General features: G+C 65.0%; 52 protein-coding genes and 2 pseudogenes (1 of these 54 cut by a window edge). 36 read left to right on the plus strand and 18 right to left on the minus strand.

All coding sequences use genetic code 11. The annotated features are described in order from the left end of the window. Positions 1 to 129: 129 nt before the first annotated feature. Positions 130 to 1,293 (minus strand): class I SAM-dependent methyltransferase, encoded by a 1,164-nt coding sequence (locus tag EV687_RS15780; protein WP_122229265.1) that lies wholly within the window; start codon positions 1,291 to 1,293, stop codon positions 130 to 132. Between the two features lie 285 nt (positions 1,294 to 1,578). On the opposite strand from EV687_RS15780, the gene EV687_RS15785 reads away from it, so the two are divergent. Together EV687_RS15785 and EV687_RS15790 are read left to right on the plus strand one after the other, a co-directional pair. Then, entirely contained in the window at positions 1,579 to 2,388 is an 810-nt protein-coding gene (locus EV687_RS15785) for an SDR family oxidoreductase (RefSeq protein ID WP_122229862.1), read from the plus strand. A gap of 38 nt (positions 2,389 to 2,426) precedes the next feature. Beyond that, complete coding sequence (locus EV687_RS15790) at positions 2,427 to 2,798, plus strand: dihydroneopterin aldolase (RefSeq protein ID WP_122229263.1); 372 nt, start codon at positions 2,427 to 2,429, stop codon at positions 2,796 to 2,798. A gap of 212 nt (positions 2,799 to 3,010) precedes the next feature. Here the strand turns inward: EV687_RS15790 and EV687_RS15795 are convergent, their stop codons facing one another. From EV687_RS15795 to EV687_RS15830, 8 genes are all read right to left on the minus strand, one after another. Continuing rightward, on the minus strand, positions 3,011 to 3,553 hold the full coding sequence (locus tag EV687_RS15795; protein ID WP_242612676.1) for a GNAT family N-acetyltransferase: 543 nt from the start codon (positions 3,551 to 3,553) through the stop codon (positions 3,011 to 3,013). Positions 3,554 to 3,699: 146 nt separating this feature from the next. After that, positions 3,700 to 3,975, minus strand: coding sequence for a cell division topological specificity factor MinE (minE, locus tag EV687_RS15800; RefSeq protein WP_122229261.1), 276 nt, complete (start codon positions 3,973 to 3,975; stop codon positions 3,700 to 3,702). Between the two features lie 6 nt (positions 3,976 to 3,981). After that, complete coding sequence (gene minD / locus EV687_RS15805; RefSeq protein ID WP_122229259.1) at positions 3,982 to 4,797, minus strand: septum site-determining protein MinD; 816 nt, start codon at positions 4,795 to 4,797, stop codon at positions 3,982 to 3,984. Positions 4,798 to 4,986: 189 nt separating this feature from the next. Beyond that, positions 4,987 to 5,781, minus strand: a complete 795-nt coding sequence (gene minC, locus EV687_RS15810; RefSeq protein ID WP_122229858.1) for a septum site-determining protein MinC — start codon at positions 5,779 to 5,781, stop codon at positions 4,987 to 4,989. A gap of 94 nt (positions 5,782 to 5,875) precedes the next feature. After that, complete coding sequence (gene pyrF, locus EV687_RS15815; RefSeq protein WP_122229257.1) at positions 5,876 to 6,709, minus strand: orotidine-5'-phosphate decarboxylase; 834 nt, start codon at positions 6,707 to 6,709, stop codon at positions 5,876 to 5,878. Positions 6,710 to 6,900: 191 nt separating this feature from the next. Beyond that, complete coding sequence (recD, locus tag EV687_RS15820) at positions 6,901 to 9,120, minus strand: exodeoxyribonuclease V subunit alpha (protein WP_122229255.1); 2,220 nt, start codon at positions 9,118 to 9,120, stop codon at positions 6,901 to 6,903. After that, positions 9,117 to 12,968 (minus strand): exodeoxyribonuclease V subunit beta, encoded by a 3,852-nt coding sequence (gene recB / locus EV687_RS15825; RefSeq protein WP_162846604.1) that lies wholly within the window; start codon positions 12,966 to 12,968, stop codon positions 9,117 to 9,119. Before recB ends, recD begins: the two co-directional genes overlap by 4 nt. Before the next feature lie 141 nt (positions 12,969 to 13,109). Beyond that, entirely contained in the window at positions 13,110 to 13,652 is a 543-nt protein-coding gene (locus EV687_RS15830) for a DUF4124 domain-containing protein (protein ID WP_122229251.1), read from the minus strand. A 147-nt stretch (positions 13,653 to 13,799) separates the two neighbouring features. Here EV687_RS15830 and guaB point away from each other — a divergent pair, with 147 nt between their 5' ends. The 6 genes from guaB to EV687_RS15865 all read left to right on the plus strand — a co-directional run bounded on the left by guaB (position 13,800) and on the right by EV687_RS15865 (position 19,710). After that, positions 13,800 to 15,269 (plus strand): IMP dehydrogenase, encoded by a 1,470-nt coding sequence (gene guaB, locus EV687_RS15835; protein WP_122229249.1) that lies wholly within the window; start codon positions 13,800 to 13,802, stop codon positions 15,267 to 15,269. A 39-nt stretch (positions 15,270 to 15,308) separates the two neighbouring features. Further along, entirely contained in the window at positions 15,309 to 15,551 is a 243-nt protein-coding gene (locus tag EV687_RS15840) for a hypothetical protein (protein ID WP_130466541.1), read from the plus strand. Between the two features lie 126 nt (positions 15,552 to 15,677). Next, positions 15,678 to 17,294, plus strand: coding sequence for a glutamine-hydrolyzing GMP synthase (gene guaA, locus EV687_RS15845; RefSeq protein ID WP_122229245.1), 1,617 nt, complete (start codon positions 15,678 to 15,680; stop codon positions 17,292 to 17,294). A gap of 301 nt (positions 17,295 to 17,595) precedes the next feature. After that, positions 17,596 to 18,852, plus strand: a complete 1,257-nt coding sequence (locus EV687_RS15855) for a tyrosine-type recombinase/integrase (RefSeq protein WP_122229243.1) — start codon at positions 17,596 to 17,598, stop codon at positions 18,850 to 18,852. Positions 18,853 to 18,916: 64 nt separating this feature from the next. Then, the gene (locus EV687_RS15860) at positions 18,917 to 19,162 is read left to right on the plus strand and encodes a hypothetical protein (RefSeq protein ID WP_425321162.1); all 246 of its coding nucleotides are present in this window, start codon (positions 18,917 to 18,919) and stop codon (positions 19,160 to 19,162) included. Positions 19,163 to 19,185: 23 nt separating this feature from the next. Continuing rightward, positions 19,186 to 19,710, plus strand: coding sequence for a helix-turn-helix transcriptional regulator (locus tag EV687_RS15865; RefSeq protein WP_122229241.1), 525 nt, complete (start codon positions 19,186 to 19,188; stop codon positions 19,708 to 19,710). Between the two features lie 249 nt (positions 19,711 to 19,959). On the opposite strand, the gene EV687_RS15870 is transcribed toward EV687_RS15865, so the two are convergent. Both EV687_RS15870 and EV687_RS19470 read right to left on the minus strand, forming a co-directional pair. Next, on the minus strand, positions 19,960 to 20,322 hold the full coding sequence (locus EV687_RS15870; protein ID WP_122229239.1) for a helix-turn-helix transcriptional regulator: 363 nt from the start codon (positions 20,320 to 20,322) through the stop codon (positions 19,960 to 19,962). 273 nt (positions 20,323 to 20,595) lie between these two features. Beyond that, positions 20,596 to 20,736: pseudogene (locus tag EV687_RS19470) on the minus strand (integrase); the annotation flags it as partial. 30 nt (positions 20,737 to 20,766) lie between these two features. Here EV687_RS19470 and EV687_RS15880 point away from each other — a divergent pair. From EV687_RS15880 to EV687_RS15955, 16 genes and pseudogenes are all read left to right on the plus strand, one after another. After that, positions 20,767 to 21,021 (plus strand): annotated as a pseudogene (locus EV687_RS15880) (DUF1016 N-terminal domain-containing protein); the annotation flags it as partial. 14 nt (positions 21,022 to 21,035) lie between these two features. Then, a complete protein-coding gene (locus EV687_RS15885) occupies positions 21,036 to 21,923 on the plus strand; it encodes an NmrA/HSCARG family protein (protein ID WP_207226480.1) in 888 nt (295 codons plus the stop codon). Between the two features lie 38 nt (positions 21,924 to 21,961). Next, positions 21,962 to 22,918, plus strand: coding sequence for a quinone oxidoreductase family protein (locus tag EV687_RS15890; protein WP_122229235.1), 957 nt, complete (start codon positions 21,962 to 21,964; stop codon positions 22,916 to 22,918). A gap of 283 nt (positions 22,919 to 23,201) precedes the next feature. Continuing rightward, positions 23,202 to 25,205 (plus strand): conjugal transfer protein TraG, encoded by a 2,004-nt coding sequence (locus EV687_RS15895; protein ID WP_122229233.1) that lies wholly within the window; start codon positions 23,202 to 23,204, stop codon positions 25,203 to 25,205. After that, positions 25,202 to 25,678, plus strand: coding sequence for a ribbon-helix-helix protein, CopG family (locus tag EV687_RS15900; protein ID WP_122229231.1), 477 nt, complete (start codon positions 25,202 to 25,204; stop codon positions 25,676 to 25,678). Before EV687_RS15895 ends, EV687_RS15900 begins: the two co-directional genes overlap by 4 nt. After that, positions 25,675 to 26,718 (plus strand): P-type conjugative transfer ATPase TrbB, encoded by a 1,044-nt coding sequence (gene trbB, locus EV687_RS15905; protein ID WP_122229229.1) that lies wholly within the window; start codon positions 25,675 to 25,677, stop codon positions 26,716 to 26,718. The genes EV687_RS15900 and trbB overlap by 4 nt, the downstream gene beginning before the upstream one ends. Further along, positions 26,715 to 27,089 carry a TrbC/VirB2 family type IV secretion system protein gene (locus tag EV687_RS15910; protein WP_122229227.1) on the plus strand — a complete coding sequence of 125 codons (375 nt, stop codon included), beginning with the start codon at positions 26,715 to 26,717 and terminating at the stop codon, positions 27,087 to 27,089. The genes trbB and EV687_RS15910 overlap by 4 nt, the downstream gene beginning before the upstream one ends. Continuing rightward, on the plus strand, positions 27,086 to 27,355 hold the full coding sequence (locus EV687_RS15915; protein ID WP_122229225.1) for a VirB3 family type IV secretion system protein: 270 nt from the start codon (positions 27,086 to 27,088) through the stop codon (positions 27,353 to 27,355). The genes EV687_RS15910 and EV687_RS15915 overlap by 4 nt, the downstream gene beginning before the upstream one ends. A 12-nt stretch (positions 27,356 to 27,367) precedes the next feature. Further along, positions 27,368 to 29,800, plus strand: a complete 2,433-nt coding sequence (trbE, locus tag EV687_RS15920; protein WP_122229223.1) for a conjugal transfer protein TrbE — start codon at positions 27,368 to 27,370, stop codon at positions 29,798 to 29,800. 62 nt (positions 29,801 to 29,862) lie between these two features. Beyond that, the gene (gene trbJ / locus EV687_RS15925) at positions 29,863 to 30,543 is read left to right on the plus strand and encodes a P-type conjugative transfer protein TrbJ (protein WP_242612697.1); all 681 of its coding nucleotides are present in this window, start codon (positions 29,863 to 29,865) and stop codon (positions 30,541 to 30,543) included. 11 nt (positions 30,544 to 30,554) lie between these two features. Further along, positions 30,555 to 30,875, plus strand: a complete 321-nt coding sequence (locus EV687_RS15930; RefSeq protein ID WP_122229219.1) for a hypothetical protein — start codon at positions 30,555 to 30,557, stop codon at positions 30,873 to 30,875. Beyond that, positions 30,872 to 32,239, plus strand: a complete 1,368-nt coding sequence (trbL, locus tag EV687_RS15935; RefSeq protein ID WP_122229217.1) for a P-type conjugative transfer protein TrbL — start codon at positions 30,872 to 30,874, stop codon at positions 32,237 to 32,239. Before EV687_RS15930 ends, trbL begins: the two co-directional genes overlap by 4 nt. Positions 32,240 to 32,257: 18 nt before the next feature. Beyond that, positions 32,258 to 32,962: a conjugal transfer protein TrbF gene (gene trbF / locus EV687_RS15940; RefSeq protein WP_122229215.1), complete on the plus strand. Its 705-nt coding sequence runs from the start codon at positions 32,258 to 32,260 to the stop codon at positions 32,960 to 32,962. Next, positions 32,959 to 33,972: a P-type conjugative transfer protein TrbG gene (trbG, locus tag EV687_RS15945; protein WP_122229213.1), complete on the plus strand. Its 1,014-nt coding sequence runs from the start codon at positions 32,959 to 32,961 to the stop codon at positions 33,970 to 33,972. Before trbF ends, trbG begins: the two co-directional genes overlap by 4 nt. Positions 33,973 to 33,974: 2 nt before the next feature. Further along, the gene (locus EV687_RS15950) at positions 33,975 to 35,243 is read left to right on the plus strand and encodes a TraB/TrbI/VirB10 family type IV secretion system protein (RefSeq protein ID WP_122229210.1); all 1,269 of its coding nucleotides are present in this window, start codon (positions 33,975 to 33,977) and stop codon (positions 35,241 to 35,243) included. After that, a complete protein-coding gene (locus EV687_RS15955) occupies positions 35,240 to 35,479 on the plus strand; it encodes a DUF2274 domain-containing protein (RefSeq protein ID WP_122229208.1) in 240 nt (79 codons plus the stop codon). Before EV687_RS15950 ends, EV687_RS15955 begins: the two co-directional genes overlap by 4 nt. A gap of 34 nt (positions 35,480 to 35,513) precedes the next feature. Here the strand turns inward: EV687_RS15955 and EV687_RS15960 are convergent, their stop codons facing one another. After that, a complete protein-coding gene (locus EV687_RS15960) occupies positions 35,514 to 36,707 on the minus strand; it encodes an MFS transporter (protein WP_207226481.1) in 1,194 nt (397 codons plus the stop codon). A 116-nt stretch (positions 36,708 to 36,823) separates the two neighbouring features. Here EV687_RS15960 and EV687_RS15965 point away from each other — a divergent pair, with 116 nt between their 5' ends. After that, on the plus strand, positions 36,824 to 37,447 hold the full coding sequence (locus EV687_RS15965; protein ID WP_162846603.1) for a TetR/AcrR family transcriptional regulator: 624 nt from the start codon (positions 36,824 to 36,826) through the stop codon (positions 37,445 to 37,447). Positions 37,448 to 37,502: 55 nt separating this feature from the next. Here EV687_RS15965 and EV687_RS15970 read toward each other — a convergent pair whose 3' ends face one another. Both EV687_RS15970 and EV687_RS15975 read right to left on the minus strand, forming a co-directional pair. Beyond that, positions 37,503 to 37,913: a barstar family protein gene (locus EV687_RS15970; protein ID WP_122229206.1), complete on the minus strand. Its 411-nt coding sequence runs from the start codon at positions 37,911 to 37,913 to the stop codon at positions 37,503 to 37,505. A gap of 73 nt (positions 37,914 to 37,986) precedes the next feature. Then, positions 37,987 to 38,895, minus strand: coding sequence for an AraC family transcriptional regulator (locus EV687_RS15975; protein WP_122229205.1), 909 nt, complete (start codon positions 38,893 to 38,895; stop codon positions 37,987 to 37,989). Between the two features lie 235 nt (positions 38,896 to 39,130). Here EV687_RS15975 and EV687_RS15980 point away from each other — a divergent pair, with 235 nt between their 5' ends. The 7 genes from EV687_RS15980 to EV687_RS16010 all read left to right on the plus strand — a co-directional run bounded on the left by EV687_RS15980 (position 39,131) and on the right by EV687_RS16010 (position 44,714). Then, on the plus strand, positions 39,131 to 39,874 hold the full coding sequence (locus tag EV687_RS15980; protein ID WP_122229203.1) for an SDR family oxidoreductase: 744 nt from the start codon (positions 39,131 to 39,133) through the stop codon (positions 39,872 to 39,874). 32 nt (positions 39,875 to 39,906) lie between these two features. Then, positions 39,907 to 40,674 (plus strand): SDR family NAD(P)-dependent oxidoreductase, encoded by a 768-nt coding sequence (locus EV687_RS15985; RefSeq protein WP_122229201.1) that lies wholly within the window; start codon positions 39,907 to 39,909, stop codon positions 40,672 to 40,674. A 37-nt stretch (positions 40,675 to 40,711) separates the two neighbouring features. Beyond that, positions 40,712 to 41,569 carry an SDR family oxidoreductase gene (locus EV687_RS15990; RefSeq protein ID WP_122229199.1) on the plus strand — a complete coding sequence of 286 codons (858 nt, stop codon included), beginning with the start codon at positions 40,712 to 40,714 and terminating at the stop codon, positions 41,567 to 41,569. 66 nt (positions 41,570 to 41,635) lie between these two features. Further along, on the plus strand, positions 41,636 to 42,193 hold the full coding sequence (locus tag EV687_RS15995; protein ID WP_122229197.1) for a flavin reductase family protein: 558 nt from the start codon (positions 41,636 to 41,638) through the stop codon (positions 42,191 to 42,193). A 254-nt stretch (positions 42,194 to 42,447) separates the two neighbouring features. Beyond that, the gene (locus tag EV687_RS16000) at positions 42,448 to 42,864 is read left to right on the plus strand and encodes a helix-turn-helix domain-containing protein (RefSeq protein ID WP_122229195.1); all 417 of its coding nucleotides are present in this window, start codon (positions 42,448 to 42,450) and stop codon (positions 42,862 to 42,864) included. Then, positions 42,864 to 44,096, plus strand: coding sequence for a type II toxin-antitoxin system HipA family toxin (locus EV687_RS16005; protein WP_122229193.1), 1,233 nt, complete (start codon positions 42,864 to 42,866; stop codon positions 44,094 to 44,096). Before EV687_RS16000 ends, EV687_RS16005 begins: the two co-directional genes overlap by 1 nt. 150 nt (positions 44,097 to 44,246) lie before the next feature. After that, positions 44,247 to 44,714: a hypothetical protein gene (locus EV687_RS16010; protein ID WP_122229191.1), complete on the plus strand. Its 468-nt coding sequence runs from the start codon at positions 44,247 to 44,249 to the stop codon at positions 44,712 to 44,714. Here EV687_RS16010 and EV687_RS16015 read toward each other — a convergent pair whose 3' ends face one another. The 4 genes from EV687_RS16015 to EV687_RS16030 are packed head-to-tail and all read right to left on the minus strand — an operon-like array spanning position 44,715 to position 50,402. Continuing rightward, positions 44,715 to 46,037 (minus strand): XdhC family protein, encoded by a 1,323-nt coding sequence (locus tag EV687_RS16015; RefSeq protein ID WP_122229189.1) that lies wholly within the window; start codon positions 46,035 to 46,037, stop codon positions 44,715 to 44,717. It lies immediately after the preceding gene. Between the two features lie 59 nt (positions 46,038 to 46,096). After that, entirely contained in the window at positions 46,097 to 46,723 is a 627-nt protein-coding gene (locus tag EV687_RS16020; RefSeq protein ID WP_242612677.1) for a nucleotidyltransferase family protein, read from the minus strand. 23 nt (positions 46,724 to 46,746) lie between these two features. Then, complete coding sequence (locus EV687_RS16025) at positions 46,747 to 49,881, minus strand: c-type cytochrome (protein WP_122229188.1); 3,135 nt, start codon at positions 49,879 to 49,881, stop codon at positions 46,747 to 46,749. Beyond that, entirely contained in the window at positions 49,881 to 50,402 is a 522-nt protein-coding gene (locus EV687_RS16030) for a (2Fe-2S)-binding protein (RefSeq protein WP_122229186.1), read from the minus strand. Before EV687_RS16030 ends, EV687_RS16025 begins: the two co-directional genes overlap by 1 nt. Before the next feature lie 420 nt (positions 50,403 to 50,822). Between EV687_RS16030 and EV687_RS16035 the strand changes: the two genes are divergently transcribed. The 4 genes from EV687_RS16035 to EV687_RS16050 form a co-directional block, all read left to right on the plus strand. Next, positions 50,823 to 53,126: a xanthine dehydrogenase family protein molybdopterin-binding subunit gene (locus EV687_RS16035; protein ID WP_423201102.1), complete on the plus strand. Its 2,304-nt coding sequence runs from the start codon at positions 50,823 to 50,825 to the stop codon at positions 53,124 to 53,126. A 109-nt stretch (positions 53,127 to 53,235) separates the two neighbouring features. Continuing rightward, entirely contained in the window at positions 53,236 to 53,688 is a 453-nt protein-coding gene (locus tag EV687_RS16040) for a MarR family winged helix-turn-helix transcriptional regulator (RefSeq protein WP_122229184.1), read from the plus strand. 360 nt (positions 53,689 to 54,048) lie between these two features. Then, on the plus strand, positions 54,049 to 55,200 hold the full coding sequence (locus tag EV687_RS16045; protein ID WP_122229847.1) for an ABC transporter substrate-binding protein: 1,152 nt from the start codon (positions 54,049 to 54,051) through the stop codon (positions 55,198 to 55,200). 114 nt (positions 55,201 to 55,314) lie between these two features. Continuing rightward, positions 55,315 to 56,079, plus strand: partial view of an ABC transporter permease gene (locus tag EV687_RS16050; protein ID WP_122229182.1) — the 5' end (the start) only. Its footprint extends 1,170 nt past the window's final position; 765 of the gene's 1,935 nt are visible here — the first part of the coding sequence; the start codon lies at positions 55,315 to 55,317; its stop codon lies off the right edge, out of view.

Genomic DNA, 56,079 nt, shown 5'->3' on the forward strand with positions numbered 1-56,079 from the left:
CCTTGGGGTGCAGTGCCGATGTCGCCATGCAGTACCATGGTTGAATGGCGGCGTGCCTGATGCGCCGCTGATCCATGAAAAAACCGGCTTTGTGCCGGTTTTTTCATGCCTGTTCCAGTATGGGTGGGTTTACAGCGTGTGCGTGCGGTCGCCCCGAGTAAAACCCAGTGGTTCCCAGAACGGACCGCGCCCGAGCATCATGACCTTGAACAGCTCCCCCATTTCATGCTCGTGCAGCAGCTTTGCCGCCATGCTGCGCTGGGGCAGGCTGGCCGCTTGCAACAGGTCCTCGATGCCGCAGTTGATGAGAAAGCGTCCCTGCGAGGTATAGCCCAGCACCTCCAGACCGGTCTCCTGCGCGGCGACGGCGACGCCGGTGAAGTTGACATGGCTGGTGATGTCCTTCTGGCCGACCAGTGCCAGCGGGTCGCTGTCGACCTGGTGGCGGTGGTGGCACACCAGCGTACCCATGCTGCGTTCGGGGTGGTAGTACTCGCGCTCGCCAAAGCCGTAGTCGATCCACAGTGCCGCGCCGCGCGCCAGCCGCTCCGAGGTGGTGCGGACAAAGGCCTCGGCCTGCGGGTGCAGCTCGGTCAGGTAGTCGCCGTCATTGGGAATGTCGATGGGAGGGCGCAGCTTGCCGGGCCGGTCCTGCCAGATGAAGGAACCGGCATCGGCAGTGTCGCTTGCCTCGGTGGCATCGGTCTCCCATGCGACGCCGCGTTCCTGCCACTGGCCATCGTGGCGCGCCAGCAGCTTGACGGGCATGGCGTCAAGCACCTCGTTGCCCAGCAGCACGCCTTCGAGGGTGTCGGGCAGGGCTTCCAGCCATTGCACCTGCGCGCCAAAGGCCTGCAGGGCCTGCGCCTGGCGTGCGCGCAGGCTGGCCGAGACATCGACGATGCAATAGCGCCGGATGTGCGGGCCGATGGCGGTGAGGATGTCGCGCGCCAGCGTGCCGTTGCCGGCGCCGAACTCATACACGGTGTCGGTGCCGCTGACATGCAGGGCTTCGGCGATCTGGCGTGCCAGGCACTGGCCGAACAGCGCGGACATTTCGGGGGCGGTGACGAAGTCGCTGTCAGGGCCTTCCGATGCTCTCGCTCTTGCCTTGCCCGCCGGCATGCGGCCGATCTTGGGCTGAGCGTTGCTGTAGTAGCCCAGGCCCGGCTCGTACAAGGCCATATGCATGAATCGGTCGAAGCCGATCCAGCCGCTACCGGCGGCAATGGCCGCACGCAGGCGCCGGCTCAGCGCCGGCGTTACACTTTCGTCTTTGTTCTCGTCATCCATCCCTCGATTGTCGCAGCAGCACATGCTTTCAGAACCTGTTCATCATCTTGTCGCGGGCCACGTTGCCTCGACAGGCGATGCGGTACAAGGCGCAAACCGCAGTCGGGCCGGTGGCCCGGCGAGGATTTGTCACGCCGCAGCGCGCGCCTGCCGGGACAACCCGAAGGGCAGGCGGTCAAAAACGCACCGGGCGGCGTTGCCCGCCTTGCCCAGACATCCAGTCTGGGCCGCGACGGGCGTCTTGCCCGCTGCATTTTGACCGCTTGCGTGACCCACGACAAGATGATGAACAGGTTCTCCGACCCCAACCGACCGACCGTGCTGGTCACGGGCGCTGCGCTGCGCCTGGGCGCGTGCATTGCCAGGGACCTGGCCCGGCATGGCTGGAACGTGGCGGTGCATTACCGCCATTCGGCCGATGCGGCGGCGGAGGTGGTGCAGTCCTGCCTCGCCGAGGGCGTTGCCAGTGCCGCGTTTGCCGCGGACTTCGAGCGCGAGGACGCGGTGCGTGCCTTGCTGCCGGCGGTGATTGCGCGCTTTGGCGGTGTGGATGCGGTGGTCAACAGCGCCTCGCTGTTTGCCTTTGACGATGCGGCCAGCTTTTCCTACCAGGCGATGGAGCAGCACCTGCGCAGCAACACGGGCGCGCCCATCCTGCTGGCGCAGGCGCTGCATGCGCATTGGCTGGAGCGCCGTGAGGCGGAGCAGGCTGCAGGCGTGCCCGCACCAGGCATGGGTGTGGTGGTGAACCTGCTGGACCAGAAACTCTGGAATCAGAACCCGGACTTTCTCAGCTACACCCTCTCGAAGGCGGCGCTGGAGGCGGCTGGCAACATGCTGGCGCTGGCACTGGCGCCGGCCGTGCGGGTGGTGGGCGTGGCCCCGGGGCTGACGCTGACCAGCGAGTACCTGGATGCGGATCGCTTCGAGCGCCTGCACCGGCTCAGTCCGCTGGGGCGCTCGTCCTCGGCCGAGGACGTGGCCAGCGCCGTGCGCTTTGCGCTGCAGAACCGGGCGCTGACGGGCACCACGCTGCTGGTCGACGGCGGCCAACACCTGATGCGCTTCGAGCGCGATTTCTCCAAGATGACCTGAAGCCCGGGCGGGCGCTCCGCCCTGGCACCAAGCACAGCATGCAATACACCAAAGGTTCCCAGACCCTGACCCTGAGCGGTCTGCGCTTCGATGCCAACCTCGGCATCCTCGACCACGAGCGCTCGCGCCCGCAACCCATTCAGGTCGATGCCGAACTGCACCAGGGCACGCAGCCTCTGTTGCCGAGCGACGACGACATCCACAGCGTGCTCGATTACCGCAAGGTGCGCCAGATCATCATCGACGAATGCACGGCCGAGCACATCAATCTGCTGGAGACGCTGATCGGCAAGGTTTCGCACCGGCTGATGCAGCTGCCGGGCGTGATCGGGGTGCGGGTGCGCATTGCCAAGCTCGAGATCTTCGACGACTGCGAGGTGGCCATTCGCATCGAGACCGGGCAGTGGTGATGCCGGGGCGGGCCGGCTGACGAGCCGCATCCCACCAGAATGCCCACGCGCGTTCCAGCAGAGTGTTGCAGAACCCTCCTCGGAACCGTTCACGATCTTTTCGCGGGCCACGTTGCCCGCCTTGCCCAGACGGCCAGTCTGGGTTGCGACGGGCGTCTTGCCAACGGCATTTGACCTCCTGCGTGACCCACGAGAAGATCGTGAACAGGTTCTTAAGGGTTGGCTGGCGCCGGGCGCGGCGCTTCGTCCTGGTCCAGCAGGTACTGGAAAAAGCCCACGTCCAGCCAGCGGCCGAACTTGGCACCGGCCTGGCGCAGCGTGCCGGCGTGGCTGAATCCCAGCTGCGCGTGCAACGCGATGCTGGGCTGGTTGGCCATGTCGATGACGCCCACCATCAGGTGCAGGCCTTGCGCGCGCGCCAACTCCAGCAGGCGCTGCAGCAAGGCCCGGCCCAAACCCTTGCCGCGCTGGCGCTGGTGCACATAGACCGAATGCTCGACGGTAAGGCGGTAGCCCGACTGGGTGCGAAACGGTCCGTAGGCGGCAAAGCCCAGCAGCTCGCCGCTGGTTGTGTCGATGGCGGCGATCACCGGGCAGCCGGCGCCTTGCTTGGCATCGAACCAGCGGCGGATGCTCTCCTCCGTGTGCAGGCGCTCGTCATACGAGGCCGTGGTGTTGGCGATGGCGTCGTTGAAGATCTCCAGCACGGCGTCGCCGTGCGCCTCGGCGTTGCAGGGGATGATGGTGTAGGTCACGATGGAAGCGGTATGGCGCGGTGTGTGTCATCTCCACATGGCCCCGCCCCCAATGGATTGCCCGCCGACGCAGGCGGCGTGGAGCCGTGGCGCGGGCGGGCGATGGACCAGGCGGACTGGGCCGGTGCGGAGACCGGACAGGTCAATCAGGGTTTCTGGCGCAACTCGGTCTCGGGCATTTCGATCTTGACTTCGAGCACGTCGAGATTGTCCTGGCGGTCCAGGTTGACCTTGATGTCGTCCGGATTGATCTGGATGTACTTGGAGATCACCTGCACCAGGTCCTTCTGCAGGTCGTTGAGAAAGTCCGGCTTGCCGGGATTGCGGTCGCTGCGCTCGTGCGCCAGGATGATTTGCAGCCGCTCCTTGGCGACCGAGGCGGTTTTCTTCTTGCCGCCGAACAGCATGTCGATCAGGGACATGGCGTCTTACCTCCCACCGAAGATGCGCTTGAAGAAGCCGCCCTTGGGGGCTTCGGTGAAGCGGATGGGCTTTTCCTCGCCCAGGAATCGCGAGACCACATCCATGTAGGCCTCGGCCACGTCCGAGCCCTTGATGTGCACGGCCGGCACACCCTGGTTGGAGGCCTGCAGCACCGATTCGGATTCCGGGATCACACCGATGAGCTTGATGCGCAGGATGTCCTGGATGTCATCGAGCGAGAGCATCTGGCCATCCTCGACGCGGCTGGGGTTGTAGCGTGTGATCAGCAGGTGTTCCTTGATCGGCTCCTTGCCCTCGATGGCGCGCTTGGTCTTGGAGCCGAGCATGCCCAGGATGCGGTCCGAGTCGCGCACCGAGGAGACCTCGGGATTGGTCACCACCAGTGCCTCGTCGGCGAACTTCATGGCCAGCAGCGCACCGCTTTCGATGCCGGCGGGCGAGTCGCAGATGATGAACTCGAAGCCCATGCCCGCCAGGTCGTTCAGGATCTTCTCGACGCCTTCTTCCGTCAGCGCGTCCTTGTCGCGGGTCTGCGAGGCCGCCAGGATGTAGAGGTTCTCGAGGTTCTTGTCCTTGATCAGCGCCTGGTTGAGGTTGGCCTCGCCCTGGATGACGTTGATCAGGTCGTAGACCACGCGGCGTTCGGCGCCCATCACCAGATCGAGGTTGCGCAGGCCGACGTCGAAGTCGATCACGGCCGTCTTGTGGCCGCGCATGGCCAGTCCCGATGAGAAGCTGGCACTGGTTGTGGTTTTGCCGACCCCGCCCTTACCCGAGGTCACGACGATGATTTTGGCCATTCAGTTCATCCTGTCAGAAATAAAAATCGGCGGGTCAATCAGCGGTTCAAAGGCTGTGAGCCGCATTTTGGCGTGTTGCATTGCAAATGCGGCATTTTGCCTGCTCGCGCGGGCGACTTCAATGCCGGCGCATGCGGCAACTGTGACAAAGATGGGTCCGGGTGCCAAACGTGGCGGTTTTTCCGGTCTTCAATGGCGCGCCAGCGGCTCGATCACCAGGCGCTCGCCGTCGAGACGTACCTGCGCGGGGCGGCTCGCCACTTCGGCGGGCAGATCGTTCTCGGCGGTGCGGTAGATGCCGGCCACCGAGATCAGCTGCGCTTCCAGGCAGGTGGTGAAGATGCGCGCGCGGGTGTTGCCGCGTGCGCCGGCGATGGCGCGGCCGCGCAGTGGTGCATAGACGTGCACATTGCCATCGGCAATGACCTCGGCGCCGAAGTTGACGGCGGCGAGCACCACGAGATCCGCGCCGCGTGCATAGACCTGCTGGCCTGAGCGCAACGGCCGGTCCACCAGCACGGTTTCGGCCGCTGGCGCCTCCCGCACCACTTCGACCTCGCGGATCACCTCGCGTATCTCGACGGTGGGCGCGGGCGCTGCCGCCGGAGTAGTGGTGTCGGCGTGCGCATGGCGGGTGGGCGCGGCGTCCGGCGCCAGCGAGAGGCCGGCGCGCCGCGCCGCCTCGATCTGCCGCGCATTGGCATTGCGGACGGCGGCCGGAATGGTCCTGAGGCCGCGCAGCACATCGATCAGCGCCGCAAAGTCCGGGCTTTCGTCCAGTTCGCGAATGGCGCCGAGGTCGAGAATGACCGAATCGTTGTCGAAGAAGTCGGGCTCTTCGGCAAAGCGCTCGCGCAGCGCCTCGCACAGCTCCCGGGTATGGGCCGTCTTCAGCAGCAGGGCCACCACGGGCAGCGAGGCGCTCTTGAGCTCGAACAGCGTGCGGGAATTCGCAGAAGGGGATGCTGGGGGATGCGCGGCCATGCTGGGTTGGAGATCGTTGCGGTCATTGCTCATGGAATCGAGCCGCCAAGTGTACCCGTTCGGCCATGCAAAGCATCTACGCGGGCGCAGATGCTTATGCCTGCGTATCGGCGGCCGATTGCAGCAGTGCCCGGGTGCGCTCGGCCTCGGCGCGGGCGGCCTGGGCGAAGTCGGCGCCGGCGCTGGCGTAGAGCACGGCACGCGAGGAGTTGATCACCACGCTGCCGGGCCCTGCGTAGCCCGCGCGCACGGTGGCCAGCGCATCGCCGCCCTGGGCGCCGACGCCCGGGATCAGCAGCGGCAGCGCCGGTGCCATGCGGCGTACTGCCGCGATCTCCTGTGGATAGGTGGCACCCACCACCAGGCCGAGCTGGCCGTTGGTGTTCCACGGTCCTTGCGCCAGTGCAGCGATGTGCTCGTAGAGCAGCGGCTCGCCGGCCACACTGGCCAGGCGCTGGGCCTGGAAGTCGTCGCCGCCCGGGTTGGAGGTGCGGCACAGCAGAAAAGCGCCCTTGCCAGGGTATTGCAGATAGGGTGCGACCGAGTCGAAGCCCATGAAGGGTGAGAGCGTGACGGCATCGGCACCGTAGCGTACGAAGGCCTCGCGGGCGTACTGCTCGGCGGTCGAGCCGATGTCGCCGCGCTTGGCGTCGAGGATCACCGGCACGGCCGGCGCGGCCTGGCGAATATGGGCGATCAGGCGTTCGAGCTGGCCCTCGGCGCCATGGGCGGCGAAATAGGCGATCTGTGGTTTGAAGGCGCAGACCAGATCGGTCGTGGCGTCGACGATGGCGGCGCAGAAGTCGAGGATGTGCTCGGGCCGGCCCTGCCAGTCGCCCGGCAGGCGGGCCGGATCGGGGTCCAGGCCCACGCACAGCATGGAGTCGTTGCGGATGGCCGCTTGCCGCAGCATGTCGATGAAAGTCATGGGGGGCGATTGTGGCATAGCCCGATTGCCGCGCCTCATAACCTGTTTGCGATCTTTTCGTGGGTCACGCAGGAGGTCGAAAATGCAGTGGGCAACGCAGCCCGGTGCGTTCTTGGCCTCCTGCTCTTCGGTTTGCCCCGGCAGGCGCGCGCTGGGGCAATGTGGCCTACGAAAAGAGCGTGAACAGGTTCTCAGTGACCGGCGTCTGCCGTGTTCTGCAGCCAGTCGGCCAGGCCGCTGGCGCGGAAGGTGCGCTGGCGCATCGCATGCTCCCAGATGCCGGCGGCCGGCGCCAGGTAGCTGAAGGCCGCGCGCGCGCGGGTCAGGCCCGTGTAGAGCAGTTCGCGCGAGAGTACCGGGCTGATGCGCCCTGGCAGCACCAGCAGCACGTGCTCGAACTCCGAGCCCTGGCTCTTGTGCACCGTCATCGCATAGGCGGTCTCGGCATGCTGCAGGCGGCTGACGGTGATCGAGCGCGGCTGGGCATGGCTTCCGGTATTGGCGTCCGGGCCGGCATGGCCGCCACCGGTGAAGTAGACGCGCAGGCTTTGCCGCTCCTGCGGGGCCGGCAGGGCGATGCCGATGTCGCCATTGAAGACCCCCAGCGCCGCGTCGTTGCGGGTGACCATCACCACGCGGCCGGCAAACCAGCCCTGCATGCGCACCGGCAGGCCATGCTGGCGCAGCGCCTGCATCACCAGCGCGTTCATGCCGGCCACGCCCCATTCGCCCTCGCGCGTGGCGCAGAGGATGCGAAAACGCTCCAGCGCCGCCAGCACGCGGCGCACCCAGGCAGCATGTTCGTCCAGCCAGGCGGGGGGGGCTTGCGGCGGCTGTGCCTGCGCCTGCACTGGTGTCTGCCCTCGCGCGTTGCCGGCCGGCCAGCGCGGCGCGGCCAGCAGGGCCTCGGCCAGTGGCTGGTAGCCTGGCGCCGGGCCATGGCCCTGCCAGGCCAGGCGCGCGGCCTCGGCCAGACCGGCGGGCTCCTTCCAGAACACGCCGTGCGCGGCTCCGTGGTTTTGCTGCAGCCCGGCCAGGATGCGGGCCATGGCCGCGCCATCCATGTGCTGCACGGCCTGCGCCAGCTGGCCGATGGCGCCGCCAAAGCGCCGGCTCTCGCGCAGCATCACCGTGCTCTGCGCCAGCGCCAGCGCGGCCGCGCCGGCGGGCTGGCACATGGCGGCCGGTGGCGGGTGGCCGCTGGCCTGTTGCAGGAACTGCGCGGTGGTGGCGCCATAGTGGCCCAGCTCGGCCTGGCCGCACAGGTCGCCGAGCACCGAGCCGGCCTCGACCGAGGCGAGCTGGTCCTTGTCGCCCAGTAGTACCAGATGGGCGTGGGGCGGCAGGGCGTCGAGCAGCGCGGCCATCATCTCCAGGTGCACCATCGAGGCTTCGTCGACGATCAGCCAGTCGAGTTCCAGCGGGTTGCCCGCGTGGTGGCGCAACTGGCGCGTGTCCGGGCGGCTGCCCAGCAGCGAGTGCAGGGTGCGGGCGGCGGGCAGCTGCTGCAGGGCTTGCAGCAGCGCCGGCTGCTCCTGTACACCGGGCGGCAGGCTTTGCAGCGCCTGCTGCAGCGATTCGGTCAGGCGTGCGGCGGCCTTGCCGGTGGGGGCGGCCAGGCGGATGCGCAGTTGCGCCGGGTCGTCGGCCAGCGCCAGTGCGGCGGTGATGAGGCGCGCGGCGGTGTAGGTCTTGCCGGTGCCGGGGCCACCGGTGATGATGCCCAGCCGGCTGTGCAGTGCGAGGGCGCAGGCGGCCTTCTGCCAGTTGATGGCGGCATCCGGCTGACTGGCGGTGGCGGGAAAGAGGCGCGCCAGCCACTCGGCGATGTCCGGCGCGGGAAAGGTGCTTTGCTGGCGGGCGCGCGCCAGCAAAGCCTGGGCGACGCGCTGTTCATACTGGTGGTAGCGGCGCAGGTAAAGCCGCAGCGTGCCGCCGCGCGGCTGCAGCACCAGCGGCGGGCAGTCTTTCTGCGCATCGGTGGCTGCTGTCGCTGCCGGTGGCGTCTGGTCGACGGAAAGGGCGGAGCGGAGTTCAACCAGCGGGCTGGCGGCCAGTGCGGCCTGCCAGCCCGCCGCATCCCGTGGCAGCCAGGTCTGCAACTGGGTCAGGGCCTGTTGGGCGGCGGGGTCGGCCGGCCAGTCCAGCCACTGCGGCAGCCGGCTGTGCAGATCCTGCAGCAGCAGGCAGCTGTGGCCCTTGCCCTCCATGTGGGCGAGCAGCGCGGCGGCCAGCAGCGGCACGGCACCACCGGTCGCATCGCGCTCGGCCAGCCACTGGGCAAAGGCCGCATCGAGGCGGCGCAACCAGCCGGCGTCGGCCCATTGCCAGAGCTGCGCCAGCAGGGCGGGCACCGCGGGCGTGGTGGCGCGGGTTTCGGGTGAATCGGGAAACAGCGGCAGAGTGTTCATCGTGGCTCCTGCGCGGCGTCAGAGGCATCCGAGGCATCCGGGGCCGGTTCCAGCCAGGCATCGAGCTGCGCCAGCATGGCGGCGGGCGCGGGCAGCTGGATCAGGCCGTGCCCCGCGTGGTCGATGCCGCGTACGAACCAGTAGAGCGCTCCGCCCAGGTGCCGGTCGGGCTCATAGCCGGGCAGGCGGCTTTTGAGCAGGCGGTGCAGGGCCAGCAGGTAGAGCATGGCCTGCAGGTCGTAGCGGTGATGCAGCACGGCCTGCTGCAGGGACGGCGCCGCATAGCTGGCAGCACCGTCGCCGAGCCGGTTGGATTTGTAGTCGAGCACCCAGTAACGGCCCTGGTGCTCGAACACCAGATCGGCAAACCCCATCAGCATGCCGTGCCAGCTGCGCTCGGAGATGCGCGGACGCGGATGCTCAGGCCAATAGTGGGTGCGGCAAAGCGCGTCGAGCGCACTGGCCTGCAGCATGCCGGTGGGCAGCCAGAACTCCATTTCGCTCAGGTGGCGGTGCAGTTGGCCCAGCCGTGGCGCGGTGGGAGCATCGCCGGACTGCGGCAGCATGGGGGTGGCCATGATGGCCTGCAGCCAGTCCAGCAGGGCCTGGGCCTGGGGGCCATAGCCGGCGAGTTCGGCCTGGCGCAGCAGGCGCTGCCGCTGGGTGTCGGACCATTCGGCCGGAAAGCCTTCGCGGCCCAGGCGTTCAAGCTGGTCATGCAGGAAGTTGCCCAGGCGCGGGCCGGCGGGCAGGGCGTGCCAGACGGTTCCCGCTGGTGCCGGGCTGGTTGCGGTGGGGCCTTCGGTGGCGAAGGGCTCATCGGCAGCGCCACGGGGCGGCGTCTGCCAGAGGTAGGCGTCTTCGATCGGCGTGGCGGCATCCGGCGCGTCGTCATCATCCGTGTCGATGGTATCGGGGCCATGCTGCGCCTCGTGCTGCAGGCTGCGCGTGAGGGTGCTGAAGCTGGCGATGGCGTAGCGCTGGTCGAAGCCGCCGGGGTAGGGGCCGCGATCGCGCAGGGCGGGTGGCGCGGCATCGTCTTGCCAGGCAATGGCGTCGGCTTCTGCCGGAGCCTGGGTGATGTGCACATCGGCGCAGCCCTGGCCCCATTGCTGCAGCGCGGCCCACCAGGCAGCGTCTTCCAGCGGGGTGTCGGCATTGCCGCTGAGCAGGTAGCCCAGCGCGCTGCGCTGCAGCCGGGTGGTCTTGCTGTTGCCGTGACGGTTGAGCGCAAAGCCCACCCACAGGGCATGGCGCGCGCGCGTCAGCGCCACGTAGAGCAGGCGCAGGTCTTCGCGCAGGCGCTCTTCGTCGTTGCCGGGCGGGGTGTCGGCGGCGTTGGCGGGTGCCGCTGCATCGGTCTCGGTGGCGGGTTCGTCCTGGCTGGCGCGAAAGCGCGAGGCAAAAGGCAGCATCACCACCGGGTACTCCAGTCCCTTGCTCTTGTGGATGGTGACGATCTGGATCAACTGGGCGTCGCTTTCGAGCCGGACCATCTGCTCCTCTGCATCGGTGCCGCTGGCGCCCTGCGTGGCCAGATGGATCTGCTGCACCAGCCAGCGGATCAGGGCCTGCTCGCCCTCAAGGGTGGTGCTGGCCTGCTGCAGCAGTTCGGCCAGGTGCAGCACGTTGGTGAGCTTGCGCTCGCCCTGGCCGTGGCCGGCCGCCAGCCAGCGCGCGGCCAGGTCGAGCCGGTGGATGGTCTGCCGCAACATGGGCAGCACGCCCTGGCGTTGCCAGATGGCGTTGAGCTGGCGCAGCGTCTCGAGCTGCTGCTCCAGCGCGGTCTCGTCGTCGACGCCGGCGCACAGCTCGGCCAGCGGCAGGTCCAGCAGCGCGGTGGCGTAGGCGGCGCGCGCCAGCGCCACATCCAGCGGGTGGGCGACGGCCTGCAGCCACAGCACCAGGCCCTGCGCCTCGGCACTGGCAAACACCGAGTCGCGCCCGGACAGGTAGACCGAGGCGAGGCCGCGCACGCGCAGCGCCTGCTGGATCAGCGCGGCTTCGTGGCGGTCGCGCACCAGTACGGCGATATGGCCTGGGCGCAGCGGCTGGGCCGGGCCGCCGGCGTCCCCGGTCAGCGGCTGGAAGCGCGCCGGCTGCCCCAGCCAGGCGACGACCTGCGCCGCGCAGTGCTGGGCGAACGCGGCATTGCCATCGGTGCCGCTCTGGCTGGCCGCCTGCGAGCAGACGGTGAGAGCTGGCAGCGGCTCGTCGGCCAGCAGCAGGGCTTCGTCCAGCCCTTTGGCGGTGACCGGTACGAAGGGCAGCGGGTTGTCACCCGGGCGGCGGTAGCGGAAGGCGCCGCTGCCGGGACGCTGCTCGCTGGGCAGGAAGACGTGGTTGACGGCCCGCACCACGGCATGGCTGGAGCGGAAATTGGTGGTCAGCGCGTAATGGCGGCCCTGCGTGGCGCGGCGCGCGGCCAGGTAGCTGTCGATATCGGCGCCGCGGAAGCGGTAGATGGACTGCTTGGGGTCGCCAATCAGCAGCAGCGCATGCGCGAGGTCGTCCACCTCGGGCTGGTAGATGCGGCCAAAGACGGTGTATTGGCCTGGCGAGGTGTCCTGGAACTCGTCGATCAAGGCCACCGGATATTGCTGCAGCAGGCGCTGGCGCAGCACTGGTCCGAGCGGACCGGCCAGGGCCTGCTGCACGCGCAGCAGCATGTCGGCAAAATCGAACACGCCCTGCTGGGTCTTGAGCTGGCGCCAGCGCTGCAGGGTGTGGGCAGCGGCATGCTGGCGGATGGCCTGGGTCATATCGGGCAGTTCGGCGAGGCCGCGCAGCAGTTGCTGGAAGGCCGCGATCTCGGGCGGCAGGACCAGCGGCGGCGCATCCGCCTTGCGCGCCTCCTGCAGGCCGGATGGGCTCAGCCGTTCGGGCGCCTTGGAGGTGAGCAGCTGGCTGGGCCATTGCTGCGGGTCGGCGGCCCAGTCGTGCAACTGGTTCAGCCACGTGGTGTAGTGTTTGGCGGACAGCCTGCGGCCGTCCCAGTGCGGGTGTTCGCTGCCCTGCTTGTCGGTCTGCGCGTCCAGCCATTGCTGCAGGGCCCCGGCGCGCTCTGCCCAGCCGCTGGCGAGCTGTTGCAGGGTTTGATCGCGCCGATTGATCGTGTCCTGCAGAACGTCCGCCAGTGTTTGTGAACCGGCATCAGGCGCGTCAAGCGTGGTGGGCGGCGTCTGGTAGGGGCCGAGCGTGAGCGCGCGGCTGGCAGCCAGCCAGGCGCCGGCATCGGGCCAGAGTGCCAGCACGGCATCCAGCGCCGCGCCCTCGAGTGGGTAGACGTGCTGGCGCCAATAATCCATGGCGGCCAGTTGCTGCAGGCTGCCGGTGCTGCCGTCCAGGTCTTCCTCGCCGAGCGTGCCGGTCAGGCTGGCATAGCCCAGCAGCACGCGCTGGCACCAGGCGTCGATGGTGTGGATGGCGGCTTCGTCCATCATCTCGGCGGCGGCTGCCAGCCGCCAGGCGGCCTGCTGGCGCACCGGGCCGCTTGGGTAATCTTCGCGCAGCGCTTGCAGGAAGGCGTCGGCCTGCTCGGTTTCGCCGCGGAAGTAGTCGGCTGCTTCGGCCAGGCGGGTGCGGATGCGAGCCGACAATTCCTGGGTCGCGGCCCGCGTGAAGGTCATGACCAGGATGTCGGGCGGTGCCAGTGGGCGCAGATGGGCCGTATGGGTCGCCTGCCCATGACCAAGCACCAGCCGCAGGTAGAGCGCGGCGATGGTCCAGGTCTTGCCGGTGCCGGCGCTGGCCTCGATCAGCCGGCTGCCGCGCAGCGGCAGCCTGAGTGGGTCGAGGACCGCAGGCTCGGTGTTGGCGGGGGAATGGTCGGTGGCGGAGCTTGGCAAGGGCGAGGCAACGGGCGGTATGCGGCTGGCGAAGAAGGACGCGAAGGCGCAAGCAGGGCGCCAAGGCACCGCGTCATCGTACTGCGAATGTGAGCCACTCGTGAGCCGCTCATCTACGCGATCTGGCCGCCGCGCCCGGCGTCAGCAGTTGTTGCGCGCCATTTCCTGGGCACGCTGGCGCTCGGTGGCGCGGGTGGCATCGTCCATGAAGACCGTCTCGCCCTTGGCGTTGACAGTGCTCAGGCGCCGGCCGGGTTCGAGCTGGGTGAGGCGGCGTTGCGCACTCTCGCAATTGGTCTTGCGGATGGCGGCGTTCTTGCGTTCGATCTCGGCGGCCTCGGCTGCGGCGGCCGCTGCCTCGGCCTTGGCTTGTTCGGCCTCTTGCAGTTGCTGCGGGTCCGGGGCAGGTGTCGGCACCGGCGCGCTTTCCGCCGCCTGCATCTGTGCCGGCGACGCATCGATGGCGGCGGCCTCGGCCGCATCATCGACCGGCACGGCAAACGAGGCGGGTGCTGCGCCGCCTGGCTGTTTGAGGATGCGGTTGGCGGGGACGGACGGGGACGGCGCCCGGTCGCTGTAGACCTTGTTGCCGTTGTCATCCAGCCATTGCCATTGGGCCATGGCCGCGCCGGAGAAGCTCAGGGCGATGGCGGCCAGCAGGAGGTGGAGCCTGGTGCGAGTCATGGTAACGAGGGGCGGGGGAGTTGGAATGTGTGAGGGAGTGTATCTTGCCGGCACCGGCCTGTGCGTGAATTTTCATGATTCGGGGCGCTGCCGGGCCCAGGCCGGGAAGGCGCGGAACGGGTACAATCCGTCTTTTGGAGCTTTCTCATGCGACTTCTTGGCAAAGCGCTCACCTTCGACGACGTTCTGCTGGTGCCGGCGTATTCGCAAATTCTGCCCAAGGACACTTCCCTGGGCACCCAGTTCTCCCGCAACATCCGCCTGAATCTGCCGCTCGTCTCCGCGGCCATGGATACCGTGACGGAGGCCCGCCTGGCGATTGCCATCGCCCAGGAAGGCGGCATTGGCATCATCCACAAGAACATGTCGGCCCAGGAGCAGGCTGCCCAGGTGCTCAAGGTCAAGCGGCATGAGTCGGGCGTGGTGCGCGATCCGGTGACGATCTCTCCGCAGGCCACCGTGCGCCATGTCATCGATCTCTCCGAGGAACTGGGCATCTCCGGCTTTCCGGTGGTCGAGGGCAAGACGGTCGTGGGCATCGTCACCGCTCGCGACCTGCGCTTCGAGAACCGCTTCGACCTGCCGGTGCGCGAGATCATGACGCCGCGCGAGCGCCTCATCACCGTTCCCGAGGGCGCCTCGCTGGAGCAGGCCAAGGCGCTGCTCAACAAGCACAAGATCGAACGCCTGCTGGTCATCAACGATGACTTCGAGTTGCGCGGGCTGATCACCGTCAAGGACATCACCAAGCAGACCACCTTCCCGAACGCCGCGCGTGACGACGATGGCCGCTTGCGTGTGGGCGCTGCGGTGGGCGTCGGCGCCGGCACCGAGGAACGGGTCGAGGCGCTGGTCAAGGCCGGTGTCGATGCCGTCATCGTCGATACGGCACATGGTCACAGCAAGGGCGTGCTCGAGCGCGTGCGCTGGGTCAAGCAGAACTATCCGCAGGTTGATGTGGTGGGCGGCAACATTGCCACCGGCGCGGCTGCGCTGGCGCTGGTCGAGGCGGGCGCGGACGCCGTCAAGGTCGGCATCGGCCCAGGCTCGATCTGTACCACCCGCGTGGTCGCCGGCGTTGGTGTGCCGCAGGTCACCGCCATCGACAACGTGGCGACGGCGCTGGCCGGCACCGGCGTGCCGCTGATCGGCGATGGCGGTGTGCGCTACAGCGGCGACATTGCCAAGGCCATCGCAGCCGGTGCGCACACCATCATGATGGGCAGCATCTTCGCCGGCACCGAAGAGGCGCCAGGCGAGATCGTGCTGTTCCAGGGCCGCAGCTACAAGAGCTACCGCGGCATGGGCTCGATCGGCGCGATGCAGCAAGGCAGCGCCGACCGCTACTTCCAGGAATCCTCCACCGGCAACCCTAATGCGGACAAGCTGGTGCCCGAGGGCATTGAGGGCCGCGTGCCCTACAAGGGTTCGCTGGTCTCCATCATCTACCAGATGGCCGGGGGCGTGCGGGCCGCGCTGGGCTACTGTGGCTGCGCCACCGTCGAGGAGATGCGCGAGAAGGCCGAGTTCGTGCAGATCACCTCGGCCGGTTTCCGCGAAAGCCATGTGCACGACGTGCAGATCACCAAGGAAGCGCCGAACTACCGCGCCAACTGAGGCGCTTTGGCCGCTTTCTCCGCAGCTTTTGCCGTCGGCATGACGATCACGCCCGCCCAGCAGACCCGCCACCGCCGATGCGCCTTCGGGCTGTTTGTGGCGGCGGCCCTGGTGTTCGCAAGTTCCTGGGGATTCCTGCTGTGGTCGCTGGGCGAGGGCGGGGGGCGGCACCTGCCCGCGGTGCTGTGGGTGCTGACGGTGAACCTGACCATCGTGATCCTCATCGTGGCATTCTGGCAGCTCAGAAAAGCCCGGCCGCCGGCCGACCTCCAGCATGACTGAGCTGTTGATGCAACAGATGCTGTCCAGCGGGCATCAAACCTTCGTTCATCTGCAGCACACTCTGCATCCACAGTACCGACAGCGCCAAGGGCGCTGCGCTTTTTTCCAAACCATCGCAGGCACGCCATGGCCCACCAGAAAATCCTGATTCTCGATTTCGGCTCCCAGGTCACCCAACTCATCGCCCGCCGCGTGCGCGAAGCCCATGTGTACTGCGAGGTGCACCCCTGTGACGTCAGCAGCGCATGGGTGCGCGCATTTGCCGCCGATGGTCAGCTCAAGGGCATCATCCTCTCGGGTAGCCACGCCAGCGTCTATGAAGTGGACGATCGTGCCCCCGATGCCGTGTTCGAACTGGGTGTCCCGGTGCTGGGCATCTGCTACGGCATGCAGACCATGGCCCAGCAACTGGGTGGCAAGGTCGAGGGCTCCAGCCACCGGGAGTTCGGTTACGCCGAGGTGCGTGCCCACGGCCATACCGCGCTGCTCCAAGGCATCGAGGACTTTGCCACCCCCGAAGGCTACGGCATGCTCAAGGTGTGGATGAGCCATGGCGACAAGGTGACCGAGCTGCCGCCGGGCTTCAAGCTGATGGCCAGCACGCCGACCTGCCCCATCGCCGGCATGGCCGACGAGGCCCGCCATTACTACGGCGTGCAGTTCCACCCCGAGGTTACGCACACGGCCCAGGGCAAGGCGCTGATCAACCGCTTCGTGCTCGATATCTGCGGCGCCCGCCCGGACTGGATCATGGGCGACTACATCGCCGAGGCTGTCGAGAAAATCCGCGCCCAGGTGGGTGATGAAGAGGTCATCCTGGGCCTCTCGGGTGGCGTGGATTCGTCGGTGGCCGCGGCGCTGATCCACCGCGCCATCGGCGATCAGCTCACCTGCGTGTTCGTGGACCATGGGCTCTTGCGCAAGGACGAGGGCAAGATGGTCATGGAGATGTTCGCCGGCAAGCTGCACGCCAACATCGTGCATGTGGATGCCAGCACGCAGTTCCTCGGCAAACTCAAGGGTGTGGCCGATCCGGAGCAAAAGCGCAAGATCATCGGCGGCGAGTTCGTCGAAGTCTTCAAGGCCGAGGCCGCCAAGCTCAAGGCCGGCGGCAAAGGGCACAAGGGCGCCACGTTTCTGGCGCAGGGCACCATCTACCCGGACGTGATCGAATCGGGCGGCGCCAAGAGCAAGAAGGCCGTCACCATCAAGAGCCACCACAACGTCGGTGGCCTGCCTGAACAACTCGGCCTGAAACTGCTGGAACCGCTGCGCGACCTGTTCAAGGACGAGGTGCGTGAACTGGGCGTGGCACTGGGCCTGCCGCCCGAGATGGTCTACCGCCACCCCTTCCCCGGCCCCGGCCTGGGGGTACGCATTCTCGGCGAAGTGAAAAAGGAATATGCCGACCTGCTGCGCGAGGCCGATGCCATCTTCATCGAGGAGCTGCGCAACTTCATCGACCCCGCCACCGGCAAGAGTTGGTACGACCTCACCAGCCAGGCGTTCACCGTTTTCCTGCCGGTCAAGAGCGTGGGTGTGATGGGCGATGGCCGCACCTACGATTACGTGGTGGCGCTGCGAGCCGTGCAGACCAGCGACTTCATGACTGCCGACTGGGCCGAGTTGCCCTATGCGCTGCTCAAGAGAGTTTCTGGTCGCATCATCAACGAGGTGCGAGGCATCAATCGTGTGACCTACGACGTGAGTTCCAAGCCGCCGGCGACGATCGAGTGGGAGTGAATTTGACGTGTTTCGAGGACTATCGCCTGCTATCGAAAAATTGACATAACGTATTGATTTTAAAGAAAATATGTCGCGTTGACTATCGGTGGCTATCGTCGGGTACTAAAAAAAATTGACGATAGAGCGGGCGGTAGAAATTGAGGCCGAATTAAGACACTTTCATTCACTATTCTGACTTTTACCGTCTTTGACGGTAAAAGCGAACTCGGGAAAGCTTGTTTTATGCGGCTTTCCGGGCATCAACAGGTCTCCTGGTCCATGACGGTAAAAGCCGTCGTAAAACTGGAGGAAAACCTTGATGCTAACCGACGCTGCACTGCGAAATCTGAAGCCTAAGTCCAAGATTTATAAGGCTTCTGACCGGGATGGAATGTACGTGACGGTATCGACCAGCGGTACCGTCACCTTCCGCTATGACTACCGGATCCATGGACGCCGGGAAACGCTGACCATCGGGCGCTACGGCCCTGGCGGTATTTCACTGGCGATGGCGCGCGAACTGCTCCTGGAAGCGCGCAAGGCTGTACAGGCGGGCAGATCGCCCGCGCTTGAGAAACAGCGCGAGAAACGCCGGGTGGACGAGATCCAGACCTTCGGCGGGGCGATGGAGGCCTGGTTCACCAATGCAAAGCTGGCCGACAGCACCCGCGCCATGCGCAAGCACATCATCGACCGGGACATCCTGCCGTTTTTCCGCAACCGCCTGCTGACTGAAATCGAGCCGCAAGACCTGCGGGCCTTGTGCAACAAGGTCAAGGAGCGTGGCGCGCCGGCCACTGCGGTCCAGATCCGGTACATCGTGAAGCAGGTCTACGTCTATGCCATCGCGCATGGCGAGAAGGTGATCAATCCGGCGGACAGCGTGGGTGCGGCCTCGATTGCCACCTTCGTACCGAAGGACCGGGCCTTGTCGCCGCTGGAAATTCGGCTGATGCTGCAGCAATTGGAAGAGATTGCGACCTATCCGACCATCCGGCTGGCGCTGCGCCTGATTTTGCTGACGCTGGTGCGCAAGAGCGAGCTGATCCAGGCGACCTGGGATGAGGTCAACTTCGAGCGCCGCACCTGGACGATTCCGAAGGAACGGATGAAGGGGCGCAATCCGCACGTGGTCTACCTGTCGAGTCAGGTACTCGACATCTTCGTCACGCTGCACGCGTGCGCGGGAGGTTCCCGGTTCGTTTTCCCGTCCCGGTACGACGCCAAGCGGGGCATGTCCAATGCGACCTTGAATCGGATCACGCAGCTTATCGTGCAGGCCGCGAAAGCCAAGGGATTGCCGTTGCAGCCGTTTACGGTCCATGACTTGCGCCGCACCGGTTCGACGCTGCTGAACGAAATCGGCTTTAACCGCGACTGGATCGAGAAGTGCCTGGCGCATGAGGACGGGCGTTCCTCGCGGTCGGTCTACAACAAGGCCGAGTATGCCGAGCAGCGGCGGCACATGCTGCAGCAGTGGGCCAACCTGGTCGAGGCTTGGGAAGGCGGGCAGACCTATGTGCCCAAGTTGCTGCCGAAGAACGTGTACGTGCCGGCGCTGGATGCGTTGGACTGACGGAAAGGGCGATCAGGTTGTCATTTGACAACCTGACTGGTCATCCCCATACTGGAGATCACCGATGGCCCGTCCTTCTCATCCGAAGAAAGAGGTCGAGGAAGCACTCAGGCATGCCGAAGGGCAAGGGTGGCGCGTCGAAGTCGGCGGCAGCCACGCCTGGGGGCGGATGTATTGCCCGAACAACGACGAGGAATGCCGCTGCGGCGAGTTCTGCATCACCAGCGTGTGGAGCACGCCGAAGAACCCAGGCAACCACGCCCGCGCCTTGCTGCGCGTGCACTACGCATCGCCAGCAACGAGAGGTTGACGGCGATGCCAAGGAGTAGCGCGATGGAATACACGTTTACCTTGAAGTACCAGCTTGCAGGAGACGACAGCGATATGGATGCGCTGGTCGAGCGCCTGGGTAAGGCCGGCTGCGATGATGCCCTGGTGGGTATTGGGCAGCCGGGGCGCCTGGCGCTGGAATTCACCCGTGAGGCGACAGATGCAGGTTCTGCTGTGCGCAGCGCGCTGGCGGATGTGCGCCGTGCTGTGCCGTCGGCTCGATTGATCGAGGCGGCGCCGGATCTGGTCGGACTGACCGATGTGGCGGAGATGATCGGCGTATCGCGGCAGAACATGCGCAAGCTGATGCTGGCTCATCCAGGCAGCTTTCCGGCGCCGGTGCATGAGGGAAGTGCGTCTCTTTGGCACCTGGTGGACGTGCTGGCCTGGCTGCAGGCCAAGGGTGGCTACGCGCTGGCGCAGGACGTGCTAGACGTAGCGGGGGTGGCCTTGCAGGTCAACTTGGCGAAGGAGGGGCGGCGGCTACCGCGTTCGGCGACCAAAGAGCTGGGCGCCTTGGTTGGATGATCCGTACGCCTGGTCAGTTGGTTGTCTTTGGCTGGCCAAGGACCGCGAATAGGGCTGGGACGCGTCATTGGAGGCCATCGGTTTGGTTTTCAAGCGAAAGACTCACTCTGAGTGGTCATTTCACTGTTTGGATAAACCGTAATCGGTTTTGTGCAGAAGTTCGCTTCATTAATCGTTTTTATGCGCCCGTAATTGAATTTACGCAGGCAGCTTGATTCTTCACGTGTTCATGTTCTTGAGTCGGGCCATTCATCGCACAGGCCGATACCGACGCTGTCTGACGTCCGGGCCTGGCTGTTCCTTGGCCGTGTGAGCTTTTGAGGCCTGTTTCCGGGCGTCGACCCAGGCTTCGACTTCTTCCAGGTCCCAAACGACGCAGCGTGGTGTCAGCCGGAAACGCCGGGGGAATTCGCCACGTTGCTCCATTTCGTAGATGCTCGTTTCTGACAGCGGCACGATCTGGTGCAGTTCGCGGCGCCGGATCGTGCGGCGAAAAGGAAGTGGAGAGCCCTTCGGGAATTGTGGAAGATCGTCGTACTGCCTCGTGCCAGGGAGGGGCAGGGGAGCATGGGCGTTCTCTGGTTTTTCGAGCAGTGTTGAGTCGGCAGCCATCGTCCGGGCTCCATGATGTTTGCAATGACGTCATGGTGGCTATTGGTGGCGATTGAGACAACTTGCTGTGGCGAAGCAGGGCGTATGAGTGGTCATGCCGGCGTTCCGCGCGGGCAGCGCCCAGCGCTTCGTGCCGAATCACAGTCATTCGGCACTGGTCCCCGATGCCTCTGGCCTGGACCGTTGATCCGAGCCTGCGCGTGCTGCGCACTTGCCAGTGGCGGGAGTGTGGCTGAGTGAGGGGGCATGCGGTCTTGCTGTTCCCTTCTCCGTATCCGGCACCGGCTTATCCTCAGTATGAACATAGTGCATAAACATCGTCACGGTCTTGTGGCCTGTGAGCTTCATGCCCACTTTGGTCGGCACGCCCGAGTTGTCAATGTCGGTCGTCGCCCGGTGCCGGATGCGGCGCGTCAGGCAGCGGCGCGCAGTGTCAATGCGCTGATGACGGCCAGCTATTGGGAGATTGGCCGCCGGATCGCCGAAGCCGAGAAGAAAGGCTGGCGGCCGCCCGGTTACGGCGAGCAGTTGATGGAGCGATTGTCCGCAGACTTGACGGCCCGACTCGGGCGCGGGTTCGGTGTCAACAACCTGGAGAGCATGCGGCGTTTCTTCCTCGCTTACCCGCAGCCTGAGATTTCCCAGACAGTGTCTCGGAAATTCGACCTCTGCGAACTGACCCAGGTCTTCACCCTACCTTTGCGAGTTCAATCATGAACGAAATACATCGCCCCATTTTGGTTTTCGGAGCCACCGGCCGGCAAGGCGGATCGGTGGTCAAAGCGCTGCTGAAGACTCATTGGCCGGTTCGTGCGTTTGTGCAAGACCTGTCCGAGCCCGCGTCCGTCGCGTTGCAGGAGGCGGGCGCTGAACTCGTGCAGGGGACATTGGAAGATGCCAATGTCATCGCGTCAGCCATGAAGGACGTGCACGGCGTCTTCAGTGTGATGCCCGCCAGCCTCTCGGCAGAGGATGAGGTTCGTTATGGAACGTGCATTGCTGATCTGGCGGCAAAGAACCATGTCGATCATTTCATCTATTCCTCGGGTGCGAGCGCTGGCGACAAACTGACTGGTGTCCCGCGCTTCGACGCCAAGCCCCGTATCGAGGCACATATCCGCGAACTGCCGCTCACGGCAACCATCGTCCGTCCCATGATCTTCATGGAGATGCTGGTGCGTCCCGGCTTCGGTCTTGATGAAGGGCGGCTGGTTTCCCTGATCCACCGCGATCATTCGATCCACCTCACCGCCGTGCAGGACATCGGGAAGATCGTTGCAGCCATGTTCGCGGACAAGGCCCGGTTTGCCGGGATGACGTTGAAGATCGCCAGTGATCGCGTGACGGGCCATGAGCTGGAGGCGGCTTTCTCGGAAGCTGCAGGCAGACCCATCACCTATGCCCGGTTCCCGGATGAGGTCCTGGCCGCCAATGCCGATCTGGCGCACATGGCATCAAGCCTGGAAGATGGCCCTCTCGCAGAGCGAGTAGACCTCGACTTGATGCGAGAGATCAATCCTGAACTCGTCTCCTTGCGTTCATGGTTGAAGGGGGAGGGGTTCGAGAAGCTTGAAGAAGCACTACTCTGGAGACCAGCGTAGGTACTCGAAATTCTGAAGCAGTTCAGTCAAGGGAAACCATGAAAGCATTTGTCTATGACCGGCCCGGATCACCGGATGTCCTTCGTTATACGGACATCCCCGACCCCGTCTGTCCACCCAACGGGGTTGTGATTAGGGTAGAGGCTGTCGCCCTCGAAAGAGGGGATCTGATCAATCGCGCGTCATCGCCGCCGCCTTACCCTGACTACGTCCTTGGCTATGCGGCAGCAGGCGAGGTCGTTGCTGTGGGTCGCGATGTTCACGATCGTCGGCTTGGCCAGAAGGTCACGAGCTTCGATGTGTCGGGATCGCATGCCCAATTGCGTGCCGTAGCCGCGAGCAAGACTTGGCTGGTACCGAAGGGTCTAGACATAGCGGTCGCAGCAGCATTACCGATTGCGTATGGAACCGCGCACCACTGCCTTTTCGCACGCGGCGACTTGAAGCGTGGCGAGACCGTACTGATCCAGGCCGCGGCTGGTGGTGTTGGAAGCGCTGCCATACAGCTTGCACATCAGTCTGGTGCAACCGTGCTCGGGACGGTATCCGGCGTGGAAAGGGGCAAACGTCTTGCGGCACTTGGACTGGATCACGCAATCGATCTTCGGGTGGTCGACGTGGTGGAGACGGTCATGCGGCTGACCGATGGGCGGGGAGTCGACCTAGTGGTGGACCCGGTGGGAACGACCCTGCAGGATTCCCTGGCGATGCTTCGCCCCGAAGGCCGTTTGGTCTTTGTCGGCAATGCTGGCGGACCTGCGCTGCAGGTTGATCTGTGGTCCGCGCTTCAGGCGAATCAGTCCTTGCTTGGCGTTTTCATGGGAACGCAGCTTGAAAAACCCGAGGTGCATGAGACGGTTTCCCGGATGCTGGAGCAGGCGGCCGATGGAAGCCTTGATGTGCTCATAGACCGGTCCTTTCCGCTTGCCGAAGCGGCGCAGGCCCATGCGTATGCCGAAGGCGCTCCCACGCTCGGGCGCGTCGTCCTGGTCTGAGGCTGATCCGCCATCTATCTGCCGCCGGAGAAACTGCTCAAGTTCTGACTGTGGACGTTCCACTACGAAACTTCCGTTTTTCTGCTCAACACGCCACAACGCGCTTTCGCTTGCGGCGTTTTTCTTGAGTGCGATGCAGCCCAAATTCTTTCCAATTACTCGACTTTTCTCCCGATAACAGTCTTTGACCGGCACCGACCTGGCACTGATCCTCACGCCATCCGGCACGTCCTTGTGCCGCGAGTGAACGAGGAATCAGCGCAGAGGTAATCGGAGGTCAGTCATGCAAGCTCAGGGCGTGTTGTTTGGTCAGATCGCCGCCGTTTTCGGCATCGTGATCGCCGGTGTGTGGAGCGCCACGCAATGGACAGCCGCTGCTCTGGCCTACCAACTACGCCTTGGCTCGCCGTGGTTTGATTTCTTCGGCACGCCGGTCTATCACCCTTGGCGGTTGTTCGAGTGGTGGTTCTTTTTCGATGCCTACGCGCCGCATGTCTTCGACATTGGCGGAGCCATCGCGGGCGGCAGCGGCCTGGTGGCCGTGGTGGTCGCCATCGCCATGTCGGTGTGGCGCTCGCGCCAATCGCGCCTTGTCACCACCTACGGCTCGGCGCGATGGGCCGATACCACCGACATTCGCAAAGCCGGACTGACGCAGCCCGCCGGCATCTTCCTCGGCAAGTACCGCGACGAGTACCTGCGCCATGAAGGCCCGGAACACGTCCTGACCTTTGCGCCCACGCGCTCGGGCAAGGGCGTCGGCCTGGTGGTGCCGACGCTGCTGTCCTGGCCCGCGTCCGCCGTCATCCACGACATCAAGGGCGAGAACTGGCAGATCACCGCAGGCTGGCGCTCGCGTTTCTCGCACTGCCTGCTGTTCAACCCCACCGATGCGAAGTCGGCGGCCTACAACCCGCTGCTGGAAGTCCGGCGCGGCGCGCATGAAGTGCGCGACGTACAGAACATTGCGGACATTCTGGTTGACCCCGAAGGCGCGCTGGAGAAGCGCAACCATTGGGAGAAGACCAGCCATGCGCTACTGGTCGGGGCCATCCTGCATGTGCTCTATGCGGGCGAGGACAAGACGCTGCGCAGCGTCGCCAACTTTCTGTCCGACCCGGCCAGCCCGTTCGAGCTGACCTTGCACCGGATGATGACCACGAAGCACCTGGGCGATGCGCCGCACCCGGTTGTCGCGTCCGCTGCCCGCGAAGTGCTCAACAAGTCGGACAACGAGCGTTCGGGCGTGCTGTCCACGGCCATGTCGTTCCTCGGCCTGTACCGCGATCCCACGGTAGCCGAAGTCACTTCGCGCTGCGATTGGCGCATCGCCGACCTGATCGCATCGGAGCATCCGGTGTCGCTGTATCTGGTGGTGCCGCCCTCGGACATTTCGCGGACGAAACCGCTCATTCGCCTGATCCTCAACCAGATCGGCCGGCGGCTCACCGAATCGCTCGACGGCAGCGACGGCATCGAGCGCCGCCACAAGTTGCTGCTGATGCTCGACGAGTTCCCGGCGCTGGGTCGCCTGGACTTCTTCGAGACGGCGCTTGCCTTCATGGCCGGCTACGGCATTCGCAGCTTCCTCATTGCGCAGTCGCTCAACCAGATCGACAAGGCGTATGGGCAGAACCATTCCATCCTCGACAACTGCCACGTCCGCGTGACGTTCGCCACCAACGACGAACGCACGGCCAAACGCATTTCCGAAACCTTGGGCACGGCCACTGAGTTGCGCGCCCAGCGCAACTACGCGGGCCACCGGCTCGCGCCGTGGCTGGGGCACCTGATGGTGTCGCGCCAGGAAACGGCACGTCCGCTGCTGACGCCGGGCGAAGTGATGCAACTGCCGACTGATGAAGCGGTGGTGATGGTGTCCAGTGTCGCGCCGATCAAGGCGAAGAAGCTGCGCTACTACGCCGACGCCAATTTCAAGAACCGCGTTTTGTCGCCGCCCGCGCTCGCGGCGGGGCAGTACGCCGATGCGCCACCGGCCCGGCCCGACGACTGGAGCGGCCTAGCGATACCCGCTGTACCAGCGGCTCCGGCTGCGAGCCTGTCCAGCGATGGCGCAGGCACCGCCGACGACGGCGGCCCGCGCCGTCAGCCGGAGCTATCCGAAGTCACCGAATACAGCCCGGAACCGCAGCCCGCAGGCACTGACCTGGGGCTACTCGATGACGACGACGACCTGCCGTTGCCGCTTCCCCGCCAGTTCGACCCGGCCATGCAGCGCACGGCCCGGCTGGCTTCCCTCGACCCGAACGACGGAATCGACCTATGAGCCAATACCGCCTCAATCTGTTCATCCAGCCCGAGCACGCCAAGCGCCTCGAAGAACTCGCCGCCAAGAAAGGCGTGTCCAAGTCGTCCATCGTCGCGGCGGCGCTCGCATCGTGGCTGTCGCCCGATGCCGGCGACCAGCGCGAGGCGGCCATTGCCAAGCGGCTGGATCGCATGTCTCGGCAGGCCGAGCGCTTAGAGCGCGACCAGAACATCCAGATCGAAACGCTGGCGTTGTTCATCCGATACTTCCTGACCGTCAGCACGCCGGTTCCCGAAGCCCATCAGGACGCGGCTCGCGCCCAAGGCAAAGCGCGTTTCGATCAATTCGTGGAGCAGCTTGGCCGCCATCTGCTGCGTGGCCGCAGCCTGGTGCGTGACGTGGTGGAAGAACTGCACCCCGACCCAATGCGGATGGACGACGCGGCAGCGCTGGCAGAAACCCATGAACGAACTGCGGAGCGTGCGTCATGAGCGCCGTTCCGCAGAACCCGCCCGAACGCTCATCCACTGCGGCTTTGCTGGATCGCCGTATCCAGATGCTGCGCACCGCAATGGGGCCGGTCATCGCCACCGCGCTGGCTGACCCGGACGTGGTGGAAATCATGCTCAACCCCGACCGGACGTTGTGGGTTGATCGCCTGTCATCGGGCCGCGCGCCGCTTGGCATAGAACTACCTGAAGACGATGGCGAGCGCATCATCCGCCTGGTGGCCGCGCACGTCGGCGCGGAAGTGCATCGCGGCCGGCCGCTCTTGACCGCCGAGCTGCCCGAAACCGGCGAGCGGTTCGAGGGCATCTTGCCACCGGCCGCGCCCGGCCCGGCCTTCGCGCTGCGCAAGCGCGCCGTGAGCATCATCGGACTGGATCGCTACGTCGCCGACGGCATCCTGACCACCGGGCAGGCGGACTTTCTGCGCCGCGCCGTGCGCGAGCGCCAGAACATCCTAATCGCCGGGGCGACGAGCAGCGGCAAGACCACGCTGGCGAACGCGCTGCTGGCCGAGATTGCCGCCACCGGAGACCGCGTGCTGGTGCTCGAAGACACCATCGAGCTGCAATGCGCCGCCCGCGACCACGTTCCGCTACGCACCCGCGCAGGCGTCGTGTCCATGACCGAGCTGGTACGCGCCACGATGCGCCTGCGGCCCGACCGCGTGATCGTCGGTGAAGTGCGCGGCGGCGAAGCCCTCGACTTGGTGAAAGTGTGGGGCACCGGCCATCCGGGCGGCATCGCCACGATCCACGCCGGTTCCGCGCTGGGCGCGCTGCTGCGCCTGGAGCAACTGATTCTCGAAGTGGCGGTGAACCTGCCGCGTGCGCTGATCGCAGAAGCGGTCAACGTCGTCATCCACATCGACGGGCGTGGCCGCAAGCGCCGCGTCAAAAGCATTGCCCGTGTCGTTGGCTTTGACGGAAACGGGTATCGCCTAGCGGACGCGCTGGAAACCTTGTTTCCCGGGCCGTCGCCGCTTTCTTTCCCATCCATTGACCAACCTGGAGAACTGTCATGACGCAGATGCACGCTCACGCTTTCCGCTTTTCTATCAATCCTCTTCACCGCCTGCGCTGCCTGGCCCGTCCGGCGGGGAAAGGGTTGCTGCTCGCTGCGTTGCTGCTGTTCCTGGCCGGTACGGCACAGGCATCCGGTTCCTCGATGCCCTGGGAAGGCCCGCTGCAATCCATCCTCGAATCCATCCAGGGGCCGGTGGCACGCATCGTCGCGGTGATCATCATTATCGCCACTGGCCTCGCACTCGCCTTCGGCGATACGTCGGGCGGCTTCCGCAAGCTGATCCAGATCGTGTTCGGGTTGAGCATCGCATTCGCCGCGTCCTCGTTCTTCCTGTCGTTCTTCTCGTTCTCCGGCGGGGCCATCGTATGAGCACGGGCAATGATCTTCCGGGCTTCGAGGTGCCGCTGCATCGCTCACTGACCGAACCGATCCTCATGGGTGGTGCGCCGCGCACCGTGGCAATCGCCAACGGCACGCTGGCCGCCGCCGTCGGGCTGGGCCTGCAATTGTGGATTCCCGGCGTAGTGCTCTGGATCGTTGGCCATTCGCTGGCCGTCTGGGGCGCGCGCGTCGATCCGCAGTTCATGCAGGTCTTCGCCCGGCACATCAAGCACAAGCCGCTGCTGGACGTGTGACGAGATGCCGACATGCTGAACATTGCCGAATACCGCCAGCGGCCTGCGCTGCTGGCTGACTGGTTGCCCTGGGCTGGACTGATCGCGCCGGGCGTCGTCTTGAACAAGGACGGTTCGTTCCAGCGAACAGCACGCTTTCGCGGGCCGGATCTGGATAGCGCCACGCAAGGCGAGTTGGTTGCTACGTCGGCGCGACTGAATAATGCGCTACGTCGCCTTGGAGCGGGGTGGGCGCTATTCATTGAGGCCGAGCGTCGTGCTGCCGCCGACTATCCGCATTCCGAATTCCCTGAACCACTGTCCTGGCTGGTGGACGAGGAACGCCGCGCGGCCTTCGAGGAATCGGGCCATCACTTCGAGAGCGCTTATCACCTGACGCTGGCCTACCTGCCGCCAGAGGAATCCCACGCTCGCGCCGCCAAGATGCTCTACGAGAACGCACCGGGCGATGGCGTGGACTGGCGGGGCAGGCTCGATGCCTTCGTGGCGGAAACGGATCGAGTCTTTGACCTGCTGGATGGCGTCATGCCGGAAATCGACTGGCTGGACGATGCGCAGACGCTGACTTACCTGCATTCGACCATCTCGACGCGACGCTACCGCGTGGACGTGCCCGAAGTGCCGTTCCACATCGACGCGCTGCTGACCGACTCCGCGCTGATCGGCGGCCTCGCGCCCACGCTGGGCGACCAGCACCTGCGGGTGGTGTCGGTGCGGGGCTTCCCGACTTCGACCTGGCCGGGGATTCTGGACGATCTCAACCGCCTGGGCTTTGCCTATCGCTGGTCAACCCGGTTCCTCTGCCTCGACAAAGCCGAGGCGGAAAAGGAACTCGGCCGCCTGCGCCGCCAGTGGTTTGCCAAGCGTAAGAACGTCATTGCGCTGCTGCGCGAAACGATCTTCCAGCAGGAAAGCCCGCTGGTGGATACCGATGCCAGCAACAAGGCGGCCGATGCCGACGCCGCCTTGCAGGAGCTGGGCAGCGATCAGGTGTCTTTCGGGTACCTGACGGCCACCGTCACCGTGATGGACACAGATGCCGCCGTTGCTGATGAAAAGCTGCGCATGGTGGAGCGCGTCGTCCAGGGCCGGGGCTTCGTCACCATCCCCGAAACCTTGAACGCAGTGGATGCCTGGCTATCGTCCATCCCCGGAAACGCCTATGCCAATGTGCGTCAGCCCATCGTCTCGACACTGAACTTGGCACACATGATGCCGGTGTCTGCTGTATGGGCAGGGCCAGAGAAGAATGCGCACCTGGACGGCCCGCCGATGATCGTCACCCGCACCGATGGCGCGACGCCTTTTCGGTTGGTGACACACATCGGCGATGTGGGCCACACGTTGGTGGCCGGGCCGACCGGCATGGGCAAGTCAGTCCTGCTTGCCACGCTGGCGATGCAGTTCCGCCGTTACCCCGGTTCCCGCATCTTTGCCTTCGACATGGGCCGTTCGATGCGCGCCACCATCCTCGGGCTGGGCGGCGAGCATTACGACCTGGGCAACGATGGCGAGATTGCATTCCAGCCGTTGGCCCATATCGACCAGGAAGGCTATCGCACCTGGGCCGCCGAATGGATCGAAGGCCGCCTGCTGCACGAAGGGGTGACAGTCGGCCCGGATGAGAAGGCGGTCATCTGGTCGGCACTCGGTAGTCTGGCGGGCGCGCCGGTGGAACAACGCACGCTGACCGGGTTCTCGGTGCTGCTGCAATCGAATGCGCTGCGGCAGGCGCTATCTCCCTATGTGCTGGGTGGCGCGCACGGCAAGCTGCTGGACGCAGATTCAGATCGGCTGGGCACGGGTTCCGTGCAGTGCTTCGAGATGGAAGAATTGATGCACAGCAAGGCGGCGGTGCTGGCCGTTCTGGGGTATCTATTCGCGCGCTTCGATGAGCGCTTCGACGGCGCGCCGACGTTGCTGATTCTGGATGAAGCCTGGCTGTTTCTCGATGACCCGGTATTCGCTGCGCGTATCCGCCAGTGGCTCAAGACACTGCGCAAGAAGAACGTGTCGGTGATCTTCGCCACGCAGAGTTTGGCCGACATCAAGGATTCGAGCATCGCTCCGGCAGTGATCGAAAGCTGCGCCAGTCGCATATTCCTTCCGAACCCGCAGGCGACCGAACCGCAGATTCGCACGATCTACGAAGGTTTTGGACTGAATTCGCGGCAAATCGAGATCGTGGCGACTGCACAGCCCAAGCGTGACTACTACTACCAATCGCGCCTGGGCAATCGCCTGTTCGACCTTGACCTGGGGCCGGCCACCTTGGCCTTTGCAGACGCGTCGTCTCCGCAAGACCAACGCGGTATCGACCAAATGTTGACCCAGGCTGGCGCTCCTGGCTTCGCCGGTGCTTGGCTGCGCCATCGCGGCCTGGATTGGGCGGCCGACTTGATGCCTTCTTTCTTCGCTTCTCAACCAACGGAGATTTCATCGTGAAGTCCAAGACCCATTTGCTGTCCGCTTCTCTCGCTGCCGTGCTGTCTGTGTCGCTGCTAGCCATGCAGCCTGCATCCGCCATCACGGTGTTCGATCCGGCCAATTTCGTTCAAAACACGCTGACGGCCATCCGCACGCTGGAAGAAATCAACAACCAGATCAAGCAGCTTCAAAATGAGGCGCAGATGCTGATCAATCAGGCGCGCAATCTTGCCAGCCTGCCGTCCAGCGTGGTCGGCCAGTTGCGCGCCAATCTGGCGACGACCGAGCGGCTGATTGCCCAGGCCAAGGGGTTAGCCTATGACGTGACGAATTTCGATCAGGAGTTCGCGCGCCTGTATCCCGAGCAGTACGCCGCCACCGTCAGCGGCGACCAGATGTTCCGCGACGCGCAAGAGCGTTGGAAGAACACGATCAATGGCTTGCAGACCACCATGCAGATGCAGGCGCAGGTATCGCAGAACCTGGGTGAAGACGAAAGCGTGCTGGCAGACTTGGTGGGCAAGAGCCAGTCGGCCCAAGGTGCGCTGCAAGCCATGCAGGCCATGAACCAGTTGCTGGCCTTGCAGGCCAAGCAGTCGATCCAGTCGCAGCGGCTCCAGATCACGCAAGACCGGGCCGCCTCGCTGGAACTGGCGCGGCAAGCGGCGGCCACCGAGCGTGCCCGCGAAGTGCGGCGGCGCTTCCTGGGCACCGGCACGCCGTACACGCCGCAGACCGTCAATTTCTACAACAACAACTGACGGAGGCGGCCATGCGATGCGCTTTCGTCCTGCTGGCCGTGTTGCTGACCGCTTGCGGTCAGCAGCCAGCCGAGAACCTGACCGATGCCTTGGCAGCCGATCCCGTGCGGCTCAAAGCGCTGCGAGCGCAATGTGCAGCGAATCGGCTGGCAGTGGGCGAAGACGCCTGCGGTGCTGCTTCCGAAGCGTTCCGCCAACGTTTCTTCTCCGGCCACACCGGGCCGGACGAATACAACTCGCTGGCCGAACTGCCGCCGATTCCTGCCAGCTTCGATGAGCCTATCGGCGACAACGAAGCAGCGGACATGCCTGCGCAGGAGGACACGCCATGAATGATGTGACCATCATCGACAAGTTCCTCGATACGTTCTCGCGCTACATCGACTCGGGTTTCGGACTGCTGCAAGGTGAAGTGGCGTTCCTGACGGCCACGCTGATCGTCATCGACATGACGATTGCGGGCCTGCACTGGGCCATGAGCCACGCCACCGGCCAGGGCGAGGACGTGATTGCCAAGCTGCTGCGCAAGGTGCTTTACGTCGGTGCCTTCGCCTACATCCTCAATAACTTCAACTGGCTGGCCGGCATTGTCTTCCGGTCGTTCGCCGGCCTGGGCCTGACGGCCACCGGCTCGACCCTGACGATGGAGAACTTCCTGAAACCGGGCCAACTGGCGAAGACCGGCATCGACGCTGGAGCGCCGATCCTGGAGCAGATCGGTGACCTGGCTGGCTTCCCCGAGGTGTTCGTGAACCTCGATCCGATCATGGTGCTGTTCCTGGCTTGGCTGGTGGTGATCCTGTGCTTCTTCGTGTTGGCCGTGCAGCTTTTCATCACCCTGATCGAGTTCAAGCTGACCACACTCGCGGGCTTCGTACTGGTGCCGTTCGCGCTTTGGAACAAGACCTCGTTTCTTGCGGAAAAGGTGCTCGGCAACGTGGTGTCGTCGGGCATCAAGGTCCTGGTACTGGCCGTCATCGTCGGCATTGGTTCGGGACTGTTCGCCGACTTCCAGACCGTGCCGGATGAACCTTCCATCGACCACGCCTTGGTGGTGATGCTCGCTTCATTGGCCTTGCTGGCGTTGGGCATCTTTGGGCCAGGCATTGCGACCGGCCTGGTATCCGGAGCGCCGCAGTTGGGTGCGGGCGCAATGGCAGGCGCTGCTGTCGGTGCAGCCGGTACGGCGGTTGCCATTGGGGCCGCCGCAACTGGCGTAGGCGGTGCCGTCGCTGCCGGGGCGCGCATGGCTCCTGCTGCCGCCAAGTTGGCTGGCAGCGGCGCGAAGGCTGCTACGTCCACGCTGGGTAGTGCTCGCTCGGCATTTCAGGCTGGCTCCGCCGCTGCGGGTGGTGGAGCCAAAGGCGCAATGGCTGGCCTAGGCAACGTTGCCAAGACCGGTGCACAGGCCGCGGGCAAGAAAGTGGGCGCTGGAGCCAAGGCCGCTGCCGGAAAGATGGCCAGCCCCTTCCGCGAAGGGTGGAACGGCTCAGGCGCTGGCGTAGCGACAGGAGCAGCACCAGGCGCGGCCAGTGGAAACGGTGCCTCCAACGCGCAACAACAGCCCGCCTGGGCCAAGCGCCTGCACCGACGCCAGCAGATCACCCATGCAGCGACGACTGCTGCCCACACGCTGCGCGGTGGTGACGGTGGCGGTTCCGGGCAAGGCCCGAGCTTGCGTGATTCCGACTCTTGACCATTAGGAGAAACATCCATGCGATTCAAACGACCGCAGGTGCGCTACGCCGATATGCCGCAGCCTGCCACCCCATATCAAGCTGCCGCACAGGTCTGGGACGACCGTATCGGCTCAGCCCGCGTGCAGGCCAAGAACTGGCGTTTCATGGCCTTTGGTTGTCTGGTGCTGGCGTTGTTGATGGCCGGCGGTCTGGTCTGGCGATCGGCGCAGTCCATCGTGACGCCTTACGTCATTGAGGTCGATCAGGCCGGACAGGTGCGCGCCGTCGGTGAAGCCGCCACACCGTACCGGCCTGCCGATGCGCAGATCGCGCACCACCTGGCACGCTTCGTTGGCATGGTGCGTTCGCTGTCCATTGATCCCATCGTGGTGCGGCAGAACTGGCTCGACGCCTACGACTACACCACCGACAAGGGTGCGGCGGTGCTCAACGACTACGCCAGCAAGAACGATCCCTTCGCCCGCATCGGCAAGGAGTCGGTGACGGTGCAGATCACCAGCGTGACCCGCGCCAGCGACACGTCTTTCAACGTGCGCTGGACGGAACAGCGATTCGTCAACGGTGCCGCCGCTGGCACCGAGCGGTGGAACGCCGTGCTTTCCACCGTCCTGCAAACCCCGCGCACCGAGCAACGCCTGCGCAAGAACCCGCTGGGCATCTACGTCAACGGCCTGTCGTGGAGCCGCGAACTGGATTCGTCCGAAGGAGCCAAGCCATGAACGCACTTTTCCGTAAATCCGTTTTCCCGTTGATCCTGCTGGCCTCGACTGTTCTGTTCTCGGGCTGCGCCTCGCAGGGCAAGCCGCCGCCGTCCATCTCGCTTGATGAGCCTGTGCAGGCGCAGCCGCTGCCCGAGCCGCCTGCGCTGGTGGAGGTTGTCACTGTGCCCGAGCCGCTGGCGCTGCTGGCGCAGTTGAAGCCGTTGCCCGAGGCGGACGCGGCCCCGGCTACGCCGGAACCTGCCGACGAGAAGGTGCGTGTTTCGCGTGCGAATGCCGAGGCGCGCATCGCGCCCACGCGCGAGGGCTACGTCAATGCAATTCAGGTGTGGCCTTTCATCGATGGCGCGCTCTATCAGGTCTATGCCGCGCCGGGGCGCGTGACCGTGGTTTCGCTCCAGCCGGGCGAAGAACTGGTGACTGTTGCAGCAGGTGATACCGTGCGCTGGATCGTTGGCGACACGTCCAGCGGCAGCGGCGCCGACCTGCGCGTCAATGTGCTGGTGAAGCCCATCCGCTCGGGCCTGAAAACCAATCTGGTCATCACTACCAGCCGCCGAACGTACCTGCTGGAGCTGACCTCGACCGAAAAGGCGTGGATGGCGTCGGTGTCCTGGGACTACCCGAAAGACCGGATGCTGGCTTTGCAGCGCCAGGCGCAGGCGGCCAGCGCCGCCGCGCCGGTCGATACCGGCTTGTCGCTGGAGAAGATCCGCTTCCGCTACGCGGTCAGCGGCAGCAATCCGCCGTGGAAGCCGCTGCGCGCCTTCGATGACGGCGAGAAGGTCTATATCCAGTTTCCGCCGGGCATCGCGCAAGGCGACCTGCCGCCGCTGTTCGTCATCGGTGCGCAGGGCGACGGGCAACTGGTGAACTACCGTTTTCGCTCGCCGTACTACATCGTGGATCGGCTGTTCGGCGCGGCCGAACTGCGCCTGGGCGGGGAGGGCGGTGACGTGGTGCGGATCGAACGCACGGATGGCGTGGCCTCAAGGAGTGGGAGGAACTGACGATGAGCCAGGACGACACACCCAACCTCATCACGCCACAGGCGGGCAAGGTAGCGCCCGAGGCGGTGGCGCTGCGCGCGCAACCGCGCCCGGTCACGCGCCTGAACCGGCGCACGCTGGCCATCCTCGCAGGCACCCTGTCTGTCGCCGTGCTCGGCGCGCTGATGTGGTCGCTGCAACCGCAGCGGCGCGGGGCTAACGAGCAGAACGAGCTTTACAACGTGGATCGCGTCTCGAAGTCCGAAGGGCTGGATGCGTTGCCGGCTGACTACTCGAAGCTGCCGACCAAGGTGCCGGAGCTGGGGCCGCCGCTGCCGGGTGACCTTGGGCCGGCCATCGTGAAGTCGCAGCAGCCGGTGACGGCCGCTTACGCGGCCCCCGGCCACGATCCCGCCGACGCGCTGCGCAAGGAAGCCGAATCGGCGGCGGCATCGTCGGTGTTCTTCCGCTCGGGTTCGCAGCAAGCCGCGCCGGTGGCGCAGACGCAGGTAGCCGCTGCGCAGGGTTTCTCCGCCAATGCGGCCTTCGACCCGCTGGCGGCTGGCCCGGCCTCGACGGCGGCCCAGCCTGCCGACCCGACCGCCGTGCAGAACCAGCAAAACCAGAAAGAGGCGTTCCAGAAAGCCGGAACCACGGAAACCCGTAATTCCGGCAATCTGACCCTGCCGGCTTCGCCGTATCAGGTCATGGCCGGAACGGTGGTCGCCGGGGCGCTGGTGACAGGCATCAAGTCGGACTTGCCCGGCGACGTGATCGCCACGGTGACGGAGCCGGTCTATGACACCGCCACAGGCAAGTTCCTGCTGATCCCGCAGGGTTCGCGCATCCTGGGCAAATACAACAGCCAGGTCAGCTACGGGCAGAGCCGGGTGCAGGTGGTGTGGAATCGGATCATCCTGCCCGACACGTCTTCGCTCACGCTCGACAACTTGGCCGGCACCGACCCGGCTGGTTATGCCGGCTTGGAGGATGACGTGGACTACCACTGGGGTCGCATCTTTGCCGGTGCCGCGCTGACGACGCTGCTGGGTGTCGGTGCCGAGCTGGCCGCGCCGGAGAACCGGCAGGATGGCAACCGCATCACCATCGCCGGACGCGACAGCGCCCAAGACAGCATCAATCAGGTCGGCCAGGAGACGACCCGGCGCAACATGAACATCCAGCCCACACTGGCGAGCCGCCCCGGCTTGCCGGTGCGCATCATCGTCAACCGCGATCTGGTGTTGCGGCCTTATCAGCCACTGTTCTCCAACAAGAGGACTTCACCATGAGCACGACCAGGAAACTGCGTCTGGGGCCGCTGCCCAAAATGGAGAGCGTGAAGTTGACCTTCACTTGCCCGGCCAGCCTGAAAGCCGACCTCGACCGCTACGCCGCGCTGCACGCGCAGGCGTATGGCGAGGCCGTGGATGCCACGACGCTGATCCCGCATATGCTGGAGGCGTTCATGGGTGGGGATCGGTGGTTTAAAAGAGAGCAAAACAAAAAATCTGCCATCGAACCGTGATGCCGACGCATAAATCGTCATCAGCAAACGCGCGTCAACGATTGTTGTCGCCTAGCTTGATGCCCAGCGACCATGCCGCCATCGCGATGATGAAGATCGCGAAGAACTGCGCGGCCGGGAGAAATCCCAGGTGCTGGGCAGCGTAACCTGCAGCCATTGCCAAAAGCGCGTTGGGCAGGTAGCTGGCAATGTAGAAGGCCGAAACCAGTCCGGCGCGTTCCTCCGCCCGCGCCTGTGTCACCAGGCTGCGCAGCACACCCAGGAATCCGCCACCGAAGCCGATGCCTGTCGGCAGCGATCCCAGCAGGATCAGAATTGGGCTGTGCAGCACCGTGCCAGCTAAAACCAAGGCCGTGCCAGCGATGATCGTCAGCCCAGCCCAACGACGTGCGTCCGCCGCAGACCGGTTGCGCAACAGCAGTACCGCTGCTGCTCCCGCTAGTGTCATGACCCCGACTGCAGCGCCACTCAGCCATGCCATGGACGGGGTGGATGCCATTTCATGGAAGAGTCCTGGCAACAGTGAGAGGAACAGCGCGCCCAAACCCCAAACCGCCACATTCAGCGGAAGAATGCGCACGAAAGTCGAGCGCAAGCCACGCGGAATCTCGATCCTTGGCCGCAGCGACCAGCCATTACTGCGGCGATCAGGGAACGTTTCTGCAGACACCAGCGTCCGGACGAGCTGAATCAGGCTGATACCAATTGCAATGGCGTACACGAGGCGCATAGGAAGTGGCGCGAACTGGACCAATGCGCCAGCCCCGAGTGCGCCCACGGCCATGCCGACCATAGGCGCCAGGCTATTAATCAGTGCGCCGGTCTTTTGATCCACATCCAACAGCGCTGCAGCCACGGCAGTGGTCGCGATTCCGGTGGCGAAACCTTGCACCAGCCGTGCGGCAACCAGCCAGTGGCCGCTGTCCGCAACCAGGAACATGACCATCGCGACGCACTGAACCATGAGAGCCGCCACGATGACCGCGCGCCTGCCGAAATGGTTGGACAGTGCGCCCAAGAAAAGCAGAGAGAGCAGCAGTGCGCCGACATAGGCAGCGAAGATCACACTGATCAGGAAGGCCGAGACTCCCCAACTGGCCTGATACAGCGGAAAAAGCGGGGTCGTCATGCCCGACGCCGCAAAGAACAGAATGATGGTCAGGCCGTGCAGCGCCAACGAGGCCGTTGTGCCTCCGCTGGCTGGCCGTGTGTGCTGAAGAGTAGTCATAACATGTCGCCTTCGATAAAAGCTAAAATATTGCTTTTGAGACGTACTCTACCACTAAAGCTAATTATTTGCTTTAGTGGCGATTGGCTTTGAAGCGACAGCTATCGGGACACACCATGAAAGATGCAGGGCTTTCCTTGAAGAATCAGACGGATGCGACCCAGCTGGTAGGCAGTCGTCCCGGTGGCCGTGCCGCACGTATACAGGCGGTCGTGCTGGAGGCAGTGGAGTCGCTCAAGAAGGAAAAGCCCACGGCTGAAATCACCGTGCCGATGATCGCCGCCCGGGCAAATGTGACGCCTTCGACGATCTACCGCCGTTGGGGCGGTGTGGCACCGTTGTTAGCCGATGTGGCGGTGCGCCAGTTCCAGGCCGATGCGCTACCGCCTGATAGTGGCGACTGGCGCAAGGATCTGTCGACATGGCTAGAGCAGTTTGTCGACGAGATGGGCTCCGGGCCGGGCCGTGACTTGCTGCGCGAAGCGCTGGCGCTAGGCAATACTGGGCGGGCGGGACAATGTACAGAATGCATCCTCAGCACCCTGGACAGCATCATCGCCAGAGGTGTGGAGCAAGGCGCTTCGCCCCCCGACTCGCAGAGACTGCTCGATCAGGTGGTGGCGCCAGTGATCTATCGCATTCTGTTTACGCCCAAGTCACCGGATATCGCTTACGCCACGGGCCTGCTGGATGAGTGTCTTGCGCAAGCGGCATCACAATCGGCACGAAAAACAGCGTGACAAGCAGCCGTAAGACGATGCAGCGATTGCTGACGATTTGCTTGTCAACTGCTGCTCAAGCCAGTTCCAGCGTGAAGCGGGGATGGCTCGCGATGACCTGACAGATTTGCTCAAAGTACGTCGGGCCGTGGCCGGCCTCCAAGGCATGCAGTGTTCCCAGCCAGTGCTTGTGGTTGAAGGTGTCAGGGCGGGCCAATTTATCGAGGTAGTGGGCACGTGTGGCGGCGACATCGAGTCTGGAGCGACTGTGTTCGGCATTCAGCCAGCGCAGCCTCACTGGCGCATTGCCTTGCGCTGCGCCATACCCGCCGTAGAGCATGTCGTTCAAGGCATCCAGGCTGGCGCCCAGTTGCCAGTCTTCCTGCGCCATGAAGACGCGATTGATTTCAGCGTAGAAGCCCGCGATGCTATCTATGCGGGCACCGTCGATTGTCAGTGTGTGTTCGGGGGAGTTCGTTTGAGTCATGCATCAGTGGCTGTAAAGTGAAGCCGCCTTATGGTTCGAAGTTGCGGCAGGTTGGTGGATTGCCCAGCGCGCATCAATGCATCGCCGCGGCCTCCACAAGCTGGGCGGGCTCCATCAGCGCAAATGCCGAGCGCATTTCGCGGACCTCCTCGCCGGGGCTGCGGCCGAACAGGCGCTTGAACTCCCGGTTGAACTGCGAGGGGCTTTCGTAGCCGACGCGCACCGCAGCGCCAGCGGCGGTGACATGGTCGCGGATCATCATCAGCCGTGCCTGGTGTAGCCGCACCGACTTGATGTACTGGATGGGCGAGGTGGCAGCCACAGTCTTGAAATGCGCATGAAAGGCCGGCACGCTCAGGCCCGCCTCGCGCGCCAGCGCGGCTACGTCCAGCGGCTGGGCGTAGTCGTTGTGGATGCGCCGCAGCACGCGTGCGATGCGGCCGAAGTTGCCGTGGCTGGCCAGGGCTGCGCGGATGGCGCCGCCTTGTTCTCCAAGCAACACGCGGAAGCACAACTCCCGCACGATGGCCGGGCCCAGCACCCGCGCTTCCAGTGGCGAGCGCAAGGTGCGCAGCAGACGCACGGTGGTGTCGGCCAGTGTGGCGTCCAAGGGCGTCGAGACGATGCCAGCGGGCGCCGTGGACGTGGCGCTGGCTTGTTGATCGACTTCGATGACCAAGTCGGCTACAGCGGTCATGTCCAGACGTACTGACACCGCCAGCAAGGGCTCGTCGGGGCTGGCATCGGTTTCGGTGGAAAACGGCAGCGGCACCGACAGCACCAGATAGTGTTGAGGATCGTAGTGGTAGACCCGGTCTGCTAGGTAGCCGCGCTTGTGGCCTTGGCAGACGATGACGATGCTCGGCTCGTACAGCACAGGTGTGCGGCCCAATGGCCGGTCGGCGCGCATCAGGCGCACGCCGTCGAGCAGCGAGCGGGTATGGCCTTCCTGCGGGGCCAGTTGCAGGATCAATTCGGCCATTTCCGCTTGCCGTGACATATCGGGTTGCGCATGGGGCATGCCGTTACCTTCGGGGATGATGATATGGCTATATTTTTGCATCATATTGCCTTGTAAAAGTATTTCATAAATAGGATTGGGCAATGATGCAAGAGGTATCGACCTAGTCCGTCCAGGCCCTCGTCTCTACGATTTCACCTTGTTCGCAACCCCTTGGCTTGCCCTTGCGCAGGCCAAGAAAGCACAAGGAGAAATCATGCAATCCATCGCATCGGTCACCGCCAAGGTCATCGTGCTCACCGGTGCCAGCAGCGGCATTGGCGAGGCCACGGCCCGCCATCTGGCGCGACAGGGCCACTACCTTTACATCGGCGCGCGCCGCCTGGACCGGCTCACCGCCCTGCAGGATGAACTGCGTGCCGAGGGCGGCCATGTTGAGGCGGTGCAACTGGACGTCACGCGCCCTGAGGATCTGCAAGCGATCGTTTCCCAGGCCCATGCCGCGCACGGACGGATCGACGTCCTCGTCAACAACGCCGGCGTCATGCCGCTGTCGCCGCTGGCCGCGCTCAAGATCGACGAGTGGAACCGCACGCTGGACGTCAACGTGCGTGGCGTACTGCACGGCATTGCTGCCGTTCTGCCGATCATGCAGGCGCAAGGCCAGGGGCACATCGTCAATATCGCCTCGGTCGGCGCCCATCAGGTGTGGCCGTCTTCGGCGGTCTATTGCGCCAGCAAGTTCGCGGTGCGCGCTATCTCCGATGGCCTGCGCCAGGAGACCGATGCCATCCGCGTCACGCTGGTCAGCCCCGGCGTGGTCGAGTCCGAGCTGGCCGACCACATCACCGACGAGACGACACGTGCAGCCATGCGCGACTTCCGCCGCATCGCCTTGCCGCCGCAGGCCGTGGCGCAGGCCATCGCCTACGCGATCGCGCAACCCGATGACGTGGACGTGAGCGAGCTCATCGTGCGTCCCACGGCCAGTCCGTATTGATCCTGACATCTATTCATTCACAAGGAGTTTTCATGTCAGAAGCCAACATTTCCTCACTAACCCTGCCGTTTGCCGGGCGCGTAGCCATCGTTACCGGCGCCGCCAGCGGCATCGGCCTGGCAACCGTCGAGCTGCTGCATCGCCAAGGCGCGCGCATTGTCGCAGTCGGTCGTGGCGACAACGTCAACGCCCTGGCGCGCGAGGGCGTGGTGCCCGTAGTGGCCGACGTGGCGCAGGAGGCCAGCGCCGCGCTGGCCGTGAAGACAGCCATCGAGCAATTCGGCCGCCTGGACATCCTGGTCAACAACGCCGGCATCATCATCAACCGGCCCGTGGCCGAGATGAGCCTGGAGGAGTGGAACCAGGTGCTGGCGGTCAATGCCACTGGAGCGTTCCTGTTCTCCCGGGCGGCCATGCGTCCGATGATGGCGGCGGGCAGCGGTGCCATCGTCAACATCGGTTCCTACGCTTGCTACCAGAGCTTTGCCGGCATCGCTGCCTACGCCGCGTCCAAGGGCGCGCTGGCACAACTGACTCGCACCCTCGCGCTGGAAGCGATCAGCCACGGCATCCGCGTCAACGCGGTCGGCTCGGGCGATGCGGTCACCAACATCACCAATGCCATCCAGTCCGACGGTCAGGCCTACCTGGCCGAACATGGACGCAAGGCGCCCATCGGCCGCGCCGCGCGTCCCGAGGAAATCGCGCAAGTCGCAGCCTTCCTGGCCTCGGACCAGGCCAGCTACATCGTTGGCGCGGTGGTCATGGCCGACGGCGGCATGAGCGTAGCCATTCAGTAACGCAACCCATATTTCAACCTCACAGGAGTTTTCATCCATGCAACAACAAGCCCATCCTTCCAAGGTCTGGTTCATCACGGGTGCAGCACGCGGCATCGGCCTGTCTCTGGCCCGCCAGGCGCTCGCGCGGGGCGATGCCGTGGCAGCCACCTCGCGCACGCTGGCCAGCCTGCAACAGGCCTTTGGTGACAGCGACAAGCAGTTGCTGCCGTTGGAAGTGGATCTGGTCAAAGAAACCAGCGTTCAGGCCGCCATTGACAAGACCGTCGCCACCTTCGGCCGCATGGACTGCGTGGTCAACAACGCCGGCTATGGCCAGCAGGGCACCATCGAGGCGCTGAGCGATGCCGAGCTGCGCCGCAACTTCGACGTCAACGTGTTCGCGCCGCTGCACGTGCTGCGCCATGCGTTGCCGCATCTGCGCGCCCAGCGCGGCGGGCACGTGTTCAACGTGGCGTCCATCGTCGGCTTCCAGGGCGGCTATGCGGGCTGGGGCAGCTACGTGGCCTCCAAGTTCGCCATCGCTGGCCTGACCGAGACCTTGGCCGCCGAACTGGCCGAGCTGGGTATCAAGGCCACCGTGGTCTATCCCGGCCCGGTGCGCACTGGTTTCCTGTCCAAGGACACACTGGTGGTGGCCAAGCGTTCGATCGCTGACTACACCGAGGCGCAGGCCTCGCTGGATCTGCACTTGAACGGCCTGGACGGCAAGCAGGCAGGCGACCCAGAAAAAGTGGCCACGCTGATCCTGCAAGCCGCAACCGTTGCCGAGCCGCCGGTGCACCTGTTCGCGGGCAAGATCGCCAACACGCTGGCCGAGCAGAAGATGCAGGCAGTGCGCAAGGATCTTCAAGCCTGGCGCGGCGCATCCGATGCCACGGATTTCGCCGAGTAATATCGCACGAGGGCGGGCGCGCGGCTGGGTGCTGCGTGCCTCTCCGGTGCATCAGGAGATCACACCATGCTCAATGAGTTGCCCGCTGAAAAGGCCTACCGCATCCTCGAATCCGGTCCCATCGTGCTGGTCGCCACGCGCGGAGTCGATGGTCGCGCCAACCTGATGACGATGGGTTTTCACATGATGATGCAGCACGATCCACCCTTGGTCGGTGCGGTCATCGGCCCCTGGGACCATAGCCACCGGGCGCTGTCGGAGACGGGCGAATGCGTGCTGGCGGTGCCGACGGTGGATCTGGCCGAGACGGTGGTGGACATCGGCAACTGCTCGGGCGATGCACTCGACAAGTTCGCGCATTTCGGTCTGACGCCCGCGCAAGCACACGCGGTGGATGCACCGCTGGTGCGCGAGTGCTGGGCCAACCTGGAATGCCGTGTCGTCGACGATGACTGGACACGCCGCTACAACCTGTGGGTGCTGGAGGTCCAGCGCATCTGGATCGACACTGCGCGCAAGGAAACGCGGTTGATCCATCACCAGGGCGACGGCCGTTTCAGCGTCGATGGAAACACGCTCGACTTGGGCGAGCGCATGACCAAGTGGCGCTACTTGATGCGCTGACGTCCCAGACCACTCAGGCGGCGACAGGCCAGCATCGCCTATGTGACGGGCCGATCCAGGCCAGGGTAGGTACAGCCCTCCAACTGGTCGCTCGCCGGTGCCGGCATTCATCGTGGATGGAAGTGCTTGATGCTTTGCTCGGACCTGTAAGAGAGCGGGCGGTAAGCCCGGCCGTGAGTTGACTGGCAACAATGATTTTGTTCAAATATGGATGATTAATTGTAAAATAACTTCATATTTGATAGGTAAATTCCATGCCATCCTCTGTGCAAAAACGCTCCGGCGCACAGGTCGCATTGCCGCAGCCGGTTGAGCGCGCGCTTCGTCGTCTGGGGCAGGACATCTCTACGGCACGTCGCATGCGCCGACTGAGCCAGGAAGACCTGGCTCAGCGCATCGGCACGTCGCTAAGTACCGTCAGACGCATGGAGGAGGGCTATCCCGGCACCGCCCTGCATACCTTCCTGCGCGCCTTGCAGGTGCTAGGCCGCCTGGATGCGGTGCTCAAGATGATGGCCATGGAAAACGACGTGTTGGGCATGGAGCTGGTGCGAGAGCAGTTGCCGCAAAGGGTGAGGACTTCCTCCAGAAGCAAGCGGCAGGCTCGTCAGCCCGCAGCGGCCAGTGAAGGTGGCCCCCATGCCGGCACCGATGAACTGGAGGGCTTCTGATGGCAACGAGCAAATCCTCCAGGCGTGCCGACCTCGAAGTGCATCTCGGTGCCAGCGGCCAGGTCGTAGGGCGGTTGCACTTGGGTAGCGGTAAACGCAGCGCGTTCAGCTATGACGAACAATGGCTGCGCAATCCTCGGTTCTTCTCGCTGTCTCCTGATCTGGACCCCGTGCTGGGCGTTCAACACCCCGAGCAGGTGTTCTTTCACGCCCTGGAAGATACTGCGCCGGATTCATGGGGCGAACGCGTGATCCGGCGCGCCCATGCGAAGCTGCGCCAGGAAGATCGCCTGACGCCAGCGCTGGAACCCGTCGACTTTGTGATGTGGGTGGACGACGAAGCCAGAGTCGGCGCACTGCGCCTGTTCGATCCCCAAACCAAGGTCTATTTGCGCTCTGGTGGACAGCACAGGCATGTACCGCCGTTGGTAGAACTGGACAAGGTTGTGCAGGCTGCGCGTGCGTTGGAGGCTGGAACAGAAAGCGCGCAGGATCTGCAATATCTGCTCGGGCAAGGTACTTCGCTGGGCGGGGCGCGGCCTAAATCCACGGTTCGGGATACGGACGGTCGTTTGGCTCTGGGCAAGTTTCCCAGCCAGGCGGACCGGCGCGACGTCATTCGTGGCGAGGTTCTGGCCATGCATCTAGCAGCCAAGGCTGGTATCAAGGTGGCGTCGGCACGTGTGGAATTGATCAACGGCACGGCGGTTGCCATCATTCGTCGGTTTGATCGCACCGACGATGCTGGCCGCATTCCCTACATGTCGGCCGCGACGATGCTGCGGCCCGATGGCCGTGATGCGACGCATGCGTACACGGAGCTGGTGGACATGCTGCTGCAGGTAGGCGCCAGCCCGATTGAAGACATCCATGAACTGTGGCGTCGGCTGGTCTTCAATTTCCTGATCTGCAACACCGACGATCACCTGCGCAATACCGGTTTCCTGTACGACGCACGCAACCATGGATGGCGTCTCGCACCAGCCTTTGACCTCAACCCGATGCCGGGTGATCGCCGCGAAAGCAAAACGTGGCTCACGGAAGATTCCGGTGTCATCGACAGTCAAGCTTTACTGATGGACGGAGCGCCTTATTTCAGACTTGACGAGGAACAGGCGGCAGAGATCTGGGGCGAGGTTGCCCAGGCGGTGGAGGGCTGGCGCGTCGTGGCCAAGGGATTGGGCATGCGTAGTACGGACGTGCTCGACTTTGAGCCCGCGTTCGTTGTGTAGGGGAAGGGACTTGATGGCGATTTTGGTGGAGTGGGTACACGTTCTGGCCGTCATGTCGCTATTTCCTGAAAACAGGAACATGTTTGGGTTGATGTGTCGTCGGTGACGACATGAGGTGCCGGTTTGTCGCCAGATCCAAATTTTGGCAGCATGGCTGATGCGGCTCTTGCCTGCGGAACGCCGGGGCAGCTGAGCTGGATGGTTCGCAGCGGAGGGGCTACATTAGAGATCTCACTGGTCGTGCCAAGCGAGCCACGCATCGTCAAAGCACTCGGTTTTGCCGGGATTACGATGGTCTCTCCAACCCAGTCACAGATCATCGTTTACCCACCAAAAAACCTGATGACCGTCAGTTTTCTCGGTATGATGAAGTTGGTTGATGATGTCGCCAACCTAAACCGCAAATCGCCCCGCATCCCGCGCCAGCAAAGGATGTGCGTTCTTGACGGTAAAGGCTACGGTAAGAGGCTCATCTCGATCACAGCAAAATCCTTTAATCACGCGGACTTGCGTGAGCTGTTGATGATCGAGTGGTTTGGCGCTTGGCGCCGCGCCAGGAGCACCGAGTCAAATCGCCTTGCCCTGACGGGCGGGCGCCCTGGCCCTTGGGGGCTTTGACTACGCGGTGGCGCGCCCATGTCCCTTGGTCAGGAAGAAGTGATGCACTCCTGACGAGTCCTCGAAATGCTGGGTGATGGTGTTGCCGGTTTGTGCGGCGAACAGACCGAAATCCTGCGCGGAGCGCGAATCGGTGGCCAGCACCAGCAGCTTGTCGCCGTGCCGCATCGCATTGAGCGCGCGCTTGGCCCGCAGAATCGGGATGGGGCATTGGGCGCCAATGGCATCGATCACGGAATCCACCTCGGTGATGGCTGCGCGCTGATAGAACTGCGGGGCTGATGGCGCCGTCCGCGATGGCGGTATGGGAAAAGCCCGCACGTCCGCCGGCGCGGTGGCTTCTTGCGCTTGGGCTTGCTGGCGCACCAGGCTGCGCGCCGCCAGCACTTCCGCCATGATGGACACGGCGATTTCGGGTGGGGTCTTGCTGCCGATGGGCAGGCCGATCGGGCTGTGCAGACGGTCCATGGTTTGCGGCTCGACGCCCAGATGCTCCGTCATGCGATGATGGCGTTTTTGCGCATTGGCCTTGGAGCCAATGGCTCCCACGTAGAACGCCGGGCTGTACAGCGCTTCCAGCAGTGCCAGGTCGTCGAGCTTGGGGTCGTGCGTCAGGGCGATCACCACGCTGCGGCCATCCGGCTGGAAGGCGCGCACGGCGTCGTCCGGCATGCTGTTGGAAAGTACCACCTGGTTGGGGTCCAAGCCGTCCAGCATGGCATGGCGGGGGTCGCACACGGTCACCATGAAGCCATTGAACAGCGCCATGTTGGCGACATACGCGGCGATGTCTCCCGCGCCAATGATCAGCAGGCGCCAGGCCGGCCCGAGCGGGACCGCCACGATCTTGCCATCGAAGCGCAGCGGCAAGGGGTGGTCGACCGGGTGAAGCTGCACGGCTCCACTGTCAATGTCCACCGTCCGCTGCACCAACGCGCCGCGTTCCAGGCGTTCGATGGCCTGGGAAAGCAGGTCGATGTCGGGATTGGGCTCAAGCAGCATCTGCAGCGTGCCGCCGCAGGGCAGGCCCAGGCGGTGCGCCTCTTCGCTGGAGAGGCCATAGGTCAGCAGCCGGGGCGTGCAGGCGTTCCACAACGCATCGGGCCCGGCATCGCGGATGTGCCGCTCCAGCAGGTCCTGTTCGACACAGCCACCGGAGACCGAGCCGGCCACGTGGCCATCCTCGCACAGCGCCATCAACGACCCGGGCGGGCGTGGCGAGGAGCCCCAGGTGTGCACCACGGTCACCAGCACGGCGCGCTGGCCGGCGCTGCGCCAGTGGTGCAACTGGCGCAGGATATGCAGTTCATGGTTCTCCAGCATGGTTCAACCTCGGTTCAAGTGGCTTGGCGCCGTTTGTTGCTTCGCATCGCTATCCATTGCTATTCATCGCTGTGGCCGCTGCCGGTAAGCAGGCCTTCCAGCCGCGCCAGGTCGGTGACGGTGTCCACGTCCTGGTGGATGGCGGCGTCTGCTACGGCCAGCGCGTGCAGCCTGCCTTGCCGTTCGGCCTGCCGCACCAATGCGCGCGCGCCCACGTCCCCTGTCAGGCGCAGCAGATCGTCGCGGCAGTGCGCAGGAAAGCCCACCGGATGGCCGCGGCGGCCGGCGCAGACGGGCACGACCACGTCGGTGCGTCTATGCACCAGGCACGTGGCTACCTCAACGATCAGCGAGGCCGACACCAGGGGCATGTCGCCCAGCACCACCAGCCAACCCGCTGCGTGGCGGCATTGGGCGACGCCTTGGGCGATCGAGTCGCCCAGGCCTGGGCTGCCCCCGGGCGGGCGTACCAGTACCACCGGCAGGCCGCTCGCCCGGGCTGCATCCAGCACGTGCTGCAGCACCGGGCGACCAGCCAGCCACGCGTCGAGCTTGTTGCCGGCGCCGCCCGAGGCCTGGAAGCGCCGCGCTGCACCACCCGCCACGACGATGACATGCACCATGCCCTGGTCCTGCACAGGGCTTGCCGGAATGGGAACTGGATGGGGTTCGTCAAGGATCTGCATGGGCGTTCATTGCCGTCCAACCATCAATGGGGCGCTTCGGCTGTTTGGGCTGTTTCGGGCGTTGGGGTTATGGAGGCCGACTGGGGTGGCTGCGCATGCAGCGTCGCCGCATGCTCGCCCTGTGTCCGGATGCGGGCAATGTCCTTCGGCAAGGCGGCGCTCCACGTTGGCTGGTCCGGTGCAAATTCCGCACGCAAATACCGCACCAGGCTCTCGACCTGGGCGTCGCTCAGGTGTTCCTTGAACCCTGGCATGTATCCGAGTTCGGCATCCGCAGGAGCCTGAATGCCTTGCAGGATGACCTGGATCAGGTTGTCCGGCGCGCTAGCATGGATGTTGGTGTTGGTGCCCATCAGCGGCTTGACGCCAAACAAGGTCGGGCCGCTGTCCGCGCCGTGGCAGGCGGCACAGGCGGCCTGGTAGATGCGCTCGCCCTCCACGAACCAATCCGTCAGCCGGAGCGCAGAGTCGGCCATGTGGGGGATTGCCGCGTCTGCCGCGTCTGGCTGCAGGGCAGGCAGCGGTGTGGTGGCTGTTGCAGTTGCCGTTGCAGTGGGTGCCGTGGTGGAGGTGGTCTGTTGACCCGGCAGATCCATCAGGTAGGTGGCGATGGCGCGCACGTCGCTTTCGGGGATCTCGGCCAGGCCGTGGATGACCGGCGCCATCGGCCCGGCGGCCACGCCATGGCGGGCCGAGTGGCCGGTGCGCAGGTATTGGAACAAATCCTCGGCGGTCCATGGCACCGGGCCGCTGGCCAACCGGTTCAGCGCGGGCGCTTCCCAGCCCTCTGCTTCACCGCCTGCCAGATAGTTCCGCAGGCCGGATTTCTCGGCCCCCAGCGCATTGCGCGGCGAATGGCAGGCGGCGCAATGGCCGGCGCCTTGCACCAGATAGGCGCCGCGGTTCCATTCCAGGCTTTTCTCGGGCACGGGTTGGTAGACCGTGTTGTCGTGGAACAGCAGGTTCCAGCCCGCCAGCGTGGGCCGCAGGTTGTAGGGGAAGGCCAGCCTGGTCTCGGGCGGCGTGGAGTGCACCGGCTCCTGCGACATCAGGTATCCGTAGAGGGCCTGGATGTCGGCGTCGCTCATCTTCGCGAAGGCCGTGTACGGGAAGGCGGGATACAGCTGCCGCCCATCGCGGTGCACGCCTTCGCGCATGGCGCGTTCGAACGCGGTGTAGGACCAGCGGCCGATGCCGGTTTCCTTGTCGGGCGTGATGTTGGTGGTGTAGATGACGCCAAACGGGGTTTCCAGCGCCAACCCGCCGGCATTGGGTGCGCCGCCCGGCGCAGTGTGGCAGACGATGCAATCGCCGGCGGCAGCCACCAGGCGCCCTCGCTCGATGGCCTCGGTGGAGAAGATCGACAGGTCGGGCGCGTCGATGGGGGCGATGGCGGGCTTGGCCGGCCAGGCGGTCACGGCAGCGCCGGCGACCACGGCACAGCCGGCCGCCAGCCACGCCGAGCCACGTTTGAGCAGCTTGCCGCGCTGGGTGCCTTTGGGCGGGGCGCCCAGCGCCGCGCGCAAGTCCTCGGCATTGAACGGGGCGGTGCGCATGCGCACGCCGCTGGCATCGTAGATGGCGTTGGCGATCGCCGCGGCGGCCGGCCAGGTGACGATGCTACCCGTGCGCAGCGTCGTCGCTTGCAAGGACGAGACCAAGGCTTTCGGGTCGGATGCTGTGCGCAGCGTGCCAGCAGTGGTTGTCGTGACCGGCAGGTCGGCCGATGGCTCCCAATCGTCGAATGTCCGGGGTTCCTGCACCAGATCCTGGGCAATGGCCAGATACTGGTCGTCATCCGATTCGATCGTCGCATGAGCGGCATCCAGTGATCCGGCATCGTGCCCGACCACCACGCGCTCGATGTCCACCTGTCCATTGCCCGGATCGATGGCGACTTCAACCACCCAGGCCGACCATTCCTGCAACCCGCACGGGTGGTCCATACCGGCGGCGGCGAAGCCGCGGCCATGCAGAAGACCATCCTCTTGCAAGGGCTGCGCCGGCTCCGGCTCTGCGGTGCGTTCGCCCTCATGCGCATACCAGTGGGCCTGCGCGGCGACTTGCCGGATGAGCGCCCTGCCGGGCCCTTCCGGGGTGTTGGCCAGGCGCCAGGCCAGCGGGTCCATGCCTTCCCCGCGCGCTCGTTCGTCGGCTTCGCTTTCCTGCGCAAAGACCAGCGCGGCGTTCAGTTCCTCGGGCCCGGCATGGCTGAGCGGCGCCGCGCCCTCGTGCGATGGGATGCGGTGACACGCATGAACGGCTGGATAAGGCAGGGCATGGGCCTGGTGCGGCTGTGCACACAGGCGTGCCAGGCTGGGCCGGACCGCCCAGACCGTGTTGGCCTGCCAGCCTTGCCAGCCCTGCGTGGCGTGCGGACCGGATCCGGGCATTGCGGGGGGGCGCGACTGGCCCTGGGCGTTCTGCGGTGTTTGTGGCGCTTGTGGCGTTGGCGAAGTGGCAGCGTGGAGCGTGGGGCGTGGCGGTGTTCCGTCGCTGAGCCCGTGCGCCTGCAGCGCCAGGGTGTGCGGGGCATCGGCGCGCCGCAACGGAACACGCACGGGCCTGCGCACCGTTGCGGAGAGCAGTGCGGCATCCGCGGCGGCATCCAGCACTTCCAGAACGGTTGGTACCGGCCGGCCAGGTGCCGCGGAAGCAGCGATGGCGACCAGCGTGACACAGCTTGGTGGCACCCGCAGCAACGCCGCCAGTTCGGCGGTCACCATCGCGCCATATGCGGGCTGCAATGCGAATGGTAGCCAGACCGTCACCTGATGGCCCGTGCACCAGGCCACCGCTTCTTCCTGGATGGTGCCGAAGACGGACGGCGACCAGCGATAGGCGTCGCCGGCCATGGACGCCTGGCTGTGGCTGGCGCGGAGTCGTTCAGGCTGCCAGGAGAGCACCAGTGAATCGATGCCCTGCCGCGCATGGCGGGCTGACACCGCGACCACGCCGACGAAATGCGCATGGCGCACCACCGAGACGATGCCCGGCAGGTCCTGCATGGTTGGGTGGCGCACATCCGCCAGTGTGGCGCCCCGGTATTGCTGGCCGTTCCAGGCAAGCGTTGGCGGACGGGCCACCGCGCCGTGCAGCGCGTCGCCAGGGACCGATGGGAGCGTCTGCGGCGCCGTGGGGGGAGAGGGGTCCGACATCAGACCGGGTCCTTCGCATCGAGGACCTGGCCTGCCATCCGGTGCAGCACCGCCGCACGCCGTGCGGCCTGCAGGATCTCGACATGGGTTCCACACCGGCACAGGTTGTGATGGAGTTCCCGGCGAATCTCCTGCTCGGAGGGATCGGGCTTGCGCCGGATCAATGCCTCCACCGTCATGACCATGCCGTTGAGGCAGTAGCCGCACTGCGCGGCTTCGCATTCGATGAACGCCTGCTGGGTAGGGCCGGGCGCGGTTTCGGAGCCCAGTCCTTCCAGCGTGGTGATGGCCCGCCCGTGTGCCGCGGCGACCGGGATGACGCAGGCCCTGGCGGCCACCCCATCGATCAGCACGGTGCAGGCACCGCACTCGCCCAGCCCGCATCCATACTTCGGTCCGTTGAGCGCGCAATCGTTGCGCAGGGCCTGCAGCAATGTCATGCCGGCAGAGGCCGGCACGGTCGCGAGGCGACCGTTGACGTGCATGTCCAGGTGATCTGCCGGTGCGAGCGTACTATCCATGTCTCAAGATCCCGTCAAAAGTACCGGGGCAGGCCGGCCGGGCTCCAGGAATCTTGCACATTCGCGCCGATCACCTGAAGCAGGCAGGTCCACCCCTCAAGAAGATGGAATGGCATGCAAGCATGAACTGTTCCAGGTTGGTGCCAATTAAAGTGTCTACGCTTGATCTTCGCACAAGGCATTGACGCGGGTGGATCGATCGATCATTGTTTTATAAGGAAAAATACCTATAGAACCCAGATGGTCTGCGTGCGGTATTTCCTATTTATGATGCATGCGCGTTATGTGGCATGCGAGGCGAGCCGTGGTGGCAGGCCTTTTGCTACAAGCAGGTGGGGTCGGGCGCAGGGCCCGTGGCGTCCCGCCATCATGTGTTCACCATTGCCATTCCCAACGATGCGTCGCCAGGAGGAAAACCGTATGACCGAAGCTGCGCTGCTGTCCATGCCTGTGGAGCCACGCGCCTTGCGAGACGCATTGCTGGCCAGGAGTGGCGCCTTGCTGATCGTCCGCAACCCCACGGGGGTGGCGAAACCCGCGCCGGGGCAGCCGGGCTCCGCGTCCGACTATGTGCCGGATGTTCCCGACATCTTCATCGCGGTGCTGGACGATGGCCGGGTGTGTGCCTTCAACGGCCACGTGGATCTGGGTACCGGCATCCGCACCGCTTTGGCCCAGATCGTGGCCGAAGAACTGGAAACCGATGTGCGGCGCCTCATGATGGTGCTTGGCCATACCGAGGGCACGCCCAACCAGGGGCCCACCATTGCCAGTGCCAGTATCCAGATATCGGCCGTGCCGCTGCGGCGGGCGGCGGCGCAGGCGCGTGAGCACCTGATCGGCCTGGCCGCGCAGCACTGGGGGTGCAGCCGCGATGGTTTGCAGGCCCGGGAGGATGCCGTCATCGACGCGCAGCACGGGCGCCGCCTGTCGTACGGCGAACTGCTGCGCGGCCGCAAGGACGTGCTGTATCTGGCGGACGAGGTCCCCCTCAAGCCCAGCAGTGCGTACCGGATCGTTGGGCAGGCTGCGGCGCGGGTGGATATCCCTGCCAAGGCCACCGGGCGGCTGACCTTCGTGCACGACGTGCGCGTGCCGGGCATGCGCCATGGGCGTGTGGTGCGCCCGCCCTACCATGGGCGCGACAGCGGCGGCTTCGTCGGACGCAGCCTGCTGGAGGTGGACGCCGGCTCCGTGGCGGCTTTGCCGGGCCATGTGCAGGTGGTGGTGGATGGCGATTTCGTCGGCGTGGTTGCCGATCGCGAAGAGCAGGCCGAGGCGGCCATGCGGGCCCTGAAGGTGCGCTGGGCACCGCCGCCGTCCGCGCCGGATCTGTCGGATCTGGCGCAGGCCCTGCGCGCGCATCCGTCCACGCCGAGGCCCTTGCTGCAGGTGGGCGATGTGCAAGCTGCGCTGCCCGGTGCGGCGAAGGTGTTGCGCAACACCTACGTCTGGCCCTACCAGATGCATGGCTCCATCGGGCCTTCGTGCGCCGTGGCGGCCTGGCAGGATGGGCGGCTGACGGTCTGGTCGGGCACGCAGAACCCGCACATGCTGCGCACCGACCTGGATCGCCTGCTGGAAGTGGGCGAGCAGCACATCGAGATCGTGCGCATGGAGGCCTCCGGGTGCTACGGCCGCAACTGTGCCGACGATGTCTGCGCCGACGCGGCCATCCTCTCCCGCGCAGTGGGCGCGCCGGTGCGCGTGCAGCTGACGCGGGCCCAGGAGCACCTGTGGGAGCCCAAGGGCACGGCGCAGTTGATGGAGACGGTGGGCGCCATCGACCATGCAGGCCAATTGCTGGCCTACGATATCGCGATTCGCTATCCCTCCAACGATGCGCCGCTGCTGGCCCTGTTGCTGACCGGAAGGATCCCCGCCGAACCCAGGGCGCTGGAGATGGGCGACCGCACGGCAGTACCGCCTTACCGCTACCCGCACCTGACCACCTTGTGCCACGACACGCCGCCCATCGTGCGCTCCTCGTGGCTGCGAGGGGTGTCTGCGCTGCCCAACTCCTTTGCGCACGACAGCATGGTCGATGAGCTGTGCGAGGCCGCAGGGGCTGACCGGCTGGCGTTTCGTCTGCGGCATCTGGATGACCTGCGGGCCATTGAATTGCTGCAGGCGACGGCGCGCCGCGCGGGATGGGTTGCAGGGGCCACTGGCAGCCGGGGCGAAGCAGGCGATGATGGGCTGCTGCACGGCCGGGGAATAGCCTATGCGCGCTATATCCACAGCAAGTTTCCAGGCTTTGGCGCGGCCTGGGGTGCCTGGGTCGCCGATCTGACGGTCGACCCGAGGACCGGCAAGATCCGGGTCGAGCGCGTGACCTACGGCCAGGACACGGGCATGGTGGTCAACCCCAGCGGGGTCAGGCACCAGATCCATGGCAATATCGTGCAGTCCCTCAGCCGCGTGTTGCTCGAGCGGGTGGCCTTCGACGAAACAGGCGTTGCCAGCCGGGAGTGGGGAGCGTATCCCATCCTGGGGTTTTGCGACCTGCCCGAGATCGATCTGGTGCTGATGGACCGGCAGGACCAGCCGCCGATGGGTGCCGGCGAATCTGCGTCAGTGCCTTCTGCCGCCGCCATTGCCAACGCGCTGTTCGATGCAACCGGCTTGCGCTTTCGCGCCCCGCCGTTCACGCCCGACGTGGTTCTGAAGGCGCTCAGGGCGCAGGCGGAGCAGGCCGAGGCAGCAAGCTGCGCGGCCATCTGAGCGATGGCATCCGGATATGGCCAATCAGACGCCCGTCTCCCGAGGGGCGGGAAGCACTGGCCGAACCATCACGCGGCAGCGAATTGCCGCATCTCTATCTCACCTCGACATGACAGACAAGCAAAAGCCCGAGCCCTATGACTTCACCGCCCAGGTCGGGCATTTGCTGCGGCGGGCCTACCAGCGCCATACCACGGTGTTTCAGCAGCACATTCCCGATTCGCACCTGACCGCCATCCAGTTCGTCGTACTGTGCGCACTCAGGGACCATGGTGGCAGTTCGATTGCGGAGATCGTCCGGACCACGGTGATCGACCAGGCCACCATCCGCGGCGTGATCGAGCGTTTGCGCGCGCGGGAACTGGTGGCGGTCGAGCATGACCGGGAGGATCGGCGCAAGGTGGTCGTTCAACTGACGGCCTCCGGCGCCCGGATGGTGGAAGAAATGGTGCCATTCGGGCACCTGATCTCGGAGCGCACCTTTGGATGTCTCAACCCTGCGGAACGGCTGGCCCTGCTTTTCCTGCTGCAGAAGATGATTGCCGGGGATGACGCGGGCTGATGGCCCAATTGGAGTGCATACACTCTAATTGAGCATTGTTGTCCGGTGTGCGGCACACATGCTGCTGAACGCACCAGATTGGTTCCGCATGCATTGATATGGGTCAAATTTTTGTAAAAATAAACGAAATATCACGGTTTTTTCGCCACTTGAGTGCGTGAAGTACGGGCACTGCCTCTGAAAAAGCTGGAACGGTTATTGCTGGAGTAGTTCAAGCGTACACATTTGAATGTGTGCTTTCAGCCATGGCAGCAGGGTCTGCTTTAACCGCTTTCAGGAGAGATCATGAGCCCACACTTCATTCCCCGGTGCCTGCGCACGGTTCGCTGGGCAACGGCCGCAGGCGCCGCTGCCTTCACCATGGTGGCGGCAGCGCAAGGCACCATCAAGATCGGCGAGATCAACAGCTACAAGGCGCAGCCCGTTTTCCTCGACGCCTACAAGCAGGGCATGGCGCTGGCGCTGGAAGAGGCCAATGCCGCGGGGGGCGTGGACGGCAAGAAGTTCGAGCTGGTCATCCGCGACGACAACGCCAATCCGGGTGAGGCCGTGCGCCAGGCCGAGGAGTTGCTCTCGCGCGAAAAGGTCGACATCCTGGCTGGCACTTTCCTCTCGCACGTGGGTCTGGCGATGACCGATTACGCCAAGCAAAAGCAGGTGTTCTTCCTCGCCAGCGAGGCACTGACCGACAAGATCACCTGGGGCGATGGCAACCCTTACACCTACCGCCTGCGCACCTCGACCTACATGCTGGCGGCCTCGCTGGTGCCGGAAGCGGTCAAGCTGAACAAGAAGCGCTGGGCGGTCATCTACCCGAACTACGAGTATGGCCAGTCGGCGGCCGAGACCTTCAAGCGTCTGCTCAAGCAGGCCCAGCCGGACGTGGAGTTCGTCACCGAGCAGGCGCCGCCGCTGGGCAAGGTCGATGCTGGCAGTGTGGTGCAGGCGATTGCCGATGCCAAGCCCGATGCGGTGTTCAACGCGCTGTTCGGTGCCGACCTGGCCAAGCTGGTGCGCGAGAGCGCCACGCGCGGCACCTTCAAGGACGTGCCGGTGGTCAGCGTGCTGAGCGGTGAGCCCGAGTATCTGGAGCCGCTGCGCGACGAAGCGCCCGTCGGCTGGATCGTCACCGGCTACCCCTGGTACGCCATCGATACGCCCGAGCACAAGGCCTTCGTGCAGGCCTACCAGGCCAAGTTCGGCAATGGCAATCTGCGCCTGGGCTCGGTGGTGGGCTACACCACCATCAAATCCATCGTCGAAGGCGTCAAGCGCGCCGGCGGCAAGACCGACACCGAGTCGATGACCAAGGCCTTCTCCGGCCTGCAGGTGCCGACACCGGACGGCGTGATCGAGTACCGCGCGCTGGACCACCAGTCGACCATGGGCACCTACGTGGGCCGCGTGGCACTCAAGGATGGCAAGGGCGTGATGGAGGATTTCTATTACGTACCCGGCGAGAAGCTGCTGCCTTCTGATGAAGAAGTGGCCAAGCTGCGTCCCGCCAGGTAAGCCATTGCGCTGCTGACCGCTGCCGCGTGCCGCTTATCGCAGTGGCCGGCAGCGGGGTGGAACACATCCCAAGCGTTCGAGTTCCTCGCAGCGCATCTAGCAATCGAGATTCCCATGGACCTATCTGGTTTTCTGGCGCAACTGCTCAATGGCCTTGCCGAAGCCTCCTCGCTGTTCCTGGTGGCCGCCGGGCTGTCGCTGATCTTCGGTGTCACGCGCATCGTCAACTTCGCCCACGGCTCGTTCTTCATGCTGGGCATCTACATCGCCTATTCGCTGGTCGAGCGGCTGGGCATCGGCTCGACCGCCGTCATCGGCTTCTGGTCGAGTCTGGCGCTGGCCGCGCTGCTGGTGGGCGCGGTAGGCGCGCTGGTGGAAGTGATTCTGTTGCGGCGCATCTACAAGGCGCCCGAGCTGTTCCAGCTGCTGGCCACGTTTGCGCTGGTACTGGTGGTCAATGACGCCGTGCTGTGGCTGTGGGGGCCGGAGGAGTTGCTGGGCCGGCGCGCGCCAGGACTGGCTGGTTCCGTCGACCTGTTCGGCCGCGCCTACCCGACCTACAACCTGTTCCTGATCGTGGTGGGCCCGGTGGTGCTGGGCTTGCTGTGGCTGCTGCTGACGCGCACCCGCTGGGGCGTGCTGGTGCGCGCCGCGACGCAGGACCGCGAGATGCTGGGCGCGCTGGGCGTCAACCAGGCCTGGCTGTTCACCGGCGTGTTCGCCCTGGGCGCCATGCTGGCGGGCCTGGGCGGCGCCATCCAGCTGCCGCGCGAGCCGGCCAGCCTGATGCTCGATCTGAAAGCCATCGGCGAGGCCTTCGTGGTGGTCGTGGTTGGCGGCATGGGCTCGATCCCCGGGGCCTACGTGGCCGCGCTGCTG

The organism is Corticibacter populi (genome assembly GCF_004217315.1).
GTDB classification, from domain to species: Bacteria; Pseudomonadota; Gammaproteobacteria; order Burkholderiales; family Burkholderiaceae_C; genus Lampropedia; species Lampropedia populi.

What these genes read in the sequence shown, in the direction of transcription:
- EV687_RS15780 (WP_122229265.1), bottom strand. Translation starts at nt 1,293, where the DNA reads ATGGATGACGAGAACAAAGACGAAAGTGTAACGCCGGCGCTGAGCCGG.
- EV687_RS15785 (WP_122229862.1), top strand. Translation starts at nt 1,579, where the DNA reads ATGAACAGGTTCTCCGACCCCAACCGACCGACCGTGCTGGTCACGGGC.
- EV687_RS15790 (WP_122229263.1), top strand. Translation starts at nt 2,427, where the DNA reads ATGCAATACACCAAAGGTTCCCAGACCCTGACCCTGAGCGGTCTGCGC.
- minE (WP_122229261.1), bottom strand. Translation starts at nt 3,975, where the DNA reads ATGTCCCTGATCGACATGCTGTTCGGCGGCAAGAAGAAAACCGCCTCG.
- minD (WP_122229259.1), bottom strand. Translation starts at nt 4,797, where the DNA reads ATGGCCAAAATCATCGTCGTGACCTCGGGTAAGGGCGGGGTCGGCAAA.
- minC (WP_122229858.1), bottom strand. Translation starts at nt 5,781, where the DNA reads ATGGCCGCGCATCCCCCAGCATCCCCTTCTGCGAATTCCCGCACGCTG.
- pyrF (WP_122229257.1), bottom strand. Translation starts at nt 6,709, where the DNA reads ATGACTTTCATCGACATGCTGCGGCAAGCGGCCATCCGCAACGACTCC.
- recD (WP_122229255.1), bottom strand. Translation starts at nt 9,120, where the DNA reads ATGAACACTCTGCCGCTGTTTCCCGATTCACCCGAAACCCGCGCCACC.
- EV687_RS15830 (WP_122229251.1), bottom strand. Translation starts at nt 13,652, where the DNA reads ATGACTCGCACCAGGCTCCACCTCCTGCTGGCCGCCATCGCCCTGAGC.
- guaB (WP_122229249.1), top strand. Translation starts at nt 13,800, where the DNA reads ATGCGACTTCTTGGCAAAGCGCTCACCTTCGACGACGTTCTGCTGGTG.
- EV687_RS15840 (WP_130466541.1), top strand. Translation starts at nt 15,309, where the DNA reads ATGACGATCACGCCCGCCCAGCAGACCCGCCACCGCCGATGCGCCTTC.
- guaA (WP_122229245.1), top strand. Translation starts at nt 15,678, where the DNA reads ATGGCCCACCAGAAAATCCTGATTCTCGATTTCGGCTCCCAGGTCACC.
- EV687_RS15855 (WP_122229243.1), top strand. Translation starts at nt 17,596, where the DNA reads ATGCTAACCGACGCTGCACTGCGAAATCTGAAGCCTAAGTCCAAGATT.
- EV687_RS15860 (WP_425321162.1), top strand. Translation starts at nt 18,917, where the DNA reads ATGGCCCGTCCTTCTCATCCGAAGAAAGAGGTCGAGGAAGCACTCAGG.
- EV687_RS15865 (WP_122229241.1), top strand. Translation starts at nt 19,186, where the DNA reads ATGGAATACACGTTTACCTTGAAGTACCAGCTTGCAGGAGACGACAGC.
- EV687_RS15870 (WP_122229239.1), bottom strand. Translation starts at nt 20,322, where the DNA reads ATGGCTGCCGACTCAACACTGCTCGAAAAACCAGAGAACGCCCATGCT.
- EV687_RS15885 (WP_207226480.1), top strand. Translation starts at nt 21,036, where the DNA reads ATGAACGAAATACATCGCCCCATTTTGGTTTTCGGAGCCACCGGCCGG.
- EV687_RS15890 (WP_122229235.1), top strand. Translation starts at nt 21,962, where the DNA reads ATGAAAGCATTTGTCTATGACCGGCCCGGATCACCGGATGTCCTTCGT.
- EV687_RS15895 (WP_122229233.1), top strand. Translation starts at nt 23,202, where the DNA reads ATGCAAGCTCAGGGCGTGTTGTTTGGTCAGATCGCCGCCGTTTTCGGC.
- EV687_RS15900 (WP_122229231.1), top strand. Translation starts at nt 25,202, where the DNA reads ATGAGCCAATACCGCCTCAATCTGTTCATCCAGCCCGAGCACGCCAAG.
- trbB (WP_122229229.1), top strand. Translation starts at nt 25,675, where the DNA reads ATGAGCGCCGTTCCGCAGAACCCGCCCGAACGCTCATCCACTGCGGCT.
- EV687_RS15910 (WP_122229227.1), top strand. Translation starts at nt 26,715, where the DNA reads ATGACGCAGATGCACGCTCACGCTTTCCGCTTTTCTATCAATCCTCTT.
- EV687_RS15915 (WP_122229225.1), top strand. Translation starts at nt 27,086, where the DNA reads ATGAGCACGGGCAATGATCTTCCGGGCTTCGAGGTGCCGCTGCATCGC.
- trbE (WP_122229223.1), top strand. Translation starts at nt 27,368, where the DNA reads ATGCTGAACATTGCCGAATACCGCCAGCGGCCTGCGCTGCTGGCTGAC.
- trbJ (WP_242612697.1), top strand. Translation starts at nt 29,863, where the DNA reads ATGCAGCCTGCATCCGCCATCACGGTGTTCGATCCGGCCAATTTCGTT.
- EV687_RS15930 (WP_122229219.1), top strand. Translation starts at nt 30,555, where the DNA reads ATGCGATGCGCTTTCGTCCTGCTGGCCGTGTTGCTGACCGCTTGCGGT.
- trbL (WP_122229217.1), top strand. Translation starts at nt 30,872, where the DNA reads ATGAATGATGTGACCATCATCGACAAGTTCCTCGATACGTTCTCGCGC.
- trbF (WP_122229215.1), top strand. Translation starts at nt 32,258, where the DNA reads ATGCGATTCAAACGACCGCAGGTGCGCTACGCCGATATGCCGCAGCCT.
- trbG (WP_122229213.1), top strand. Translation starts at nt 32,959, where the DNA reads ATGAACGCACTTTTCCGTAAATCCGTTTTCCCGTTGATCCTGCTGGCC.
- EV687_RS15950 (WP_122229210.1), top strand. Translation starts at nt 33,975, where the DNA reads ATGAGCCAGGACGACACACCCAACCTCATCACGCCACAGGCGGGCAAG.
- EV687_RS15955 (WP_122229208.1), top strand. Translation starts at nt 35,240, where the DNA reads ATGAGCACGACCAGGAAACTGCGTCTGGGGCCGCTGCCCAAAATGGAG.
- EV687_RS15960 (WP_207226481.1), bottom strand. Translation starts at nt 36,707, where the DNA reads ATGACTACTCTTCAGCACACACGGCCAGCCAGCGGAGGCACAACGGCC.
- EV687_RS15965 (WP_162846603.1), top strand. Translation starts at nt 36,824, where the DNA reads ATGAAAGATGCAGGGCTTTCCTTGAAGAATCAGACGGATGCGACCCAG.
- EV687_RS15970 (WP_122229206.1), bottom strand. Translation starts at nt 37,913, where the DNA reads ATGACTCAAACGAACTCCCCCGAACACACACTGACAATCGACGGTGCC.
- EV687_RS15975 (WP_122229205.1), bottom strand. Translation starts at nt 38,895, where the DNA reads ATGGCCGAATTGATCCTGCAACTGGCCCCGCAGGAAGGCCATACCCGC.
- EV687_RS15980 (WP_122229203.1), top strand. Translation starts at nt 39,131, where the DNA reads ATGCAATCCATCGCATCGGTCACCGCCAAGGTCATCGTGCTCACCGGT.
- EV687_RS15985 (WP_122229201.1), top strand. Translation starts at nt 39,907, where the DNA reads ATGTCAGAAGCCAACATTTCCTCACTAACCCTGCCGTTTGCCGGGCGC.
- EV687_RS15990 (WP_122229199.1), top strand. Translation starts at nt 40,712, where the DNA reads ATGCAACAACAAGCCCATCCTTCCAAGGTCTGGTTCATCACGGGTGCA.
- EV687_RS15995 (WP_122229197.1), top strand. Translation starts at nt 41,636, where the DNA reads ATGCTCAATGAGTTGCCCGCTGAAAAGGCCTACCGCATCCTCGAATCC.
- EV687_RS16000 (WP_122229195.1), top strand. Translation starts at nt 42,448, where the DNA reads ATGCCATCCTCTGTGCAAAAACGCTCCGGCGCACAGGTCGCATTGCCG.
- EV687_RS16005 (WP_122229193.1), top strand. Translation starts at nt 42,864, where the DNA reads ATGGCAACGAGCAAATCCTCCAGGCGTGCCGACCTCGAAGTGCATCTC.
- EV687_RS16010 (WP_122229191.1), top strand. Translation starts at nt 44,247, where the DNA reads ATGGCTGATGCGGCTCTTGCCTGCGGAACGCCGGGGCAGCTGAGCTGG.
- EV687_RS16015 (WP_122229189.1), bottom strand. Translation starts at nt 46,037, where the DNA reads ATGCTGGAGAACCATGAACTGCATATCCTGCGCCAGTTGCACCACTGG.
- EV687_RS16020 (WP_242612677.1), bottom strand. Translation starts at nt 46,723, where the DNA reads ATGCAGATCCTTGACGAACCCCATCCAGTTCCCATTCCGGCAAGCCCT.
- EV687_RS16025 (WP_122229188.1), bottom strand. Translation starts at nt 49,881, where the DNA reads ATGTCGGACCCCTCTCCCCCCACGGCGCCGCAGACGCTCCCATCGGTC.
- EV687_RS16030 (WP_122229186.1), bottom strand. Translation starts at nt 50,402, where the DNA reads ATGGATAGTACGCTCGCACCGGCAGATCACCTGGACATGCACGTCAAC.
- EV687_RS16035 (WP_423201102.1), top strand. Translation starts at nt 50,823, where the DNA reads ATGACCGAAGCTGCGCTGCTGTCCATGCCTGTGGAGCCACGCGCCTTG.
- EV687_RS16040 (WP_122229184.1), top strand. Translation starts at nt 53,236, where the DNA reads ATGACAGACAAGCAAAAGCCCGAGCCCTATGACTTCACCGCCCAGGTC.
- EV687_RS16045 (WP_122229847.1), top strand. Translation starts at nt 54,049, where the DNA reads ATGGTGGCGGCAGCGCAAGGCACCATCAAGATCGGCGAGATCAACAGC.